General features: G+C 70.9%; 50 protein-coding genes (2 of these 50 only partly in view). 35 read left to right on the top strand and 15 right to left on the bottom strand.

Annotated features, from left to right (window positions below; genetic code table 11):
• Positions 1–114, bottom strand: the 5' end (the start) of a protein-coding gene (locus tag ACIQM3_RS09195) for a methionyl-tRNA formyltransferase (RefSeq protein ID WP_401621009.1). The gene continues 834 nt to the left of window position 1, outside the view; only the first 114 of its 948 coding nucleotides appear in the window; its start codon is at positions 112–114; its stop codon lies beyond the left edge, outside the window.
• A 244-nt stretch (positions 115–358) separates the two neighbouring features.
• Between ACIQM3_RS09195 and ACIQM3_RS09190 the strand changes: the two genes are divergently transcribed.
• Complete coding sequence (locus tag ACIQM3_RS09190) at positions 359–1,714, top strand: lysine N(6)-hydroxylase/L-ornithine N(5)-oxygenase family protein (RefSeq protein ID WP_401621006.1); 1,356 nt, start codon at positions 359–361, stop codon at positions 1,712–1,714.
• 65 nt (positions 1,715–1,779) lie between these two features.
• Here ACIQM3_RS09190 and ACIQM3_RS09185 read toward each other — a convergent pair whose 3' ends face one another.
• Positions 1,780–3,426 (bottom strand): FAD-dependent oxidoreductase, encoded by a 1,647-nt coding sequence (locus ACIQM3_RS09185; RefSeq protein ID WP_401621003.1) that lies wholly within the window; start codon positions 3,424–3,426, stop codon positions 1,780–1,782.
• Between the two features lie 9 nt (positions 3,427–3,435).
• Entirely contained in the window at positions 3,436–4,350 is a 915-nt protein-coding gene (locus ACIQM3_RS09180) for a diiron oxygenase (RefSeq protein WP_401621000.1), read from the bottom strand.
• A gap of 464 nt (positions 4,351–4,814) precedes the next feature.
• On the opposite strand from ACIQM3_RS09180, the gene ACIQM3_RS09175 reads away from it, so the two are divergent.
• Genes ACIQM3_RS09175 through ACIQM3_RS09165 form a run of 3 tightly spaced genes read left to right on the top strand, consistent with a single transcriptional unit; the run spans position 4,815 to position 8,010 of the window.
• Positions 4,815–6,155 (top strand): extracellular solute-binding protein, encoded by a 1,341-nt coding sequence (locus ACIQM3_RS09175; RefSeq protein WP_401620998.1) that lies wholly within the window; start codon positions 4,815–4,817, stop codon positions 6,153–6,155.
• A complete protein-coding gene (locus tag ACIQM3_RS09170; protein ID WP_401620995.1) occupies positions 6,152–7,114 on the top strand; it encodes a carbohydrate ABC transporter permease in 963 nt (320 codons plus the stop codon). Before ACIQM3_RS09175 ends, ACIQM3_RS09170 begins: the two co-directional genes overlap by 4 nt.
• Entirely contained in the window at positions 7,111–8,010 is a 900-nt protein-coding gene (locus ACIQM3_RS09165) for a carbohydrate ABC transporter permease (RefSeq protein ID WP_401620993.1), read from the top strand. Before ACIQM3_RS09170 ends, ACIQM3_RS09165 begins: the two co-directional genes overlap by 4 nt.
• Before the next feature lie 54 nt (positions 8,011–8,064).
• Here the strand turns inward: ACIQM3_RS09165 and ACIQM3_RS09160 are convergent, their stop codons facing one another.
• Positions 8,065–8,952 (bottom strand): UbiA family prenyltransferase, encoded by an 888-nt coding sequence (locus tag ACIQM3_RS09160; RefSeq protein WP_401620990.1) that lies wholly within the window; start codon positions 8,950–8,952, stop codon positions 8,065–8,067.
• A gap of 119 nt (positions 8,953–9,071) precedes the next feature.
• Here ACIQM3_RS09160 and ACIQM3_RS09155 point away from each other — a divergent pair, with 119 nt between their 5' ends.
• The 5 genes from ACIQM3_RS09155 (at position 9,072) to ACIQM3_RS09135 (ending at position 15,265) form a co-directional block, all read left to right on the top strand.
• Complete coding sequence (locus ACIQM3_RS09155) at positions 9,072–10,130, top strand: type III polyketide synthase (RefSeq protein ID WP_401622373.1); 1,059 nt, start codon at positions 9,072–9,074, stop codon at positions 10,128–10,130.
• A gap of 13 nt (positions 10,131–10,143) precedes the next feature.
• Complete coding sequence (locus ACIQM3_RS09150) at positions 10,144–10,671, top strand: isoprenylcysteine carboxyl methyltransferase family protein (protein ID WP_401620987.1); 528 nt, start codon at positions 10,144–10,146, stop codon at positions 10,669–10,671.
• Positions 10,668–11,681 (top strand): NAD(P)/FAD-dependent oxidoreductase, encoded by a 1,014-nt coding sequence (locus ACIQM3_RS09145; protein ID WP_401620985.1) that lies wholly within the window; start codon positions 10,668–10,670, stop codon positions 11,679–11,681. Before ACIQM3_RS09150 ends, ACIQM3_RS09145 begins: the two co-directional genes overlap by 4 nt.
• A 47-nt stretch (positions 11,682–11,728) precedes the next feature.
• Complete coding sequence (locus ACIQM3_RS09140; RefSeq protein ID WP_401620983.1) at positions 11,729–12,475, top strand: YqjF family protein; 747 nt, start codon at positions 11,729–11,731, stop codon at positions 12,473–12,475.
• Positions 12,476–12,559: 84 nt separating this feature from the next.
• Positions 12,560–15,265 (top strand): SpoIIE family protein phosphatase, encoded by a 2,706-nt coding sequence (locus tag ACIQM3_RS09135; protein ID WP_401620980.1) that lies wholly within the window; start codon positions 12,560–12,562, stop codon positions 15,263–15,265.
• A 13-nt stretch (positions 15,266–15,278) separates the two neighbouring features.
• Here ACIQM3_RS09135 and ACIQM3_RS09130 read toward each other — a convergent pair whose 3' ends face one another.
• From ACIQM3_RS09130 to ACIQM3_RS09120, 3 genes are all read right to left on the bottom strand, one after another.
• Positions 15,279–15,908 carry a class I SAM-dependent methyltransferase gene (locus ACIQM3_RS09130; RefSeq protein WP_401620977.1) on the bottom strand — a complete coding sequence of 210 codons (630 nt, stop codon included), beginning with the start codon at positions 15,906–15,908 and terminating at the stop codon, positions 15,279–15,281.
• Positions 15,909–15,933: 25 nt separating this feature from the next.
• Positions 15,934–16,719 carry an SAM-dependent methyltransferase gene (locus ACIQM3_RS09125; RefSeq protein ID WP_401620974.1) on the bottom strand — a complete coding sequence of 262 codons (786 nt, stop codon included), beginning with the start codon at positions 16,717–16,719 and terminating at the stop codon, positions 15,934–15,936.
• A gap of 147 nt (positions 16,720–16,866) precedes the next feature.
• Complete coding sequence (locus ACIQM3_RS09120; RefSeq protein ID WP_401620971.1) at positions 16,867–18,579, bottom strand: lysyl oxidase family protein; 1,713 nt, start codon at positions 18,577–18,579, stop codon at positions 16,867–16,869.
• A gap of 442 nt (positions 18,580–19,021) precedes the next feature.
• Between ACIQM3_RS09120 and ACIQM3_RS09115 the strand changes: the two genes are divergently transcribed.
• From ACIQM3_RS09115 to ACIQM3_RS09050, 14 genes are all read left to right on the top strand, one after another.
• Positions 19,022–19,783, top strand: coding sequence for a DeoR/GlpR family DNA-binding transcription regulator (locus ACIQM3_RS09115; protein ID WP_401620968.1), 762 nt, complete (start codon positions 19,022–19,024; stop codon positions 19,781–19,783).
• Between the two features lie 136 nt (positions 19,784–19,919).
• On the top strand, positions 19,920–21,278 hold the full coding sequence (locus ACIQM3_RS09110; protein WP_401620965.1) for an ABC transporter substrate-binding protein: 1,359 nt from the start codon (positions 19,920–19,922) through the stop codon (positions 21,276–21,278).
• A complete protein-coding gene (locus ACIQM3_RS09105) occupies positions 21,275–22,240 on the top strand; it encodes a carbohydrate ABC transporter permease (protein WP_401620962.1) in 966 nt (321 codons plus the stop codon). Before ACIQM3_RS09110 ends, ACIQM3_RS09105 begins: the two co-directional genes overlap by 4 nt.
• Positions 22,237–23,121 (top strand): carbohydrate ABC transporter permease, encoded by an 885-nt coding sequence (locus ACIQM3_RS09100; protein ID WP_401515998.1) that lies wholly within the window; start codon positions 22,237–22,239, stop codon positions 23,119–23,121. Before ACIQM3_RS09105 ends, ACIQM3_RS09100 begins: the two co-directional genes overlap by 4 nt.
• Positions 23,121–24,110, top strand: a complete 990-nt coding sequence (locus ACIQM3_RS09095; protein WP_401620959.1) for a zinc-dependent alcohol dehydrogenase family protein — start codon at positions 23,121–23,123, stop codon at positions 24,108–24,110. Before ACIQM3_RS09100 ends, ACIQM3_RS09095 begins: the two co-directional genes overlap by 1 nt.
• The gene (locus ACIQM3_RS09090; protein WP_401620956.1) at positions 24,107–25,021 is read left to right on the top strand and encodes a PfkB family carbohydrate kinase; all 915 of its coding nucleotides are present in this window, start codon (positions 24,107–24,109) and stop codon (positions 25,019–25,021) included. The genes ACIQM3_RS09095 and ACIQM3_RS09090 overlap by 4 nt, the downstream gene beginning before the upstream one ends.
• A 56-nt stretch (positions 25,022–25,077) precedes the next feature.
• Positions 25,078–27,519, top strand: a complete 2,442-nt coding sequence (locus ACIQM3_RS09085) for a SpoIIE family protein phosphatase (protein ID WP_401620953.1) — start codon at positions 25,078–25,080, stop codon at positions 27,517–27,519.
• Between the two features lie 167 nt (positions 27,520–27,686).
• Positions 27,687–28,109, top strand: a complete 423-nt coding sequence (locus tag ACIQM3_RS09080) for a DUF6221 family protein (protein WP_401620951.1) — start codon at positions 27,687–27,689, stop codon at positions 28,107–28,109.
• A 109-nt stretch (positions 28,110–28,218) separates the two neighbouring features.
• Positions 28,219–29,109 (top strand): SDR family oxidoreductase, encoded by an 891-nt coding sequence (locus tag ACIQM3_RS09075; protein ID WP_401620948.1) that lies wholly within the window; start codon positions 28,219–28,221, stop codon positions 29,107–29,109.
• Between the two features lie 108 nt (positions 29,110–29,217).
• Positions 29,218–29,451, top strand: coding sequence for a hypothetical protein (locus ACIQM3_RS09070; RefSeq protein ID WP_399235350.1), 234 nt, complete (start codon positions 29,218–29,220; stop codon positions 29,449–29,451).
• A 342-nt stretch (positions 29,452–29,793) separates the two neighbouring features.
• Positions 29,794–30,285 (top strand): lamin tail domain-containing protein, encoded by a 492-nt coding sequence (locus tag ACIQM3_RS09065; RefSeq protein WP_401620944.1) that lies wholly within the window; start codon positions 29,794–29,796, stop codon positions 30,283–30,285.
• A gap of 159 nt (positions 30,286–30,444) precedes the next feature.
• Positions 30,445–30,942 (top strand): peptidylprolyl isomerase, encoded by a 498-nt coding sequence (locus tag ACIQM3_RS09060; protein ID WP_401620941.1) that lies wholly within the window; start codon positions 30,445–30,447, stop codon positions 30,940–30,942.
• A 178-nt stretch (positions 30,943–31,120) separates the two neighbouring features.
• Complete coding sequence (locus tag ACIQM3_RS09055) at positions 31,121–31,915, top strand: SDR family NAD(P)-dependent oxidoreductase (RefSeq protein ID WP_401620938.1); 795 nt, start codon at positions 31,121–31,123, stop codon at positions 31,913–31,915.
• A 26-nt stretch (positions 31,916–31,941) separates the two neighbouring features.
• A complete protein-coding gene (locus ACIQM3_RS09050; protein ID WP_401620936.1) occupies positions 31,942–32,652 on the top strand; it encodes a ribonuclease H in 711 nt (236 codons plus the stop codon).
• A gap of 426 nt (positions 32,653–33,078) precedes the next feature.
• Here the strand turns inward: ACIQM3_RS09050 and ACIQM3_RS09045 are convergent, their stop codons facing one another.
• On the bottom strand, positions 33,079–33,480 hold the full coding sequence (locus ACIQM3_RS09045) for an ATP-binding protein (protein WP_401620933.1): 402 nt from the start codon (positions 33,478–33,480) through the stop codon (positions 33,079–33,081).
• Positions 33,481–33,723: 243 nt separating this feature from the next.
• On the opposite strand from ACIQM3_RS09045, the gene ACIQM3_RS09040 reads away from it, so the two are divergent.
• The 4 genes from ACIQM3_RS09040 to ACIQM3_RS09025 all read left to right on the top strand — a co-directional run bounded on the left by ACIQM3_RS09040 (position 33,724) and on the right by ACIQM3_RS09025 (position 37,267).
• On the top strand, positions 33,724–34,578 hold the full coding sequence (locus ACIQM3_RS09040) for a helix-turn-helix domain-containing protein (RefSeq protein ID WP_401620930.1): 855 nt from the start codon (positions 33,724–33,726) through the stop codon (positions 34,576–34,578).
• Positions 34,579–34,699: 121 nt separating this feature from the next.
• A complete protein-coding gene (locus ACIQM3_RS09035) occupies positions 34,700–34,957 on the top strand; it encodes a WhiB family transcriptional regulator (RefSeq protein WP_401620927.1) in 258 nt (85 codons plus the stop codon).
• Between the two features lie 41 nt (positions 34,958–34,998).
• Positions 34,999–35,328 (top strand): YkvA family protein, encoded by a 330-nt coding sequence (locus ACIQM3_RS09030; protein ID WP_401620924.1) that lies wholly within the window; start codon positions 34,999–35,001, stop codon positions 35,326–35,328.
• 37 nt (positions 35,329–35,365) lie between these two features.
• The gene (locus tag ACIQM3_RS09025) at positions 35,366–37,267 is read left to right on the top strand and encodes a rhamnogalacturonan lyase (protein WP_401620921.1); all 1,902 of its coding nucleotides are present in this window, start codon (positions 35,366–35,368) and stop codon (positions 37,265–37,267) included.
• 48 nt (positions 37,268–37,315) lie between these two features.
• On the opposite strand, the gene ACIQM3_RS09020 is transcribed toward ACIQM3_RS09025, so the two are convergent.
• From ACIQM3_RS09020 to ACIQM3_RS09005, 4 genes are all read right to left on the bottom strand, one after another.
• Positions 37,316–37,762 (bottom strand): MarR family winged helix-turn-helix transcriptional regulator, encoded by a 447-nt coding sequence (locus ACIQM3_RS09020; RefSeq protein WP_401620918.1) that lies wholly within the window; start codon positions 37,760–37,762, stop codon positions 37,316–37,318.
• 85 nt (positions 37,763–37,847) lie between these two features.
• Positions 37,848–38,762, bottom strand: coding sequence for an alpha/beta hydrolase fold domain-containing protein (locus tag ACIQM3_RS09015; protein WP_401620916.1), 915 nt, complete (start codon positions 38,760–38,762; stop codon positions 37,848–37,850).
• Positions 38,763–38,823: 61 nt separating this feature from the next.
• Entirely contained in the window at positions 38,824–39,384 is a 561-nt protein-coding gene (locus tag ACIQM3_RS09010) for a quercetin 2,3-dioxygenase (RefSeq protein ID WP_401620913.1), read from the bottom strand.
• Between the two features lie 113 nt (positions 39,385–39,497).
• Positions 39,498–40,229 (bottom strand): VOC family protein, encoded by a 732-nt coding sequence (locus ACIQM3_RS09005; RefSeq protein WP_401620910.1) that lies wholly within the window; start codon positions 40,227–40,229, stop codon positions 39,498–39,500.
• 222 nt (positions 40,230–40,451) lie between these two features.
• On the opposite strand from ACIQM3_RS09005, the gene ACIQM3_RS09000 reads away from it, so the two are divergent.
• The gene (locus tag ACIQM3_RS09000) at positions 40,452–42,887 is read left to right on the top strand and encodes a GH92 family glycosyl hydrolase (protein WP_401620907.1); all 2,436 of its coding nucleotides are present in this window, start codon (positions 40,452–40,454) and stop codon (positions 42,885–42,887) included.
• 172 nt (positions 42,888–43,059) lie between these two features.
• Positions 43,060–45,765 carry a PA14 domain-containing protein gene (locus ACIQM3_RS08995; RefSeq protein ID WP_401620904.1) on the top strand — a complete coding sequence of 902 codons (2,706 nt, stop codon included), beginning with the start codon at positions 43,060–43,062 and terminating at the stop codon, positions 45,763–45,765.
• A gap of 162 nt (positions 45,766–45,927) precedes the next feature.
• On the opposite strand, the gene ACIQM3_RS08990 is transcribed toward ACIQM3_RS08995, so the two are convergent.
• Positions 45,928–46,107 carry a hypothetical protein gene (locus ACIQM3_RS08990; protein ID WP_401620901.1) on the bottom strand — a complete coding sequence of 60 codons (180 nt, stop codon included), beginning with the start codon at positions 46,105–46,107 and terminating at the stop codon, positions 45,928–45,930.
• Here ACIQM3_RS08990 and ACIQM3_RS08985 point away from each other — a divergent pair.
• Positions 46,098–46,265 (top strand): hypothetical protein, encoded by a 168-nt coding sequence (locus tag ACIQM3_RS08985; RefSeq protein WP_401620898.1) that lies wholly within the window; start codon positions 46,098–46,100, stop codon positions 46,263–46,265. The two genes, ACIQM3_RS08990 and ACIQM3_RS08985, sit on opposite strands and share 10 nt — an antisense overlap.
• 341 nt (positions 46,266–46,606) lie before the next feature.
• Here ACIQM3_RS08985 and ACIQM3_RS08980 read toward each other — a convergent pair whose 3' ends face one another.
• Positions 46,607–48,955, bottom strand: coding sequence for an AbfB domain-containing protein (locus ACIQM3_RS08980; protein WP_401620896.1), 2,349 nt, complete (start codon positions 48,953–48,955; stop codon positions 46,607–46,609).
• Positions 48,956–49,026: 71 nt separating this feature from the next.
• On the bottom strand, positions 49,027–51,459 hold the full coding sequence (locus tag ACIQM3_RS08975; protein ID WP_401620893.1) for an RICIN domain-containing protein: 2,433 nt from the start codon (positions 51,457–51,459) through the stop codon (positions 49,027–49,029).
• Between the two features lie 488 nt (positions 51,460–51,947).
• Here ACIQM3_RS08975 and ACIQM3_RS08970 point away from each other — a divergent pair, with 488 nt between their 5' ends.
• The 5 genes from ACIQM3_RS08970 to ACIQM3_RS08950 all read left to right on the top strand — a co-directional run.
• Entirely contained in the window at positions 51,948–53,033 is a 1,086-nt protein-coding gene (locus ACIQM3_RS08970) for an ABC transporter substrate-binding protein (protein WP_401620890.1), read from the top strand.
• Between the two features lie 102 nt (positions 53,034–53,135).
• Complete coding sequence (locus ACIQM3_RS08965) at positions 53,136–54,743, top strand: sugar ABC transporter ATP-binding protein (protein WP_401620887.1); 1,608 nt, start codon at positions 53,136–53,138, stop codon at positions 54,741–54,743.
• Positions 54,740–55,738, top strand: coding sequence for an ABC transporter permease (locus ACIQM3_RS08960; RefSeq protein WP_401620884.1), 999 nt, complete (start codon positions 54,740–54,742; stop codon positions 55,736–55,738). The genes ACIQM3_RS08965 and ACIQM3_RS08960 overlap by 4 nt, the downstream gene beginning before the upstream one ends.
• Positions 55,735–56,778 carry an ABC transporter permease gene (locus ACIQM3_RS08955; RefSeq protein ID WP_401620881.1) on the top strand — a complete coding sequence of 348 codons (1,044 nt, stop codon included), beginning with the start codon at positions 55,735–55,737 and terminating at the stop codon, positions 56,776–56,778. The genes ACIQM3_RS08960 and ACIQM3_RS08955 overlap by 4 nt, the downstream gene beginning before the upstream one ends.
• 59 nt (positions 56,779–56,837) lie before the next feature.
• Positions 56,838–57,501 carry the 5' portion of a LacI family DNA-binding transcriptional regulator gene (locus ACIQM3_RS08950; protein ID WP_401620878.1) on the top strand. The gene runs 374 nt beyond the window's last position, so 664 of the gene's 1,038 nt are visible here — the first part of the coding sequence; its start codon is at positions 56,838–56,840; its stop codon lies beyond the right edge, outside the window.

Below are 57,501 nucleotides of genomic sequence, written 5' to 3'. Positions count from 1 at the left end.
AGCGTGCTCGCTCCTGGGGTGCGTCACCACCAGCACCACGTCATGTGCGGAGTCCAGAAGAGCTCGCAGGGTCCGGTGCCCCCAGGTCTGATAGCCGAACATGACGACCCGCACAGGTTCCTCCTCGGAACGACGATGAAGCTTAGTAAAGCAAGCCTAACCTAAGCATGCAATGTCTGTCGCTTCAGGGTGAGTTGGCTGCGACTTACCCGGCATCCGTCCGGATCGCCCTGTCGACAGCGTGCAATGATGAGGTTAGCTTTACCTAAGTTTCACCCCGGCTGCCGCTCAGTCGGTGTGCTCTGTTCCGCCTTCCCCACGTCCGCCAAAGCGGCTGCCCCCGCACGATGGGAGTGACATGTCACAGGCTTCACCCGACGACGCACCACCGGTCCACGACCTCATAGGGATCGGCTTCGGGCCGTCCAATGTGGCCATGGCGATAGCGCTCACGGAGCGCAACGAAAGCGTCGGCAGGCAACAGGCCGTCACCGCTCACTTCTTCGAGAAGCAGCCCCGGTTCGGCTGGCATCGCGGGATGCTGATCGACGACGCCACGATGCAGGTGTCCTTCCTCAAGGACCTGGTGACGCTGCGGAACCCGTCGAGCGAATTCAGCTTCCTCTGCTACCTGCAGAGCCAGGGGCGGCTGGTCGACTTCGTGAACGGCAAGAGTCTCTTCCCGCTGCGGGTCGAGTTCCACGCCTACTTCGAATGGGCCGCCGCCCAGGTCGACGACATGGTGTCCTACGGACACGAGGTCATCGACATCCGTCCGGTCGTGCGCGACGGTGTCGTGGAGTACGTGGACGTTACCTCCCGTTCCGGGTCCGAGACCGTGGTCCACCGGGCGCGGAACCTCGTGATCGGCACGGGCCTGCGGCCGCAGATGCCCGAGGGGATCAAGCGTACGGACCGGATCTGGCACACCTCCGACCTGCTGGCCCGGGTGGACGGCCTGGACGGGGCCGAGCCGCCGTCCCGCTTCGTCGTCGTCGGGGCGGGTCAGAGTGCGGCCGAGAACGTGGCCTATCTGCACCGGCGCTTCCCGGAGGCCGAGGTCTGCGCGGTCTTCTCGCGCTACGGCTACAGCCCCGCCGACGACAGCGGCTTCGCCAACCGGATCTTCGACCCGGACGCGGTCGACGAGTACTTCACCGCCCCGGACGAGACGAAACGCAGACTGATGGGCTATCACGGCAACACCAACTACGCCGTGGTGGACATCGACCTCATCGACGACCTCTACCGCACGGCGTACCAGGAGAAGGTCCTCGGAACCGAGCGGCTGCGCTTCCTCAACGTCTCCCGGGTCGTCGACGCCGTCGAGACACCCGACACGGTTTGCACCACGGTCGAGTCGCTGGTCACCGGCGAACGGACGACGCTGGACGCCGATGTGGTCGTCTACGCCACCGGCTATCAGCCCGCCGACGCGCTCGGCCTGCTCGGCGACATCGCGGAGCACTGCCTGCTCGACGACCAGGGGCGGGTCCGTGTCGAGCGCGACTACCGCGTGGCGACCGATCCCGGACTGCGCTGCGGCGTCTATCTGCAGGGCGGCACGGAGCACACCCACGGCATCACGTCGTCCTTGCTGTCGAACACCGCGATCAGGGTCGGCGAGATCCTCGACTCGGTCGTGGAGCGCGGGCAGAGGGACGCGCCCGGCCGGCCTCACGGCGCGGTCGGAGGGGTGGGCGCTCCCCTCTGAGGCGGGACGGCCTCACGTCCCCGCCGCCCGGCCCGCCGGTGAACCCGACGGGCCGGGACGGATGTTCAGCCGGGGATCCGCCGCCGGCCGCCCCGCGCCGCCGCCACCAGCTCGGGCAGCGTCGCCAGCTTGACCCGGGGACGGCCCTCGCGGCGCCCGCGGGCGAGTTCGGCGCGCTCGATCTCCGCCAGGCCGCGGGCGTCCACGATCCGCCGGTTACGGCGGCGTACGAGGCGCCGGAACGCCTTCGCCCCCTGCTCAGGCGCGGGCAGCGAGCCGCCGACGGCATCGTCGAGCAGCGTGCCCACGGTCTCGGCGGCGCAGGTCCGGTTGGCCCCGATACCGCCCGACGGGCCGCGCTTGATCCATCCCACGACGTACGTCCCCGGCAGACCCGTCACCCGGCCGCGCTCGTGCGGAACGGTTCCCGTCGCCTCGTCGAACGGCAGTCCGGCGACCGGCAGTCCACGCTGACCGACGGCGCGCAGCAACAGCCCGGCCGGGATCTCCCGGCCGTCGTCGCCGCTCACCCGCACCGCCTGGACACCGTCGTCACCGAGCGCCTCCACCGGCGCGGAGTGGAACCGGAACACGATACGGCGCCCCGCCGGCGGCGGGCGCGACCAGTCCACCTCCTCGCGGGCGACATCCGCCAGCAGTGCGGCCCTGTCACCGGGCTTCGCCGCGTCGATCGCCGCACCGGTTCTCGGGTCGTGGCCGTCGACGACCAGCTCCACACCGGGCAGGTGCTTGAGCGCGAGCAGCTCCGACCTGGTGTACGCCGCGTCCTCGGGCCCCCGCCGCCCGAGCAGCACCACCTCGCGCACCGAACCCGCGCGCAGGGCCTCCAGCGCGTGGCCGGCGATGTCCCCGGCCTCCAGTGCCTCGGGGTCCGAGACCAGGATCCGTGCCGCGTCGAGGGCCACGTTGCCGTTGCCGACCACGACGACCCGCTCCGCGGACAGGTCCACGGCGTCCGGAGCGATCTCGGGGTGGGCGTTGTACCAGGAGACGAACGTCGTCGCGCAGATGCTGCCGGGCAGGTCCTCGCCGGGTATCCCGAGCCGTCGGCCGGCCGACGCTCCGACGGCGTAGATCACCGCGTCGTGGTGTGCGGCGAGTTCCTCCGGAGTGATGTCCTTGCCCACCTCGATGCCGAGGCACATCCGCACCCTCGGATGCGTGTGGAACCTGGCGAACGTGTCTCCGGCCTTCTTCGTGGACAAGTGGTCGGGCGCCACACCGTAGCGAATGAGCCCGCCCGCGACCGGCAGCCGGTCGATCAGCGTCACCTCGGCGCCCGTGTGCAGCAGCAGGTCCTCGGCGGCGTACATCCCGGCCGGTCCCGTGCCCACGACCGCGACCCGGAGCGGCCCGAAGTCCGACGGCAGGCTGCGGTCGAAGGAGGGTTCTCCCCACACGTGGAAGTTCGGCCCCCCGGGTGCCGGCGCGGGCTCCCGGTCCGCGAAGTACGCCGCGTTGAGCGGGCCGTACTCCTGCTGCGAGGAGGGGAGGCTGTCCACCGGGAAGACGGCATCCACCGGGCAGGCGTCGGCGCAGGCACCGCAGTCGATGCAGGACTTCGGGTCGATGTACAGCATCTCCGTCCGGCCGAAGTCCGGTTCCTCCGGGGTCGGGTGGATGCAGTTCACGGGACACACCGAGATGCAGGTGGCGTCGCCGCAGCACGTCTGGGTGATGGCGTAGGTCATCTCGTCCGCTCAGATCAGATGGGCACGCTTGTAGAACGCCAGGGCGGGCTTGGTGAGCAGCCGGGCCGAGGCCAGGAACTCCATGAGGCCCGAACAGCTCGAGCGCATCATCGACTTGTGGTGCTCGTTGGCCTTCGCCTCGCCGATGGCGCGCTTGCCGTCGAGTCCGGCGTTGGCGTAGACGTCCTTGTTCACCATGCTGGTGACGATCACGTACGACGCGATCGCGATGACCAGTGCGTTGATCCGCCGCCGCACCGGGCCCGCGCCGCTAAGGTGCTTGCGGGTCTCCGCGCGGGCGAACTTCATGTGCCGGGATTCCTCGACGACATGGATGTTGTTGATGGTGCGGACGAAGGGCACGACCCGCTCGTCCCGCATCCAGTCGCGCTGCATGACGTCGAGGACCTCCTCGGCGACGAGGATCGCCGCGTACGCAGCCTCGCCGAACGCGAGCGTCTTGAACGCCCGCCCGAGCTCCACCGCGAGCCGGTGCGGCCGGTAGGGCGGGGCCCCCAGCTTCTGCGCACCGCGGGCGAACATGATCGAGTGCCGGCACTCCTCGGCTATCTCGGTCAGTGCCCACTGGACGTCCGCGCTCGTGGGGTCCTTGGCGTAGACGTCGCGCAGGACCATCTGCTGGAGGATCATCTCGAACCAGATGCCGGTGCTGGCCACCGAGGCGGCTTCCTGACGCGTCAGTTCCTTGCGCTGGTTCTCGGTCAGTTCGCCCCAGTACGCGGTGCCGTACAGGGTGCTCCACTCAGGGCTCGCACCGTGGAAGTCCTTGTCCAGCGGTGTGTCCCAGTCGACCTCCGTGGCGGGGTCGTACGCCAGTGTGGCCGCCGATTCGAGCAGGCGTCGGGTGAGATGGTCCTCGGGCGGCCGGTCCTCGGCATCCGGCCGAACAGTGCTGCTTGCCATGGTGCGGCTCCTCGGTTCGTCAGTGATGTTCCTTGGCGCTGTCACATGTGCGATGCCGGTGACGGGCCGTCATATGCCGTACCGCCGACCGGAGACGGCGGCAGCCGTGAGCAAGGGACCGGCGCCGGTCCCGGCCGGACGGCCTTCCGTCCTCCTTGTTAGACGGAAGGTATAGCAAGGCGGCCGGGTGGGCCTACCCCCCAGTAAGAAATGTGTGCGCATCCCCGCGATATCTCCTCGTGCGAGCCGGTGCGGAGGCGTTCCTGTCCGCCGGCGCCACGGGCGGGGGAGAGGTTGGCGTTCGTGATGTCGAACATCGTTCGCAATTTCAGCGCGAGTCATTGACGCCACGTTTTCCCGGGCCTACGGTCCCGTCCGAAGTGGCGGTCACGCGTCGAAATATCGAACGTACCGCCTCCCTTCACGCGTCCCCGCACCTCAGAGACGAGCCGAGACGAGCCGCCATGCAACCACCCCTCCTCAGCCGGCGCCGAGCCCTCGCGGGCGGTGCCGGCGCCCTGGCCGCCGCCGGAGCCCTGGGCTCCCTGTCCGGCTGCGCCGCACCGGCGACCGCCGCGGGCCCGGGACAGACCCTGCTGCGGTACTGGCACCTGTTCGGCGGCGGCGACGGCGTCAACATGCAGGGAATGCTGGACGACTTCCGGACCGGGCACCCGGAGATCGCCCTGGAAGCCTCGACCCTGCAGTGGGGCGCCCCGTACTACACCAAGCTCGGCATGGCCGGCGCGGGCGGACGGGCCCCCGAGCTCGCCGCCCTGCACCTCGCCCGGCTCGCGGGCTTCGCCCCCGGCAGGCTCCTCGACCCGTTCGACCTCGACCTGCTGGCCGAACGCGGCATACGGGAGGAGGACTTCCCGCCGGACATCTGGCGCCGGGGCCAGGTGGGCGGCAAGCAGTACGCCGTCCCGCTCGACACCCACCCCTTCGTCCTCTACTACCAGACCGAGATCTGCGAGAAGGCCGGACTCATGTCGGGCGGCCGGCTCAAGCCGATCAGCGGCGCCGACGACTTCGCCGACGCACTGCGCGCCGCGAAGAAGGCGACCGGACAGCCGGGCCTGGTGACCGAGACGCTCGGGCCCGACTGCATCACGCCCTGGCGTCTCTTCTCCAGTTTCTACGCGCAGACCGGCGGCACGGTGCTCTCCGCGGACGGCAAGCGCCTCGCGCTCGACGACGCCAAGGCGCTGCGGGTGCTGGAGTACCTGGCCCGGCTCGTCGAGGAAGGGCTCATGGTGCGCCGCGTCGACTACGCCGGATCCATCGGCGTCTTCAACGGCGGGAAGACCGCCTTCCACCTCAACGGCGAATGGGAGATCACCACCTTCAAGACCACCGGGCTCCCGTTCTCCATGACCCGCATTCCCGCGCTCTTCGGGACCGCGGCCACGCAGGCCGACTGCCACGCCTTCGTCCTGCCGCACCAGGCGGACCGCGGGGGAGCCCCGAACGAGGCGGCCCACACGCTCGTCGCCTGGATGCTGAAGCACTCCGTGGCCTGGGCCGAGGGCGGGCACGTGCCCGCCTACCTGCCGGTGCTCGACGATCCGGCCTACCTCGCCCTGAAGCCGCAGTCCGAGTACCGCACCGTGATCGACGACGTGGCGCTGGACGAACCCGCGTGGTTCGCCGGCTCCGCCTCCCGGCTGTGGATCGAGCTCGGAGCCGTGTTCTCCGGGGTCCTCACCGGCTCCCGGAGCCCGCGCAACGCCCTGACCGAGGCCAAGGCCCGGCTGCGGACACTCCTCGACACCCGTAACCCCCTCCCGGGAGCCGCGTCATGACCTCCACCACCGCGGCGGCGCCGGCACCCGTGGCGAAGGCCGCCGAGGGTGCGGCCGGGCGCCCGGCCCGCGCCGTGCACAGGAAGTGGACCGAACACGGCCTGGTGTTCATCGCGCCCTTCCTCCTCGTGTACGCCGGCTTCCTGATCTGGCCGCTCATATCCGGCCTGCACATGAGCCTCACCAGCGAGAACATCACCGGCACCGGAGGTGAGTTCGTCGGCCTCGACAACTACGCCGAAGCCGTGCGCGACCCCGAGGTGTGGTCCTCGCTGTGGAACACCGTCTGGTTCACGGTCCTGTCCACCGTGCCCCTGGTCCTCGTCGGCCTCGTGCTCGCCCTGCTCGCCCACCAGCTGCGGGTGGTGCAGTGGCTGTGGCGGCTCAGCTGGTTCGCGCCGTTCCTGCTGCCTTCCGGGGTCGTCTGCCTGCTCTTCCTGAACATGATCCTGCCGTCCGACTTCGGCCTCGCCGACCAGATGCTCGCCTCCGTCGGGCTGACGCCGGAGATCGGCTGGCTGACCGACGAGCGGTACGCCATGCTCAGCATCGTGGCGACCACCGTCTGGTGGACCGTCGGCTTCAACTTCCTGCTCTATCTCGCCGCCCTCCAGGCCATCCCCGCGCACCTGTACGAGGCCGCCGAACTGGACGGCGCCGGCGCCGGGAAGCGGCTCCTGCACATCACCCTGCCGATGCTCAGCCGGACCACCGGGCTCGTCGTGGTCCTCCAGGTACTCGCCTCGCTGAAGATCTTCGACCAGGTCTACATCATGACCGGCGGCGGCCCCGACGACTCCACCCGCCCGATCCTCCAGTACGTCTACCAGCAGGGCTTCACGGGCTACCGCGTCGGCTACGCCTCCGCCGTCTCGTACATCTTCTTCGCCCTGATCCTGACCGTCTCCCTGGTGCAGCCGCTGCTGTCCCGGCGCCGAGCTGAGGAGGCCGCGAAGTGAGCGGTTCCACCACCGTCACCACCCGTCCCACCCCACGGCGGGAGCGGTCCGCCGACGCCGGGGGCCGCCGCCCGCGCTGGACGCCCGGCAGGATCGTCCTCCTCGTCATCGCCCTGCTCCTCACCGCGGCCTGGCTCCTGCCGCTCGCCTGGGCCGTCGCCACCTCCCTCAAGCCGGAGGGCGACACGACGAAGACCCCGCTCTCCTGGATCGGCTCGCGCGTCACCTTCGACGCGTACACCAAGGTCTGGGAGTCCGGCGACCTGATGGTCTGGCTGATGAACTCGGCGTACATCTCCGTCATGACCACGCTGCTGACCGTCGTGACGTGCGCGATGGCCGCCTACGGGTTCACCCGCACCGACTTCCGCGGCCGGCGGCTGCTCTACGGGCTGGTGCTCGCCGGCATCATGGTTCCCCCGCAGGTGCTCATCGCGCCTCTGTTCCGCGAGATGGTCCAGCTCGGACTCGTCGACACGTACTGGGGCGTGATCCTGCCCCAGGTCGCCGTGCCCGCCATGGTGTTCATCCTGGTGAAGTTCTTCGAGGGCGTGCCCCGGGAACTGGAGGAGGCGGCCTTCTGCGACGGCGCCGGCCGCTGGCGGGTGTTCTGGACGATCGTCATCCCGCTGTCCCGGCCCGTGCTGGCGGCCGTGGCGATCTTCACCTTCATCTCCACCTGGAACAACTTCCTCTGGCCGTTCCTCGTGACCACCGACCCGGGCGGCATGACCCTGCCCGTCGGCCTCGTCAACGTCCAGTCGTCCTTCGGGGTCCGGTACGCCCAGATCATGGCCTCGCTCGTGATCGCCGGGATGCCGCTCCTGATCGTCTTCGCCTTCTTCCAGCGGCAGATCGTGCGCGGTATCGCGCACACCGGTCTCGCCGGCCAATAGCGGTCAGGCCACGGCGGACGGCCCGTACGGACGGCATGGCATCCGTACGGGCCGTCAGGCGATCTCCGTGCCCCGCGCGAGCAGCAGCGCCACATCCGCCGCGGCCACCGCCACCGTCCCCGCGAGCGCGGCCTTGCGCCACGCCCTGACCGGCCGTGGACCCGCGTACGCCGTCGTCGCCGCCACGGCGCAGAGAGCCACACCGGAGAGAACGGCGACACCCCGGCCGCCCGGCGCCCCCGCGGGACCCAGGACCAGCACCGCGGTGGCCGCCGTCAACGGCAGGGGCAGCAGGAACCGGGTCCGGGCCGGGCCCAGCCGCTGGGGCAGACCGCGGATGCCCGCCCGCAGGTCCTCCTCGATGTCCGGCAGCACGTCGCCCAGATGGGCCGCGACACCGAGCAGCGCACCCGCCGTCACCGCCCACCACGCGGGCCAGGGGCTCCCCGGAAGGCTCAGCGTGACCAGACACGGAAGGGCGCCGAAGCCGATCGCGTACGGCAGCCAGGACATCACCGTCCCCTTGAGCCTCAGGTTGTACGCCCACGCCGCGACGACCCCGGTCAGATGCGCCGCCCCCGCCGCTCCACCGCACGCGAGCGACAGCACCGCGCACAGGGACAGTGCGGTGAACGCCGCGCCCCACACGGCACGTCTGCCCACCGCGCCCCGGGCCACCGGCTTGCCCGGCCTCGCGGCCTCGGCGTCACGCAGGGCGTCGAACGCGTCGTTGCACCACCCCACGGAGAGCTGCCCGGTCAGCACGGCGGCGGCGACCAGCATCCAACGGCCGCCCCCCTGACCCGAGCTGACGGCCAGTGCGGTGACGAGCACGGTCACCGCCACCACCGGACCCGGATGACAGGACAGCGCGAGCCCCGCCCACGGGCCGGGCAGGCGGAGGGCGGGCGCGTGCGCCGGAGGCCGGTCCGTGGTGTCCACGGGGCGATCGTAAGGACACCGGGGCGCAGGAACACGGCAGCCGCGCGTGGCATGTGCTCCGATTTGTCCCCTTCTGTAGGCAGGATGTGGGGCATGACCTTTCCGAAGCGATGGCCAGGGTGACCCGTATCGCGGCCGTGCACGGAGTCCTGCCGCCTCACCGCCACGCCCAGGGCGACGTCACCGACATGGTGGCGCGCACCTGTCTGCCCGCCGGCACAGACCGCCGCGTGCTGGACCGGATCCACGCCAACGCGGGCGTGCGCACCCGGAACACGGTGCTGCCCCTGGAGCGCTACGGCGAACTGGACGGCTTCGGGGCCGCGAACGACGTGTTCATCGGAGCGGCCGTCGACCTCGGAGCCGAAGCCGTCCGAGGCGCGCTGCGCAAGGCCGGACTGCGCCCCGCCGACGTGGACCTGCTGCTGTTCACCTCGGTCACGGGGATCGCCGCCCCCTCCGTCGACGCACGGCTCGTCGGGCGGATCGGCCTTCGCCCCGACGTGAAGCGGCTCCCCGTCTTCGGGCTGGGCTGCGTCGCCGGAGCCGCCGGGGTGGCGCGGCTGCACGACTACCTGCACGGCCGGCCGGACCAGGTGGCCGTGCTGCTCTCGGTCGAGCTCTGCTCCCTGACCTTCCAGCGGGACGACGCGAGCCCCGCCAACCTGGTGGCCACCGCACTGTTCGGCGACGGCGCCGCGGCGGCGGTCCTCGTCGGCGACGGCCACCGGACGCCGGCGGACGGCCCCGAGGTGGTGGACACCCGCAGCCGGCTGTACCCGGACACCGGGCACGTCATGGGCTGGGACATCCGCGGGTCCGGATTCAGGGTGGTCCTCGACCCGGCAGTCCCCGACGTCGTACGCCGGTATCTGGCCGAGGACGTCAGCGGCTTCCTGGAGGAGCACGGGCTGAAACCGAAGGACATCGCCCGCTGGGTCTGCCATCCCGGCGGCCCCAAGGTCCTGGACGCCGTCGCCGACGTCCTGTCCCTGCCCGAGGGCGCCCTGGACGTCACCTGGCGTTCGCTGGGCGAGGTCGGCAACCTGTCGTCGTCCTCGGTCCTGCACGTCCTGCGGGACACGATGGAACAGCGGAGGCCCGAGCCCGGGACGCCCGGTCTGCTGATGGCCATGGGCCCCGGCTTCTGCTGCGAACTGGTGCTGCTGCGCTGGTAGTCCGGAGGAACACATGATCTGGTACACGGCCCTCGTGCTGGCCGTCGCCGCCGAACGCCTGGCCGAGCTCGCGGTCGCGCTGCGCAACGCCCGCTGGAGCCTGGCCCGGGGCGGCACCGAAGCGGGCCGTGGACACTACCCGGTGATGGTGGCCCTGCACACCGGGCTGCTCGCCGCGTGTCTCGCCGAGACATGGCTGGCCAACCGCCCGTTCGTGCCCTGGTACGGCTGGGCCATGGTCGCGGTGGTGGCCGGAGCGCAGGGACTGCGCTGGTGGTGTGTCCGCACGCTGGGGCGCCGCTGGAACACCCGGGTGATCGTCGTCCCCGGTCTGCCCCTGGTGACCGGCGGGCCCTACCGGTGGCTGCGCCACCCGAACTACGTGGCGGTCGCCGCCGAAGGGGCCGCCCTGCCGCTGGTCCACGGCGCCTGGGTGACCGCCGTCCTGTTCACCGTGGGCAACGCGGCGCTCATGACCGTACGCATCCGGTGCGAGGACGGCGCGCTGGCCCGCCTCGTCGGAGCGGACGCACGCGCGTGATCGACATCCTGGTGGCGGGCGGCGGACCGGCCGGCCTCGCGGCGGCGATCCGGGCCGCCGCGGCCGGCCTGGAGGCCGTCGTGGTCGAACCCCGCCCCATGCCCGTGGACAAGGCCTGCGGCGAGGGAATCATGCCCAGCGGAGTGGCGGCCCTGCGCGCCCTGGGGGTCACTCCGGCCGGCAGCGCACTCCGGGGGATCCGGTACGTCGAGGGCCCCCGACAGGCCGAGGCGGCCTTCCGGGGCAGCCCCGGTCTCGGCGTCCGGCGCACCGAACTCCACGCCGCCCTGCACCGGCGCGCCCAGGATCTCGGGGTACGCGTCGTCACCGGCCGGGCGGCGGAGGTACGCCAGGGGCCCGACAGCGTCACGGCGGCGGGGCTGACCGCCCGCTGGCTCGTCGCCGCCGACGGCCTGCACTCACCGCTGCGCCGCGCGCTCGGCCTGGAACGCCCCTGCTCCGCACCCCGTAGATACGGGCTGCGCCGGCACTACCGCACCGCCCCCTGGACAGACCTCGTGGAAGTCCACTGGTCGCGGTTCGGCGAGGCCTATGTGACACCGGTGGGGGAGGAGCTGGTGGGCGTCGCCGTGCTCAGCCGCCACAGGGGCTCCTACGAGCAGCACCTCGCCGCCTTCCCCGCCCTGGCCCGCAGGCTCCGCGGACTGGAGGCGGGCCCCGTACGCGGCGCCGGCCCGCTGCGCCGCAGCGCGAGCACACCGAGGGCCGGCCGGGTCCTGCTTGCCGGTGACGCCGCGGGCTACGTCGACGCGCTCACCGGTGAGGGCATCGCCCTGGCTGCGGCGACCGCCTCGGCGGCCGTCGACTGCCTCGCCGCGGGCCGGCCCGCGGCGTACCCCGCGCAGTGGGCGCGGCTGACGCGGCGGCACCGCCTGCTCACCGGAGCGCTGCTGGGCGCCGCGGGACACCCCTGGACCGCCGGGCTGATCGTGCCCGCCGCCCACCGGATGCCCCGGCTGTTCACCGCCGCGGTGCGAGCCCTGCAGTAGCCGCCCTCCCACGACGGGCCTTTGGCCCCCTCTGCCATTCTGTCCAGGTGCAGCCCCCGCCCCGTACGCCACAGCCCATCAGCCCCGACCCGCCGTGCCATCCGGTGAAGCCGCTGATGACGCAGTCCTGGCTGGACCTGGCGTTCCTGCACTGGGCGGCCGACCCCGGGGAAGTGGCGCCGATCCTGCCCGCCGGAACCGTGCCGGACACCCTGGACGGAGTCACCTACGTGGGACTCGTCGCCTTCCGGATGTACCGCGTCGGATGGCTCCGGCTCCCCGGCGTCCCGTATCTGGGCAGCTTCCCCGAGACCAACGTGCGGCTGTACTCGCGGGACGCGCACGGCAGGCGCGGGGTGGTCTTCCGGTCGCTCGACGCCTCCAGGCTGATCCCCGTGGCCGTCGGCCGGATGGCCTTCCGGCTCCCCTACGTGTGGTCCCGGATGGAGGCCGGGCGCGAGGCCGACACCTTCACCTACACCAGCAGGCGGCGCGCCCCGGGGCCCCGGGGCGCGCACAGCAGGATCGTTCTGCGCGCCGGCGAGCGGATCGAGGAGCCCAGCGAGCTCGAACACTTCCTCACCGCGCGGTGGGGCATGCACAGCACCTTTCGCGGACGCCCGGTGTTCCTCGCGAACGCGCACCCGCGCTGGCCACTGCACCGCGCACGGCTCATCGAGTGCGACGAGAGCCTGGTGGCGGCGGCAGGGCTGCCGGCGCCCGTCGGGGAGCCGCTGAGCGTGCTGTACTCACCCGGAGTCCCGGTGCGCTTCGGCCGCCCCGTGCGTCCGTAGGCCACGGTCACCTCTCCTTGCATCCGCGTGCCGGCGCGTCCGGCGGGGCGGCGAGGATGCGGGAAGCCGTGTAGAAAGGGGGACATGGCCGGACGCTACGGCCGCCCGCGTTCGTTTCTCCGGATGAGAAGCCTCGCTGGTCAGGTCTTTCTCCTGCAGGTGGCGATCGTGGTGCTGCTCGTCGCTGCATCCGTGGCCGCGCTCGTGCTGCAGTCGCGGGCCGACAGCGAACGGGAAGCCCGTAATCGCTCGGTCGCCGTGGCCGAGACCTTCGCGAACGCCCCCGGCGTGGACGCGGCTCTGCGGAGCCCCGACCCCACCGCCGTACTCCAGCCCAAGGCCGAGGCGGCTCGCAAAGGCTCCGGGGTCGACTTCATCGTCGTCATGAATCTCGATTCCGTCCGGTACACGCATCCGCTGCCCGACAGGATCGGCAAGAAGTTCGTCGGCACCGTGGGGCCCGCCCTCGAGGGCCGTGTCGTCACCGAGAAGGTCGACGGAACCATCGGACCGCTCGTCCAGGCCGTCGTGCCGGTGAAGGGTGCGAACGGCCAGGTCCTGGGCCTGGTGTCCGCGGGCATCACCATCGAGAGCGTCAGCGGGGCCGCCGATGACCAGTTCCCCCTCCTGTTCGGCTCGGCCGGGGGAATCCTGCTGCTCACCATGGGAGGCACCGCACTCGTCACCAGACGGCTGAAACGCCAGACCCACGGACTCGGCCCGACCGAGATGACCCAGATGTACGAGCACCACGACGCCGTTCTGCACGCCGTGCGGGAGGGTGTGCTCATCGTCGGCGGCGACGGGCGGCTGCTGCTGGCCAACGACGAGGCGCGAAGGCTCCTGCACCTGCCTCCGGACATCGGGGGCACGCCCGTCGCGGAGCTCGGGCTCGACCCGGTCACCACCGGACTGCTGACCTCGGGGCGCAGCGCGACCGACGAGGTGCACTCCGTGGGCGACCGCGTCCTGGCCATCAGCCAGCGGGCCACGGACCGGCACGGCGGGCCGCCCGGGAGCGTGACGACCCTGCGTGACACCACGGAGCTGCAAGCCCTCACGGGCAGCGCCGCCATGGCGCGCGGCAGGCTGAAGCTCCTCTACGACGCGGGCACGGAGATCGGCACCGCGCTGGACGTCGTACGGACGTGCGAGGAGTTGACGGAGTTCGCCACGGCGCGGTTCGCCGACTACGCCACCGTCGATCTGGCCGAGGGCGTGCTGCGCGGCGAGGAACCCACGACCGCCCGGGCCACCACCGACGGCCTGCGCCGCTCGGCCTTCAGCGGCCCCCGCGACGACACGGGGCTCCACCCGCTCGGCTCGGTGATCCGCTTCCTCGAGACCACGGACCTCGGGGCCGGCCTGCTCAGGGGCGAAGCCGTCCTCGACACGGATCTGGCGCGGCGCGCCGGCTGGCAGCAGCAGAACCCGGAACGCGCCGAGCGCATCGTGGAGAGCGGATTCCACTCCATGATGGCCGTCCCGATGCGGGCCAGGGGCGTGCTTCTCGGCGCGGCCCTCTTCTGGCGGGCCCAGAGCCCCGAGCCGTTCGAGGACGAGGACCTGTCCGTCGCGGAGGAGCTCGTCGCCCGCGCCGCGGTGAGCATAGACAACGCGCGCCGCTACTCCCGTGAGCACAACGTGGCGGTCACCCTGCAGCGCAGCCTGCTGCCGCAGGGGCTCCCCGACCAGAGCGCCATCGACGCCGCCTACCGGTACCTCCCCGCGCAGGCGGGGCTCGGCGGGCTGGGCGGTGTCGGCGGTGACTGGTTCGACATCATCCCGCTGCCCGGCGCCCGGGTCGCGCTCGTCGTCGGGGACGTGGTCGGGCACGGACTCCACGCAGCCGCCACCATGGGGCGTCTGCGCACGGCGGTGCACAACTTCTCCACCCTGGACCTGCCCCCCGACGAGCTGCTGTGGCACCTGGACGAGCTCGTCGCCCGCATCGACCAGGACGAGTCGGCCGAGGGCTCGGAGGGGGGCGGCGGCGTCACCGGGGCCACCTGCCTCTACGCGATCTACGACCCGGCGTCCGGACGCTGCACCATGGCCCGCGCGGGCCACCTCCAGCCGGTGATCGTCAGCCCCGAGGGCGACGCCGTGTTCGCGGAGGTCCCCGGTGGCCCGCCCCTGGGGCTCGGCGGCATGCCCTTCGAGACCCTCGACCTGGAACTCCCGGAGAACAGCCGTCTGGTGCTCTACACGGACGGGCTCGTCGAGGACCGGCAACGCGACATCGACGAGGGGCTGGAGATGCTGCGCGAGAGCCTGTCCGGACACCCCGACCGGACACCGGAGGAGACCTGCCAGGCCGTCCTCCGTGCCCTGGTGCCCGCCAAGGCCCGTGACGACATCGCGCTGCTCGTCGGACGCACCCGCTGTCTGGCCCCCGAGAACGTGGCCGAGTGGGACGTGCCCTCCGATCCCTCCGCGGTCGCGCGGGTGCGCTCCGAGGTGTCCCGCAAGCTGAACGAGTGGAGTCTGGTCGAGGAGGCCTTCACGACCGAGCTGATCCTCAGCGAACTGGTCACCAATTCCATCCGCTACGCCAACGGCCCGATCGGCGTACGGCTGATCCGGGACAGGACGCTGATCTGCGAGGTGTCCGACCGCAGCAGCACCTCACCCCATCTGCGCCAGGCGGCCAGCATGGACGAGGGGGGAAGGGGCCTGTTCCTCGTCGCCCAGCTGGCCGAACGCTGGGGCACCCGCTACACCGACGACGGCGGCAAGGTCATCTGGACGGAACAGCTGCTGCAGCCGGAGAGCGACGGCCCTGGGTGACGGAAGCGGCGGGTCACCGACGGCAGTCCAGGAACAGATGGGGTTCGGGCACCGCGCCGGGGCGGTCCGGAGTGAAAACCGTTTCGGCCTCGTGCACGACGGTCAGCCCGGCGTCGGTCGCGAGCGCCCTCAGCGCGTCGGGCCCGAAGCTGGTCACCCGCACCTGCTGACCCATGAAGACGGTGCTCACGCCCTCCACGTCCAGCGGCACGGTCGCCAGGACCAGATGACCGCCGGGCCGGAGCGCTTCCGCCAGACGGCGCACGAGGGCACGCTGCTCGTCGCGCGACATCTGCAGGAGCGAGAAGTAGACGCAGACGGCGTCGAAGCTCTCCTTCTCCAGGGGGACCTCACGGATGTCCGCCCGGCGGAACGACGCCCCGGGAACCCGGCGGGACGCCAGGTCCACCATGACGGGCGAGACATCGACACCCAGCACCTCGTGCCCCGCGGCCGCCAGGGTGTGGGCGGTCGGCCGGCCCGTCCCGCTGCCGACGTCCAGAATCCTGCTGTGCGGCGTCAGCCGCTCCAGCAGCCGGTTCAGCGAGTCGCGGTGCGCGGCCGAGCCGGCGAAGGCCGTCTCGTAGTCGGCCCCGATGGCGTCGAACGCCTCGGCCGCCGGGTGCTGGTGGTCCTCGGTCATGGATACGTCCCCTTCCGGACCGTGACTACGGGATTCGGGCGACCGCGACGTAGACGCCGCTGAACTCCTGCTCGGGCGCCGGCGTCCCGCGGAACCACTCGGGAGCCGTCACCAGACCCGGCTCGACGATGTCCAGGCCCTCGAAGAAGCGGGCGAACTCGGCGCGGGTGCGCAGAGCGAGCCGGATACCCCCCTTGCCGTACTCGGCCGCGCCCTGTTCGCCGCGCTCGGGGTTCACGTCCGAGGCGCCCTGGGACAGCACCACGTAACTGCCCGGCGCCAGGGTGGCCGCCAGTGTGCGCACGACGGCCCGCGGATCCTGGTCGTCCGGGAGGAAGTGGAGAAGACCCAGGAGCGAGAGGGCGATGGGCCGGTCGAAGTCCAGGACCTTGCGGGCCGCCTCGATGATCGTGGCCGGTTCGAGCACGTCCGCGTGGACGTAGTCCGTGGCCCCTTCCGGACTGCTGATCAGGAGCGCCTCCGCGTGCCGCAGGACGATCGGGTCGTTGTCGCAGTAGACGACCCGTGACCGCGGATCGATCTCCTGGGCGATCTGGTGCAGATTCGGCGCCGTCGGGATCCCCGTACCGATGTCGAGGAACTGGCTGATCCCCTCGCCGGCCAGCCAGGCCGTCGCGCGGTTCATGAAGGCACGGTTCTGGAACGCCCCGGCCTTCGCCTCGGCCGGCAGGTGCTGTGCCACCGCCTGGTCCACCGGGTAGTTGTCCTTGCCACCGAGCAGCGAGTCGTACACGCGAGCCGAGTGGGGCCTGCTGGTGTCGATCGGGGGCCGGGGTGTGCCAGTCGTCATGACGCGCTCCGTCGCTGATGAGGTGAACCGCTCCGCCTGCGAAGTCTGCCACAGCAACTCGGTTGCGGGAGGCAACGGTTGACCTCCCGACGGCGACGGCGGCGGCCCCCGGAAGCATGTCCCGGGGGCCGCGTGGCAGGCCGGGTCTCAGGGCGCGTCGACCAGGTCGTGCTTGGGCACGGTCACCGTGCGGGCACCGGGCTTGCCGCCCAGGACCACCTTCCTCAGGGCGCTGTTGTTGCCGAGGTCGGTCTCCTTGAGCCGGTTCTCCGGGTTGGCCAGCACCTGGATGTAGTACGTGCCGTTCGCCAGGCCGGTGATGTCGAAGGACTGACCCGGAAGGTCCTGGGTGTACGTGTCACCGGAACCCACGTCGAGCACCTCCCGTACGGAGATGGAGTTCTCCTGGCCGCACGCCGTGGACAGATCGGTGTTGTCCGGGTGCCAGTTGGCGTTCTTCACCGTGTAGTCGACCGCGTCGGTGTTGGCCAGGCAGAAGGCCTCCTTGCCGCTGCGCACGGTCTCCTTCTGGTCCGCCTTCAGCAGCCGGTAGCTCGCGAAGTCGGTGAAGTGCCAGTGCTCATGACCCGGGCGGGGATCCCATTCCATGGTGCCGGTCGGGGTGTAGCCGACCTGCTTGCCCGAGGCGTCGTAGAAGTACTGGTAGGCGTCCATCAGCTCGTTGCCCGGCTTGCGGAAGCCGTCCACGACCAGCTGTGCGGGGCCCGCGTTCCACACGTTGGCGCTGAAGGCCAGATAGTCCTTGCCCGGCGCGTCCGTGTCGCCCTGCCCGATGGTGATCCCGTAGGCGGGCAGGGAGCGCAGGTCGGGCTTGGGGACGTCCGGAACGGCCGCCCTGCCCGTCGGACGCTGGGCGTTCGGCTGTGCCGCGGGCGCCTGCCGGGAGCCGTCCGTACGCCCCGGCCCGTCGCCCTGTGCCGAGCGGAAGCCTTCGCGCTTGGCGGCCCACGGCACGGCGGCGGGCGCCGGCGGGTGGGGGCCGTGGCCCACGTTGTACGAGGGGCCCGCACCGGTCGTCGCGGACACCGGGGCGGGAGTGCGCGAAGCGGTGTGGCCGGTGTGGCCCGAGTGCCCGGCCCCGTGGGCGGCGTGCTCCGACGCGGAACGGGCACCCGCGGCGCCGGCGGGGCTCTCCTCCTCCCAACTGCGCTCACGCACGGTCACCTTGACGGTCTGCGGCTCGTCAGCGATCTTGAACAGATCGCGGTAGCGCTGGGTGACGGCCACCTCCGCGGTGTACGTCCCGGCCGGCAGGGCGACCGGCGCGGCGTAGTAGCCCGCGTACGTGTTGGACGCCCAGCCCTTCTCGACGCCCCACACCGATCCGAGCGTGAAGGGGTTCGTCGGGCAGCTCTCGGGATACTTCGACGTGGACGGGGCGTCGGGCAGGATCCGGCCCGACGCGTTGTTCGGGCAGAACGACTCCGTACGGTTCACCACGGCCTTGCCCGCGGCGTCCCGGACCGTGATCCGGACGAAGTCCGGAAGCCCCGAGAAGTCCTTCACCAATCCCTTGGGCAGGGCCTTGGTCCGGGTCTTGTTCCCCTCGTGGATGATCTGGGTGGCGACGACCGGGTCCTTGTAGCTCTTACGGGTCACCCGCAGTTCCAGCGGGGCTCCGGAGGCGGTGAGATACGTCCCGAGGTCCAGGTAGACGCCCGGGTCCTCCTTCCACGAGTCGAGGGTCACCGACTTCGACGCGGCGACCAGGCCCAGCTCAGGGACAGACGTCGCCTTGCTGTCGGGCGCCGCGGCGACGACGCCGGCGGTCACGGTGATCGCCGCGGCCGCGGCGACAGCCGGACGCCACAGGCGGTTGCGGGGGGTTCTGCTGCTCATCGTTCTCCGATGTCCGGGTGCCCCGTCGGGGCGGTGGAGTCGCTTTGCCCATGAGAGAGGGCGAACACGGCCGGAGGTTGTCCGCGGACTCCCGAAGCCCGGAATGTTGGCCGAAATCGGGCCTTGAGGTGTGCAATCAGACATTTCTCTGCTGTTCTCGACGCGATCACAGGAGGGCTGTGCTAGTGACCCCCATGCCTGTGTGACCGCTGACGGGCACGAAACGGGCGCGCTCGCGGGCGAAGCAGGCGTTGCGCGGGCGCCCCGTCACCGCCGGAGCGCGGACCACCAGCGTGGGGGCCCGTGGGGAAACGGGCATGAACGGGCAGAGGCCGTGGCGCGAAGAAGCTGGTCGTACAGCCGTTTCTGCTTGTACAAACAGTGCGTGGGCCCGAACGGACGCCGGGCCCACGGTTGATTCGCACTAGCGCAGGGATGTGTCGTGGGCACCGAGGAACGCCGCCGGGGAATTCTCGAGACGGCCCGACGGGACGGTTCGGTCGACGTGAACCGGCTGGCCGAACGGTTCGAGGTGGCCAAGGAGACCATCAGGCGCGATCTGCACACCCTCGAGGAGCACGGCCTCGTCCGGCGCACGCACGGTGGTGCGTACCCGGTCGAGAGCGCCGGGTTCGAAACCACCCTGGCGATGCGCACCACGCACCACGTACCGCAGAAGTCACGGATCGCGACGGCCGCTGCCGAGCTGCTCGGTGACGCCGAGACGGTCTTCGTCGACGAGGGCTTCACCCCGCAGCTCATCGCTGAAGCGCTGCCCCGCGACCGGCCGCTGACGGTGGTCACGGCGTCCCTGGCCGTCGCCACGGTTCTGGCGGACTCGGAGAAGACCGCCGTGCTCCTCCTCGGCGGGCGGGTGCGCGGCAGCACCATGGCGACGGTCGACCACTGGGCGACCCGTATGCTCGCCGACTTCGTCATCGACCTGGCGTACGTCGGTGCGAACGGCATCTCCCGCCAGTACGGGCTGACCACCCCGGACCCGGCGGTCTGCGAGGTCAAGGCGCAGGCCATGCGCAGCGCCCGCCGCCGTGTCTTCGCCGGCGTCCACTCGAAGTTCGGAGCGGTGAGCTTCTGCCGCTTCGCAGGTGTCGGCGACTTCGAGGCCGTCGTCACCGACACCGGTCTGCCCTCGGCGGAAGCCCAGCGCTACTCCCTGCTCGGCCCGAACGTCATCCGCGTCTGACACGACGGCGGGACCGCCCCGCCGCCCCCACCCCTTCGTCAGCCCCCGGAGGGCAGCCCCGCCATGCCCGGAACCGTCAGGAGAGCCGGAGGGCAGGCACCGATCCGCGAGCCGCTACGACCGATCAGGAGAATCTATGCCCCACCAGCAACGACGCCGTGGGACCCGCGTGCGTGCGGTCGCGGGCACGGCAGTGATGGCCTTCCTCGCCGCCGGGTGCGCCGGAGCAGGCGGCACAGCGTTCGGAGGGGGTGACGCACTGAACGTACTGATGGTGAACAACCCCCAGATGGTGGAGCTGCAGAAGCTCACCGCCGAGCACTTCACCGAGGAGACCGGCATCAAGGTCCACTTCACCGTGCTCCCGGAGAACGACGTCCGCGACAAGATCAGCCAGGACTTCTCCAACCAGGCGGGGCAGTACGACGTCGGCACCATCAGCAACTTCGAAGTGCCCTTCTTCGCGAAGAACGAGTGGCTGCACCCCCTCGACACCTACGCCGCCGAGGACACCGCCTTCGACCAGGACGACATCCTCGAACCCCTGAGGGAGTCACTCACCGCCGAGGGCAAGCTCTATGCCGAACCCTTCTACGGTGAGTCGTCCTTCCTCATGTACCGCAAGGACGTCTTCGACGCGAAGGGGCTGACGATGCCCGCGCACCCCACCTGGACCGAGGTGGCGGAACTCGCGGCGCAGGCCGACGGCGCCGAGTCCGGGATGAAGGGCATCTGCCTGCGCGGGCTGCCCGGCTGGGGCGAGCTCATCGCCCCGCTCACCACCGTCGTCAACACCATGGGCGGCACCTGGTTCACCGAGGACTGGAAACCCCGGCTCACCTCACCCGAGTTCAAGAAGGCCACCGAGTTCTACGTCGACCTCGTGCGCAAGCACGGCGAGCGCGGCGCCTCCCAGTCGGGATACGCCGAGTGCCTCAACAACATGACGCAGGGCAAGACCGCCATGTGGTACGACGCCACGGCGGGCGCCGGTTCGCTGGAGGCGGCGGGATCCCCGGTGAAGGGCAAGATCGGCTACGTACCGGCGCCGGTCGAGGAGACCAAGAGCTCAGGGTGGCTCTACACCTGGGCCTGGGGCATCCAGAAGGCCTCGAAGAAGGCGGACGACGCGTGGAAGTTCGTCTCCTGGGCCTCCAGCAAGGAGTACGAGTCGCTCGTCGGTGAGACCAGCGGCTGGTCCAACGCCCCGGCCGGCAAACGCGCCTCCACCTACGAGAACCCCGAATACCGCAAGGCGGCAGGCGCCTTCGCGGACGTCACCGAGCAGGCCATCTCCGGGGCCGACCCGAAGAACCCGGGCACCCAGCCGCGCCCCGTGCCCGGGATCCAGTTCGTCGGCATCCCCGAGTTCACCGACCTCGGAACCAGGGTCGCGCAGGAGATCAGCGCGGCCATCGCCGGCCGCCAGTCCGTCGACAAGGCGCTGGCCGCTTCCCAGAAGCTGGCCGAACAGGTCGCCAAGGAGTACCGATGACCACAGCAGTCGGCACCACACCCCAGTCACCACCCCGGCCACCCGCGGCGCCGGCCCGTAAGAAGAGCGGCGCCCGGGCCTGGGCCACCAGGGCTCCGCTGCTCCCCGCCCTGGTCTTCCTGATCGTCGTCACCCAACTGCCGTTCGTGGCGACCCTGGTGATCTCCCTCTTCGACTGGAACTCCCTCAGCCCCGACAAACGCGCCTTCAACGGGCTCGGCAACTACGCGTCCGTCTTCACCGACGCCGCGCTCCGCGACTCGGTCCTCACCACGATCCTGCTGACCGTGGGCGTCGTCCTCGCCACCGTCGTCATCGGCCTGGCCCTCGCGCTGCTCCTGGACCGTACGTTCTTCGGCCGGGGCATGGTCCGCACCCTGCTCATCACGCCGTTCCTGATCGTGCCCGTCTCCGCCGCGCTCCTGTGGAAGCACGCGCTGTACAACCCGGAGTACGGACTCCTCAACGGCGCGCTCAGCTGGGTGGGAGACCTCTTCGGCGACACCACCCCGAGCCAGCCGGACTGGATCGCGGACATGCCGCTCCTCGCCGTCATCGCGGCGCTGGTCTGGCAGTGGACGCCGTTCATGATGCTGATCCTGCTCGCCGGCCTCCAGAGCCGGCCCGCGGAGGTCGTCGAGGCCGCTCGCCTGGACGGTGCGAGCGCCTGGCAGACCTTCCGCTATCTGACCCTGCCGCACCTGCGCAGGTACCTCGAACTCGGAGTGCTGCTCGGCGCCGTCTACATCGTGCAGAACTTCGACGCGGTGTTCACGATCACCGCGGGCGGCCTCGACACCGCCAACCTTCCCTACACGATCTACCAGACCTTCTACCAGGCCCACGAATACGGACTGGCGTCCGCCGCCGGGGTCGTGGTGGTGATCGGCACGATCATCATCGCCACCTTCGCGCTCCGGACCGTCTCGTCCCTCTTCAGTGAGGAGGCGAACCGCGCATGACCACCGCCACCGCCACCGTCCCCGCGCCCGCCCCGTCCGCGCGACGCGTCCTGCGAAGGGCCCGACGGCGCTCCGCCGCACTCGGCCTGCTGGCCTGGGCGGCAGGACTCGCCTTCTGCCTGCCCGCGCTGTGGATGCTGCTGACTTCGCTGCACGCGGAGTCCGACGCAGCCACCAACCCGCCCTCCCTCTTCGCGCCGCTCACCCTCGACGGTTACCGCGCCTTCTTCGGAGCCGACACCGGTGTGACCCCGTGGCCGCCCCTGCTCAACTCGCTGGGGGCCTCCTTCTTCTCCACGGTCCTGGTGCTCCTGCTGGCGCTCCCGGCGGCGTACGCCCTCTCCATCCGGCGCGTGCGCAAGTGGACGGACGTGATGTTCTTCTTCCTTTCCACGAAGATGCTGCCCGTCGTCGCGGGGCTTCTCCCCGTCTACCTGTTCGCAAAGAACGCCGGGATGCTGGACAACATCTGGCTCCTCGTCCTGCTCTACACCTCGATGAACCTGCCGATCGCGGTCTGGATGATGCAGTCCTTCCTCGCGGACGTGCCGGTGTCGGTCATCGAGGCCGCCCAGGTCGACGGCGCGAGGCTGCCGACCGTCCTGGCCCGGGTCGTCGCACCGATGGCCGCCCCCGGGATCGCGGCCACCGCGCTGATCTGCTTCATCTTCAGCTGGAACGAGCTGCTCTTCGCCCGGGTGCTCACCGGCGTCGTCGCCCAGACAGCACCCGTCTTCCTCACCGGATTCGTCACCAGCCAGGGCCTCTTCCTGGCCCAGCTGTGCGCCGCGTCCGTCGTCGTGTCCCTGCCGGTGCTCGCCGCCGGCTACGCCGCCCAGGACAAACTCGTCCAGGGCCTGTCTCTCGGAGCAGTGAAATAATGCGGGCAGCCATCGTCGAAGCACCCGGGAAGATCTCCGTCACCACCGTCCCCGACCCCACCCCCGGCCCCCGCGAGGTCGTCGTGTCCGTTGCCTCCTGCGGGCTCTGCGGCACCGATCTGCACATCCTGCAGGGCGAGTTCGCGCCCTCCCTGCCGCTCGTCCCCGGCCACGAGTTCGCCGGGGAGATCGTGGGCGTCGGACGTGACGTCACGGAGCTCGCCATCGGCGACCGCGTCGCCGTCGATCCCTCGCTGCACTGCCACGAGTGCCGCTACTGCCGCAGTGGTCGCGGCAACCTCTGTGAACGCTGGGCCGCCATCGGCGTCACCGTCTCCGGCGGCGCCGCCGAGTACGCCGTGGCCCCCGTCGCCAACTGCGTCCGGCTGCCCGAGCACATCGACGTGAATGACGCCGCCCTCATCGAGCCGCTGTCCTGCGCGGTCCGGGGTTACGACGTCCTGAGCAGCACCCTCGGCGCCGAGGTGCTGATCTACGGCTCCGGAACCATGGGCCTCATGATGCTGGAGCTCGCCAAGCGCACCGGGGCGGCGGGCGTGGACATCCTGGACGTCAATCCGGACCGCCTCGCCACGGCCGGCCTCCTCGGCTGCTCCCGGTCGGCGGCCGGGGCCGACGAGCTCGAGCGGCCCGGCGGCTGGGACGTCGTCATCGACGCCACGGGCAACGCGGCCGCCATCCAGGACGGCCTGGGACGCGTCGCCAAGGGCGGGACCTTCCTCCAGTTCGGGGTCGCCGACTACGCGACGACGGCCGTCATCGAGCCGTACCGCATCTACAACCAGGAGATCACCATCACCGGCTCGATGGCCGTCCTGCACAGCTACGAACGCGCCGCCGCGCTCTTCGCCACCGGGGTCCTCGACCCTGCCGTCTTCATCAGCGACCGGCTGCCGCTCGACCAGTACCCGCAGGCCATCGACCGCTTCAAGGCGGGCATCGGCCGCAAGATCGTGGTCGAGCCGTGACGGGCGGACCCGGCGCCGTCCTCGTACTCGGAGAGGCGCTCGTCGACCTCGTACCCGTGGCCGGGGACGGCGGCCTGCGGGCCGCCCAGTTCGGCGGGGCCCCGGCCAACGTCGCCGTCGGGCTGGCCACGCTCGGCACCCCGGTGGCGTTCGCCGGAGGGCTGGGCGGCGACGGCTTCGCCCGCACGATCGAGGATCGGCTGCGGGCGGCCGGGGTCGACCTCACACTCTGTGAACGCTCCGGTCTGCCTACGGCACTGGCCGTCGCCGAGCCGGGGGCCGGGGGAACGGGTTACCACTTCCACCTCCAGGACACGGCGACGTTCCGGCTGCCGGACCTGTCCACGCGGGCCGCCGGATTCGGGGCCGTGTACGCGGGCGGGCTCGCGGCCGTCGTCGGGCCCGCGGCATCGGCCGTGCGGGCCACCGCCGCCGCGGCCGCCGAGCGCTCCCTGCTCGTCGTGGACCCCAACGTCCGCCGGGACCGCACCCTGGGCGCGGACCACGGCTCGGCGGCGCTGCGCGAACTGTGCGGACTGGCCCACGTCGTGAAGGTCAGCGACGAGGACGTGGAGACGCTGTGGCCCGGAGCCGATCCGGAGGAGACCTGCCGGGAACTGGCGGAAGGAGGACGGCTGGTGGTCCTCACCCGTGGCGCACGGGGCAGCACGGCGTACACGGCGACCGCACCGCCCGTCTCCGTCGCCGCCACACCGGTCGAGGTGGTCAACACGATCGGCGCGGGGGACGCGTTCACCGCGGGACTGCTGAGCCGCATGGGGGCCCTGGGCTCCTTCACGGCGACGCCGTATCCGGAGGAGGTGAGGGACATGCTGTCGTTCGCCTCCGAGACGGCCGCCTCGGTGTGCGCACGGGCGGGCACCGAGCCCTCGGCCCCCGCCGGTATCTGACGGCACGCGACCTGCGCGGACATGCGCACCCGCGCACGGGTGCGCATCCTGGCTGTGTGACCTGGAGCCCCGATGGAAGCCGAACGCCCGACGGACTGTCGCTGGTGCTCGCCCGGGCCGTGGTGAGCGCCGTCGACGCCGTCGGGGGGTACGCGGGCGGCGTCTACCTGCGCTCACGGACCCCGGGGCTCCTGCTGATGGCGGTGCTCGCGGGTCTGCCCGTCCCGCTGCTGCGCCCCTGGTGGCGGATGCACGTGAACCGGCCCTTCCCGGTCGCCGAGGCCTACCGGTCGAACCTGCCGGTGTATCTGGGGGACGCCGAGGAGGCCATGCGCCGGTTCCCGCAGCTGATGGCCGGCCTGCCCTTCCCCTTCGGGTCCCTCTACGTGCCCGTGCCGGGCGGGACCACACCCGTGGGCGTGCTCGTGGTGCTGCGCTACGCCACCCGGGGCGTGCCGGTCGGCGGCGCGGACCGCCGTCGCCTGGAGTCACTCGCCCGGCAGCTGGGCGCCGACATCGCCGCACAGGACAGGCCGGCCGAGTGGGACGGCGAGCCCATGCCCCTGCGGCTTCCTTCGGACACCGCGCGGCAGATGCGCGTCGGACACTTCGCGTGGGACATGGACAGCGGGACGGTCACCGCGGACGAGCGTACGCACGCGATCCTGGGCCATGAGCCCACGGACGGGCCGGCGCGCTCCATGGAGGCGCTCACGGCCGGGCTGCTGCCCGAGGACGTGTACGGGCTGTGGACGCTGGCGAGCAGAGCCGCGCGGTCGGCGGAGCCCCATGTGCGCCGGATGCGGCTCTGGAGCCCCGACGGCCGGCCGCTCCTGGTCGAGCTCTCCGGCGCCGGGGACCTGGACGGCCGGACAGGCCGGCTGACCGGTGTCCTGTTCGACCAGGGGGCAGGCCCGGTCGTACCGGACGCGGGCGACCGGATCCCGCGCGGCATGCTCACCTACGACCGGCTCGGACGGATCACCTACGCCAACCGCCCGGCGGAGGAGCTCCTCGGCCACACCCGGGCCGAGCTGACCGGCCGGCTCCTCGGCGAGGCGCTGCCCTGGCTCGCGAGCCCCGCCTACGAGGACCAGCGTCGGGCCGCACTCTTCTCGGACGACCCCGTGTACTTCCTCGCCCGGCGCACCTCGGCGGATTGGCTGTCCGTCGCGATGTTCCCCGGCCGCGACGGGGTCACGGTCACCTTCAGCCCCTCGGGGCGGCCCGGCCGCACATCGGAGTCCGGCGCCACCCCGGGAGGGGAGCTCGGCTCCCCGGCCGACCGCTCGGCCGTCCTGTACCGGCCCGTCGCCCTGGCCATCGCGCTGACGGAGGCAGTCACGGCGCGTCAGGTCTCGGCCGTGGTCACGGAGGAACTGCTGCCGGCCTTCGGCGGCAGACAGCTGGCCATCTACCTCCAGAACGAGCGGCGCCTCTACCTGGCCTGGGAGACCGGTTTCCCCAAGGGGTTCCTGGACCAGTTCGACGGAGTCGGTCTCGACGCCCGCATCCCCGGGGTGGAGACGCTCACGACGGGCAGGCCGCTGTTCTTCGAGTCCATGGAGCAGCTGGCCGAGGCCTACCCCGGTATGCCCATCGACGCCAGCGTCGGCGCCCGCGCCTTCCTGCCGCTCATCGCGTCGGGCCGGCCCGTGGGTTCGTGCATCCTCGGATTCGACCAGCCCCGCGGCTTCAGCCCCGAGGAACGCACCGTGCTCACCGCGCTGGCGGGGCTCATCGCCCAGGCCCTCCAGCGCGCCCAGCGCTACGACACCGAGGCCGCGCTCGCCCGGGGCCTCCAGGACGCCCTGCTGCCCCACCGGCTGCCCGTCGTCGACCATGTCGACACCGTCGGACGCTACCTCTCGGGCACCCAGGACATCGAGATCGGGGGCGACTGGTACGACGTCATCGAGACGGGCAGCGGACTAGCCCTCGTCATCGGGGACGTCCAGGGGCACGGTGTGGCGGCAGCGGCCACCATGGGGCAACTGCGCAGCGCCGTAAGGGCCTTCACGCTCATCGGGCACGAACCGCAGGAGATCATGAGTGCCACCAACCGGCTGCTCATCGGCCTCGACCCCGGGCAGTTCGCCAGCTGCTGCTACGTGGTGCTCGACCCCGCGACCGGTGCCACCCGGGCCGTACGCGCCGGTCACCCCCAGCCCGTCCTGCGGCACCCGGACGGCAGGACCGAGGTCCTGGACCTCCCCGGAGGTGTGGTGCTAGGAGTCGACCCGGAGGCCTCGTACCCCGTCACGGAACTGTGGCTGGACCCGGGAGCCGTTCTGGCCCTCTTCACGGACGGGCTTGTGGAGAAGGCGGGCACGGACATCGACGAGGGCATCGAGCGGCTGCGCAGCACCCTGGACGCGGTGGGCCACATGCCGCTCGCCGAGGCGGCCGACCGCGTCATCGGGCAGGCCCGTCAGGACGAGGACCGGCCCGACGACATCGCGCTGCTCATGGCCGCCCGGCGGGATCCGTCCCGCTGAATCCCGCCGGTCACAGCCCCGGGCGGTGTCCGTCATGCGGAACGCCCCCCGTGCCGAGTGCGCCCCGGGCACGCGGGTGAGGCATCCTCTGCTGGTCGGGCAGAACGGGTCCGCGGCGGTGAGTGGATCTCCGCCACGGTCTGTGACGGAGAAGGATTCGGAACCAGATGGCAGACAACTCGGACCTGTTGGCCTTCGTGCGGGCACGCCTCGCCGAGGAGGAGCAGATCGCGCGGGAAGCGGGCGGCGACGGCTGGCGGACTCCGGCCGAGGCACCCGGTGAGGTGCACGACCGCACGAGCGGCATCGCGTTCGTCGTACGTTCGCGTGCCTACGACCGGCACATCGCCTTCCAGGACCCGGCACGCACCCTGCGCAGGGTCGAGACCACCAGGGTCCTTCTGGACGAGTACGAGGAGATCGCGGTCCTGGACACCGACCGCCCTGCCCAGGACTTCACCTCGGGCCGCGCCGTCGGCCTGGGATTCGTCGTCCGGCAGATGGCCGCCGAGCACGCCGGGCACCCCGACTACCGGGTGAAGTGGCTGCCCCGATTCTCCCACTGGGGCCCGCCCTCCCCGCCGGAGTAGAGCCAGGCCCGGTTCGTCTCGCCGAGCGCCCGGCCGAACGGAGTGCTTGGCTGGACACACCGTCCGCGAGCCGAGGGGCGCCGACGCGGCCGAATCCGAGGAGACGCGTATGACGGGCACACCTGGTCCTCTGGAAGGCCGCGTCGCCGTCGTGACCGGCGCGGCACGGGGCCTCGGCGCGGCCATCGCGCGCGAGCTGGCGAACCGCGGAGCCACGCTGGCCCTGATCGGCCGGGAGGAAGCCGGCCTGGCCGCGGTGCGGGACTCGCTTCGGGGCCCGGCGCGGTGCTGGGAGGCCGATGTCACCAACGAGGCGGGAATGGCGCGGGTGGCCGACGACGTACGGGAGCGGCTCGGTCCCGCCTCGGTCGTGGTCGCCAACGCGGGCCTGGCCGAGGGCGGCCCCTTCGCGGAGTCCGACCCGGTGACCTGGCGGCGCGTGATCGAGGTGAATCTGATCGGCAGCGCGACCACCGCACGGGTCTTCCTGCCCCAGCTGCGCGTCACACGGGGGTACTACCTCCAGATCGCGTCGCTGGCCTCCATCGGCGCAGCGCCCATGATGAGCGCGTACTGCGCCTCCAAGGCCGGCGTGGAGTCGTTCGCGCACTCGCTGCGTGCCGAGCTCGCCCATGAGCACGTCGGGGTGGGCATCGGCTACCTGAACTGGACCGACACCGACATGATCCGCGATGCCGATCAGCACCCCGTGCTGCGCGAACTGAGGGGGCACATGCCCAGGCCCGCGCGCAAGGTCTACCCGGCGGAGACCGTGGCACGCCACATGGTGCGGGCGGTCGAGCGCCGCAGTGCCTCCGCGTACATGCCGGCGTGGCTGCGCGTCACGCAGCTGGTGCGCGCCGCGATGCCTCCGGTCGTCACGGCGCTCTCGAAGCGCGAGCTGCCCAGACTGGCGCGGACGGCTCCGTTCGAGGCCACGGGCCTCCTCGGGGCCGGCGGCCGGGCCGACGCCTCGGGACGGCGGGGACCGGACGGCTGAAACCCGCCCCGCCCGGCGCGGGCACGGGCCCGGACTGAGTACGGGGGGCGGGACGTCTGAGTACGTGACCCGATCCCGGCACGTGCCCCCGCTGGTCGAATGGGGACCATGCTCCCCGAAGCGCCGACGCGCCCCCGCATCCAGAACCTGACCAGCGCCGGCACGGCGCTGGCCGTCACCCTGCTCCCGCTGGCCGTCGGCGTCCTGCTGGCCAGGACGATGGCGCTGGATCCGATGACACCCGTGAACGCTTTCGTCACCGGTGGAGGTCAGCGCGTCCGGCTCGCCCCTTCGCGATGGATGTTGAAGGCTCGAACGCACGAGCTCCTTTCCCGGCGGTAATGGAATGCCTGTCCAGGTAAGCGCTGTCGCTCCTGTTACACGGATCGGCGAGGTCCCTGCCGGGGCGCCCGGGGGAGCGGGGCCGGGGTGAACGGGGCGCCGTGACCAGGTGAACGGCCCCCCGAAAGGGTCCGTGCAACGATCAACGGTTGACAGGTCTACGACTGCCGGAGTCCGTGCCGGGTGCAGTCGTGTGTGACAGAAATGTCCGCACTTTGTCACACGAACCAGGGCGCCTTTCGGCCACCTCGAAAGCGGGACAAAGTTTGCGTTCCCGGCACGACGCCGGGATCGGAAAAACGCCCGGAGCTCCATTCCGGGCCCGCATGATGAGGGGTTTCCATGTCCCGTTCCGCACGACGGATCACCGCCACCGTCCTCGCCTCCGGCGCCCTGCTCGCCGCGGCGGCCCTTCCGGCAACGGCCGATGGCCGGGACCACGGTCACAATCGGCCGGCACAGCGCTCGGCCGTCGTCCTGGGCAAGATCCAGTACGACAGCCCCGGTCGCGACAACGGCTCCAACCGCAGCCTGAACGCCGAGTGGGTCACCGTGACCAACACCAGCCGCCACTCCGTCAACCTCCGCGGCTGGACGCTCACCGACGAGAGCCGTCGCTCGTACAAGTTCGACCTGCGGCTGCCCGGCCGCTCCTCCGTGCGCGTCCACACCGGGGTCGGCCGTGACTCCCGGCACGACGTGTACCAGGACCGCCGCCACTACGTGTGGGACAGCAGGGACACCGCCACGCTCCGCGACAACCGCGGCCACAAGGTCGACTCCGAGTCCTGGGGCCGGCACCACCGTGGCGGTGACCACCGCGGCAACCGCTGAGCTGCACCGGTAGGGGGAAGCGGCGTTCTCCCTGACTGAAACGGCGTACCACGGCTCATCCCCGTGGTACGCCGTACGCCGTACGCATGCGGCGCGACGCGGCGGCCGTGGGGCGGGGCCTGTGCATCGGGAGGTGGCGGGTGATGTCAGGATGGACTCATGACCATCAAGGCGTTTTTCGACATCACCATCGACGACCAGCCCGCTGGGCGGATTGCGTTCAACCTCTTCGACGACGTGGCCCCCAAGACCGCGGAGAACTTCCGCGCGCTTGCCACCGGTGAGAAGGGCTTCGGCTACGCGGGCTCGCCGTTCCACCGCGTCATCCCGGAGTTCATGCTCCAGGGTGGTGACTTCACCAACGGCAACGGCACCGGCGGCAAGAGCATCTACGGCGAGAAGTTCGCCGACGAGAACTTCACGCTGAAGCACAACAAGCCGGGCCTGCTCTCGATGGCCAACGCGGGCCCGAACAGCAACGGTTCGCAGTTCTTCATCACCACCGTCGTCACCCCGTGGCTGGACGGCAAGCACGTCGTCTTCGGCGAGGTCGCCGACGAGGCGAGCATGGAGCTCGTCCGCAAGATCGAGTCGTACGGCTCCTCGACCGGCAAGACCAAGGCGAAGATCGCCGTCTCCGAGTCCGGCGTTCTCTGAGTCACCCGACGGGGCTCCCGGCCGTTTCCCACGGGCCGGGAGCCCCGAGCCGCGCCATGGCCTGATCCGGACGGGGCGCGGCGGAGTTCACGGTGGCCGGAAGGCGTCCCGGGCCGGGGAGTGACAGGGTGGAGATTCTTCGACCCCGCACACCGACATGGGACGGAAGGACCGCAAGGTGCGTATCGATCTCGCCGGCAGGACCGCTGTCGTGACCGGCTCCTCACAGGGCATCGGGCTCGCCATCGCCACCGGGCTGGCCGGTGCCGGAGCGCGCGTCGTGCTGACCGGACGGGGCCGGGACCGGCTCGGCGCGGCGGCGGACGTGCTGCGTGGCACCGAGCCCGACGCCCATGTCCTCACGGTCGCCTGCGACCTCGCCACGGAGCAGGGGGCGGCGGAGCTCCACGAGGCCGTGCCCGCGGCGGACATCCTCGTCAACAACCTCGGCATCTTCGGCTCCAGGCCGCCGCTGGAGATCACCGACGAGGAGTGGCGCGCCTACTTCGACACCAACGTCCTCAGCGCGGTGCGTCTGATCCGCCGCTACCTGCCCGGCATGACCGAGCGGGGATGGGGCCGGGTGCAGAACATCGCGAGCGACTCCGCGATCGTCATCCCCGCCGAGATGATCCACTACGGCATGTCGAAGACCGCTCTGCTCGCCGTCTCCCGAGGCTTCGCCAAGGAGGCCGCGGGCACCGGCGTGACGGTGAACTCCGTGATCGCCGGGCCCACGCACACCGGGGGCGTCGAGGACTTCGTCCACGAGCTCGTGGGCGATGACCTTCCCTGGGACGAGGCCCAGCGCGTCTTCATGCAACGGCACCGCCCGCAGTCCCTCCTCCAGCGCCTGATCGAGCCGGAGGAGATCGCGAACCTCGTCGTCTATCTCAGCTCCCCGCAGGCATCGGCCACCACGGGCGCGGCCATGCGGGTGGACGGCGGATACATCGACTCGATCGTGCCCTGAGCTTCCGGGCTGGCATGATCAGGGGCATGGACGAGCGCATCATCGCCGCGTGTGACGGGGCATCGAAGGGCAATCCGGGACCTGCCGCCTGGGCGTGGGTCGTGGCCGATGACCAGGGGAACCCCCAGCGGTGGGAAGCGGGCCCCCTGGGCACCGCCACCAACAACGTCGCCGAGCTCACCGCCCTGCTGGAACTGCTGAGGTCGACCGATCCGGCCGTGCCCGTCGAGGTGCGCATGGACTCGCAGTACGCGATGAACGCGGTGACCAAGTGGCTGCCGGGGTGGAAGCGCAACGGCTGGAAGACGTCGGCGGGCAAGCCGGTCGCCAACCGGGAGCTGGTGGTCGGCATCGACGAACTGCTGAGCAGCCGCGCTGTGACCTTCCGCTACGTGCCGGCGCACCAGGTGGACGGTGACCCGCTCAACGCTCTGGCCGACCAGGCCGCGAGCGAGGTGGCCGTATCACAGCAGGCGGCGGGGACCGCGTACGGCACGGCGGACATGCCGGTGCCCGCGCCCGCCCGCTCGACGAAGAGCCGGACGGCGGGCGCCGCCAAGGGCGGCTCCACGGGCGGGTCCACCAATGCCTCCACGGGCCGGGCGCGCTCCGCGGCCACGATCCGGGCGAAATTCGCGGGCCGGTGCCACTGCGGGAAGCCGTACGCGGCCAAGGACATGATCGCCAAGAACCCGAACGGCTGGGGTCACCCGGAGTGCCGGACCGCGCCGGCCTGAGCCGTGCGGCCGGGGAGAGTGGCTCCGTACCCCGCCCCCGTCGTCCGGTCCTCACCCCCCTCACGCCCGAAGAGGCCGACAGTCTCGCGGCCCGACCGGCCGGCCTCCGCCGGCGCGGACACACGCGTCACTGACGGACGCGTCACGCTCTGGGTGACCCCCGTCTTCACCCCCGCCCACCTGCGCGGCCGCGGTTACGCGGGCGCCGCGACGGTCGAGGTGAGCCGGGCCGCGACGGCAGTGGGCGCGGCGGAGGCCCTGCTCTTCGCTGATCTGGCCCTACCAGCGGCCAGCGGCTCGGGTACCGCCCGTCGCCGACTTCGAGGTGTACGACTTCTGACGCCCGGCGGCAGACCGCGATCTTCGCGCACGCGGCTGACGTTGTCCACCGCCGGCCTGTTCCACCGGATCCGGCGTCCCGAGGCTTCAGATATCGGCCCAGACGAGTCGGCCGGACACGCTGCTGCGCGTGCCCCATCGCGTCGCGAGCGCGTCCACGAGCATCAGGCCCCGGCCGTCCTCGGAGACCGACGCGAGACTGAAGCCGTCGTCCGTGCCGTCCGGCCCGCCGAAGGCCACCGGACCGGGCCCCTCCACGCCGTGCGGCCCCTCCGCCGGGGTGCCGGACGGCCGGCTCCGTGGACCGGGGAGTTCCGGCACGTGCAGCCGGCCGCGGTTCCATACGCAGATGCGCAAACGGCCGGGGGTCCGCAGGAGGCGGCACCGGATCCGCCGGCCCGCGGTGTGCTCCACCGCGTTCGTGACCAGCTCGGTCACGACCAGGGCCGCCGTCTCGACGCGTTCGTCGGTTTCTCCCCAGCTCCGCATGGCTTCCTGCACGCGGTGCCTCGCCACCGGGACGGCCCGGGGAAGGCGGGGAATCCACCAGCTCTGTGCGCTCCGCCCGCCCGATCCCTCCGGGGCGGAACGCGCGCACGTAACTATTTCCGACATGTACGTACTCTCCGTGCAAAGTGCATACTTTGCAAGAGGCAGAATGTCAGGATGGTTCCGAATCGACGCCGGGACCGCTGAGACCGCGCCCGTCGGAGCTGCAAGGAAGGGACGTGGATGAGGCCCCGGTCCGGTCCCACCGTCGAACACCGTGTCCTTGCGGCGCGCCTGCGGATGCTCCGGGAACGCGCGGGCGTCAGTCTCCAGGCGGCTTCGGTGGCACTCGGTGCCCACCCCGCCACCGTCCGGCGCATCGAGCGTGCCGAGACCGGGCTCGACGCCTATCAGGTCCGAGTCCTCCTCGAGCGTTACGCGGTTTCCGCCGAAGAGGCCGAGCCGATCATGGCGGGCATCGCTGCCGCGAACCTGCCGGGCTGGTGGCACGCGTGGCGGGACGCGATGGACCCGTGGCAGCAGGAGGTCATCGGCATCGAGTCCTCCGCCGCGCTCGTCCGGACCTGGCACCCCGCCCTGGTCCCCGAGCTCCTGCGTACCCCCGCCTACGAGGCGGCCCTGTGCCGCAGCCTCACCGCCGATCCGCCGCCACGACGCGACCGGCACCTCGAACTGCTGGCCGAGCGGCAGCGCCGCCTCGGGGCGCGCGGCGCGGCCCTCTGGGCACTGTTCCCCGCCGCTGCCCTCCATACGACGGTCGGCGGCCCCTCCGTGATGGCCGGACAACGGGCGGTGCTGGAGGAGGCGGCCCACCGCCAGCACCTCACGGTGCAGGTGATGCCCCTCGACGCCCCGCCGCACCCGATGACCGGTGTGCCACCGCTGCACCTGCTGCGTGTAGCGGCCCCGGAGATCGGCGACCGCGCGGTCCTGGAGACCGCGGGGGCCAGGGTGGACATCATCGACGAACCGGCCGTCGTCATGCACTACCGCATCCGGCTGGACAGCGCGTGCGCGGCTGCCCCTCACCCGGGTTCGCCGCTGCCGGAAGGCGGCCCGGGCGCCGGAAACCCCTGAAGTCCGGGCCTGTTGGGGTTTCGATCGCCGTATGACGGTCACGCGCACAGTGCGGTACCGAAAACCAGGCGCAATCCAGCAGAGACCGACGGACCGTTCCCAGCGAGAAGGAGTGAGAGACATGGACAACTGGCGCATGCACGCGGCATGCCGCGAAGAGGACCCCGACCTGTTCTTCCCCATCGGCAGCACCGGGCCCGCACTCGTGCAGGCCGAGGAGGCCAAGGCCGTCTGCGGGACCTGCTCCGTGCGGGAACAGTGCCTGGAGTGGGCGCTGGAGAACGGCCAGGACTCGGGTGTCTGGGGAGGCATGGACGAGAACGAGCGCCGTGCCCTGAAGCGCCGTCGCGCCCGTCAACAGGCCAGGAGCCACGGGTGAGGCCTCCGCGCTCCGGCCGCCCGGCCGGGAGACGATGAGCCATGGACACCTCGGTCTGGCTCATCATCGGCGCACTCGTACTCCTGCTCATGGCAGGTGCCGCCCTCGTCCTGCTGGTACGGGTGATCCGGGCCAGAAGGCTCCTCATCGACGCCGGCATCCCCCTGAAGAACAAGGCGCTCGTCTGGGCGGCGGTGATCTACACCGTGTCGCCCGTGGACCTTCTGCCGGACCCCGTCTACCTCGACGACATCGGCTTCCTGCTGCTCGCGCTGCGCTCACTGCACGCCGCGGCCGGTGCGGTGCGGGGGCGGCCTGCCATGACGGAGAAGGAAACCGGCGGCAACCTTTCGGCATCCGGGAGCAACTGAGGGGGCGTAAGCCATCCCCTGCCAGAAGGTGCCTCCCGTGGAGCCTCTGCTTCCCCACACCGCTTCCCGCCCCCGCCGCAGACGCCGTATCACCCGTACCCGCGCGCTGGTCGGCGCCCTGGCGGCAGGGCTGCTCGCCGCCGGCGGACTCGTCGCACTCGGCCCCGCCTCGCAGGCCGCCACCGCGCGGCAGGCCGAGGCGCTCGACCGGGGCGTCGTCAGTGTGCACACCGACAGCGGAAACCTCGTCAGCTGGCGCTGGCTCGGTACCGACCCCGACAACGTGTCGTTCAACGTCTACCGGGCGGGCACCAAGGTCAACGCCTCGCCGGTCACCGCCTCGACGAACTACTTCCACTCCGGCGCGCCCGCCACCGCCGACTACACGGTGCGCGCGGTCGTCGACGGCGTGGAGCAGAGCGACTCCGTGCACGCGATCCAGTTCCGCGCCGGATACAAGGACGTGCCCATCAGCCCGCCCGCCGGCGGGACGACACCCGACGGGGTCGCCTACACCTACGAGGCCAACGACGCGTCCGTCGGCGACCTGGACGGCGACGGCGCCCTCGACTTCGTACTGAAGTGGCAGCCCACCAACGCCAAGGACAACTCCCAGTCCGGCTACACGGGCAACACGATCGTCGACGGGATCCGACTCGACGGCACCCGGCTCTGGCGGATCGACCTCGGACGCAACATCCGCTCGGGCGCGCACTACACCCAGTTCCAGGTGTACGACTACGACGGTGACGGCCAGGCCGAGGTGGCCATGAAGACCGCCGACGGCAGCGTCGACGGTGCCGGAAAGGTGATCGGCAGTTCCTCCGCCGACCACCGCAACTCCTCCGGATACATCCTGTCCGGCCCCGAGTTCCTGACGATGTTCAACGGCAGGACCGGGGCGGCGATGGGCACCGTCGACTACGTCCCCGCGCGCGGCACGGTGTCCTCGTGGGGCGACTCCTACGGCAACCGGGTCGACCGCTTCCTCGCCGGCACGGCCTATCTGGACGGCGCCAGGCCGTCCCTGATCATGGCGCGCGGCTACTACACGCGCAGCGTCATCGCCGCCTGGGACTGGCGGGGCGGCGCCTTCACCCGGCGCTGGACCTTCGACACGAACAGCTCGACCAACTCCGGCAAGGGGTACGACGGCCAGGGCAACCACCAGCTGTCGATCGCCGACGCCGACGGTGACGGCAAGGACGAGATCATCTACGGCGCCATGGCCGTGGACGACAACGGCAGCGGACTGTGGACGACGAAGAACGGCCACGGCGACGCCATGCACGTGGGGGACCTCGACCCCTCCAGGGCGGGCCTGGAGGAGTTCAAGGTCGACGAGGACAGCTCCAAGCCGTCCTCATGGATGGCGGACGCCAAGTCCGGCCAGATCCTCTGGTCCACCCCGGCGAGCGGGGACAACGGACGCGGCGTGTCCGGTGACATCTGGTCCGGCAGCGCGGGCGCCGAGTCCTGGTCCTCCGCCGTCTCCGGTGTGCGCGGACCGAAGGGCGACGTGGTCACCAGCCGTAAGCCGTCCAGCTCCAACTTCCTGTCCTGGTGGGACGGCGACACGACCCGTGAACTCCTCGACGGCACCCACATCGACAAGTACGGCACCTCGGCCGACACCCGCCTGCTGACGGGGGCCTCCGTCCACTCCGGCAACGGCACCAAGGCCACGCCGGCGATCTCCGGGGACCTCTTCGGCGACTGGCGTGAGGAAGTCGTCTGGCCGACCACCAACAACACCGCGCTGCGGATCTACTCCACGCCGTACGAGACCAGTACGAAGATCACCACTCTGCTCCACGACACCATGTACCGGACCGCCCTGGCCTGGCAGAACACCGCGTACAACCAGCCGCCGCACCCCAGTTTCGCCATCGGCAGCGCGATGGCGACCGCGCCGCGGCCGAGCATCACCACGCCGTGACGTGCCGGCGGGCCGTGCCCCTGCCCGGGGGTACGGCCCGCCCACGGCTCAGGGGCTCGCCGACAGCAGGGGCGGTTCGCCCCAGGACCGCGTGAGGACGTCGCGCAGCAGCCCGGCCTGCGGACCGACGCGCTCGGCCAGGACGGCCTCTATGCGGGCGAGCATGATCTGTGCCCGTTCGTGTGCCCGGGCACCTTCCGGGGTCGTGCGGACGATCCGCGACCGGGCGGACGACGGATCGGGCGTCTGCTCCAGCAGGCCCAGGCCGATCAGGCTGTGCACCGCCTGGTGCGTCGTCTGACGGGTGACGCCCATCCGCCGCGCCAGCTCGGAGATCGACGTCCCGTCCGGATCGAGCGTCGCGAAGACCGCGGCCTGCGCGGCGGTCACGGGCTGCTCACCGGCGGCCGTCATCCCGGCCAGCAGGGCGTCGTCGAACCAGCGTTTGGCCTCGCTGAGGAGCTGGGGCATGTTCGGTGCGGCGTCGGCGGTCATGGTTCCTCGATGGGCAGGCGGGGCTCCGAGCATAACGACCGGCGGCGCCCGCCCGGCACCCCCGCGCCCCCTCGCGCGCCCGTGATCAGCGCGTACGCGCGCGGGTGAACTCCACCGAACGTTCGAAACACTCGGTGACCCGCTCGTCGGAAACGCCCATCCACAGGTGCTGTGCCCCCTCGATCAGGCGCAGCTCCACGGGCACTCCCGCCTCGCGCAGCGCGTCGGCCAGCCGGACGCTCTGCCGGGTGGGGACGGCGGTGTCGGCCGTCCCGTGCAGGAGGAGGAAGGGAGGGGCCTTCGCGGTGACGTGGGCCACCGGACTCGCCGCCCTCGCCCTCTCCGGGTCGGCGCCGGCCGCCACTCCGAGGAGGCGCGCCTCGTAGGTCGCCGGGTCGTCGGCGTCGTAGCCACCACCGTGGTCCTCGGCGAGGGCCACCAGATCGCTGGGGACGTACCAGCACACGCAGCCGCGGATCCCGCCGAGCCCCTCGGCCGGTGCCGAGAGAGCGGTGTGGGCCGCCAGGTGCGCGCCAGCCGACTCCCCCCACAGGACGGTACGGGACGCGTCCACGCCCAGTTCGTCCGCGCGGGTGCCCAGCCAGCGCAGAGCGGCGGTGACATCGTCCCGCTGCGCGGGGAAGTGTGCTTCGCCGCTGAGCCGGTAGTCCAGGCACGCGACGGCGAAACCGGCCTGGACGAGACGGGCGAACGGCCCCGGCTGCCAGGAGCGGAACCGGGGCCCCATGCTGTCCCGCAGGCCCGTGCGCCAGCCGCCTCCGTGCACGAACACGACGAGGGGGACAGGGGTGCCGGCGTCCTCCGGCAGCCATACGTCCAGCTCCAGCGCCCTGCGTCCCTCCAGCAGCTGGTAGACCGCTCCGCGCAGCAGCCTCACGCCGGGTGCCGGGCGTGAGGGGGACGGCAGCGCAAGCGTGGCCGGGTCCGGCGGGGTGGGAGGCACGAAGGCGGAGGAGGGAGGGTCGGAGGGTAGCGGCATGGACCTGACTTTCGGTGGGAGCGGGCGTTCCTCAGGACGGGAACGGGGAGCGGACGACCGGTCAGTCCCGGGTGCGCCACTGCTGACCGGGCATGAAGCGGACGTCGAACTGCTCCGGCACCGTGCCGAACTTCTGCGGCTCGGGGACGTACGGCTCGCGCGGCAGGGTCAGCTCGTCGGTCGGTGTCCCGAGGTTCTCGAAGAAGCGCTCGAAGGTGCCGCCCGGACCCGCGGCCACCCCGATGATCTGGCTGTGATGGCGCTCGATGCGGTAGGCGTGCGGGCAGTTCTTGGGCACGAAACCGAAGTCGCCGGTGGTCAGCAGCTTCTCGTACTGCTCACCTTCCTGGTCCTCGACGAAGAGCCGGGCCGCGCCGCTGCCGATGTAGAAGACCTCGTAGGTGTCCGTGTGCATGTGGGCGGGGATGATGTCACCCTTCACCCCCTCGACGGTGAAGAAGTTGAAGGCGTTCTCGGTCTGCTCGCCACCGGCGTAGACGGTCACGAGATCACCGAAGAGGTGGGCCCGGTCGCCCATGCCCTTCTCGATGAAATACGGCTTGCCCGGCTCCGGGGGGATATGGGAGCGGGTGCGGTACTGGGTGGCGTACTCCATGGTCATGGCGAACCTCCGGGATCGACTCCGACTTAAATGTCAGGCTACCTGACAGTTCGCGTGGCGTGAAGGGCGGACGCTGCGGTCCCGCCCGAGGTGGTGGGCGGGACCGCGCGGCTCTACTCGCCGGTCAGGGGATCGCGCCCGGTGAGGCAGTAGACCCCGCCTGCCGGGTCCCGCATCACCGTCCAGCCGTCCCCGTCGCGCACGAACTCTGCGCCGTGCCCTTCGTGTTGCGCCCGGCCGGCCGCCAGGTCCGAGCAGGCGAGATCCAGATGCGCCGAGGCGGGGCGGGGCTCGCCCAGGCGCTGGACGAGCAGATGGACGGGCAGGTCCTGCGACGGGCGGAGCACATGGAACTCCCGGTGGACGCCCGGGCGAGCCTCCCACCCGGTCAGCGCCGCCCAGAACGCGACCTCCGCGTCGAACGCCGCCGGTGAGACGTCGAGGCAGATCTGGTCCAGCCTGCTCGTGACACCGCCGGGACCGGTGAGCACCGGCGGCCGCGCCCTCTGGCCCCGCCAGGGCACGACGCAGAAGGGCTGGCCGCCGGGGGAGCGCAGGACGGTCAGTTCCGGGTGCCGGGCCTCCTCCAGGGCGCCCAGCCGAAGGGCCTGGGCGGTGAAGGCGGCCATGTCGTCCACCGCCAGATCGGGATGGGCCCCGCCCTCACCTCCCACCGCCTGCACCGCAAGGCAGGCGTCGGCTCCGTCCGGGACCAGGGTCGTGAATTCGCCCCCCTCTCCCCACGGCGCGGAGAGCTGGGTGCCGGAGACCGCGCTCCAGAAGGCGGCGGCGGGGCCCGCGGCTGCTGCGGGCCGGTCGATGAAGGCGTACGTCCAGCGGATCACTGTGCTCCTCTGCTGCGGCTCGGTGCTCTTCCAGCAGTCCCCATCGTGTCAAAGCGTGTCCCGAGGCCCCGTTCATCACGCGTTCACCGGTCGGATCCGTCCGCGGCATTCCCTGGCACGCCGCGGGGACCTACGCTCGGCGGCGAATCGATCAACGCTGCCGCGCCGTGGTCCGAACCGCGGTGACAACGTTGTCCCCCTCTGCCGGAGGTATCCGAGAACATGCCCTCCAGACCGTCCCCGGCCCGGCGTATCGCCGTACGGGCCGCCGCGATCGCCCTCACGGGTGCTCTCGCCGGCGCCGTCATGCCGCCGGCCGCCGAGGCCGACGCGCTGGTCGCGCGCCCCACCGCCTACGTGGACCCGATGATCGGCACGGCGAACGGCGGCAACACCTATCCCGGCGCGGTCCGCCCGTACGGCATGATCGCCTGGTCCCCGACCAGCACCACGGGCGACCAGACGAGCACCGGGGCGGCCAACGGTTACGAGTACGGGGTGACCCGGATGCGCGGGCTGAGCCTCACCCATGTCAATGGAGCAGGGTGCAACCCCGGCGCCGCGGGGGACGTGCCGATCATGCCGTTCGTCGGCGACGTCACCTCCTCGCCGTCCGCCGACACGAAGGACGCCGTCTACGCGTCCGGCTTCTCCCACGACAACGAGCGTGCCGTTCCCGGCCGTTACACCGTCGGGCTGGACTCCGGCGCCACCGCGGACCTGGCCGTCAGCGAACGCGCCGGTGTGGCCGACTTCAGCTTCCCGGCGGACAGACCCGCCAACCTGCTCTTCCGGGTGTCCAACTCCCTGAACGGCAGCGAGGACGCCGAGATCGAGATCGACACCGCCCACCGCAAGGTGACCGGTTCGGTGCTCACCGGGGCATTCTGCGGCAGGCGCGCCAACGGCGGTACCAACAACCGCAAGAGCTATTACCGGCTCTACTTCAGCGCCTCCTTCGACCGTGCCTTCACCACCACGGGCACCTGGCGCGACGGCACCCTCGCGCCGGGCGCCACCAGCGGAAGCGGCGGCGAGGGATACGCGACCGGGGCCGACCGCGCCGGGCGCGGTTCCGGCGGCTGGGTCGGCTTCGACACCGCGGCCGACGACGACGTCCGCATGCGTATTGGGATCTCCTACGTCAGCCAGGCCGGCGCCGAGGCCAACCTACGGCAGGAGATCGCGCCGAGGGCGAGCGTCGACGACGTGGCCGCCGCGGGATCCGCCGCCTGGGACCGCGAGCTCGCCTCCGCTCGCATCGGCGGCGGCAGCGACGCGCAGCGCACCGCGTTCTACACGGCGCTGTACCACTCGCTGATGCAGCCGAACCTGATCAGCGACAGGGACGGCCGCTACCCGGGCATGGACGGGAAACCGCACCGAGTGACGCGTGGTCAGAAGGCCCAGTACAGCAACTTCTCCGGCTGGGACCAGTACCGCGCCCAGATCCAGCTCCTGGCCCTCCTCAAACCGAGGATCGCGGGCGACTTCGCCCAGTCGCTCTACAACTTCGCCCGGCAGAACGGCGGCGTCTGGGACCGCTGGGTGCACGTCAACGGCGCCACACACGTCATGACGGGCGACCCCACGGCCGCCACCCTCGCCACGTTCTACGCGATGGGCGTACGCAACTTCGACTACGAGGGCGCCTTCGAATCCCTGGCACGGCAGGCCACGGTGCCCCACCCGGACGGTCTCTCCGACGCTGGATGCCCCGGCCAGTGCTCCGGACAGCGACCCAATCTCGCCCAGTACCTGGAGTCCCACTACGCAGCCCAGGACGTCTGCCACTGCTGGGGCGGTGCCGCCGAGACGCTGGAGGACGCGGTCGCCGACGCGGCACTCGGCCGGTGGGCCCGCCTGCTCGGGCGCGACGAGGAGGCCGCCGCCTTCGAGGAGCGCGGCCTCTGGTGGCGCAACGTCTTCAACCCCGAGGCCGGCGACGGCGCCGGGACCACCGGCTACATCCAGGCACGCAACCTCGACGGCTCCTGGGTGACCCCCTTCAGCCCGGGCAGCGACCGGGGCTTCGCGCAAGGGACCAGCGCCACATACACCTGGATGGTCCCGCAGGACGTACAGGGCCTGGCCGAGGCCATGGGCGGCAGGGACGTCGCGGCCGAGCGGCTGGACAGCTTCTTCCACAAGGCGGACGGCTCCTGGTCGGTCAAGGGCGGCGACGCGCTGCGCTACGACCCCACCAACGAGCCTGGCATCCACGCCCCTTGGCTCTACAACGCGCTGGGACAGCCGTGGAAGACCCAGGAGACCGTACGGGAGATCGTGAACACGGTCTACGGGACCGGCCCCCGAGGCCTGCCCGGCAACGACGACCTCGGCACGATGTCGGCCTGGTACGTCTTCTCGGCCCTCGGCCTCTACCCGCAGACGCCCGGCAGCGCCACCATGCTGTTGGGAGCGCCGCTGTTCCCGTCCGCGGTGCTGGACCGGCAACAGGGCGGTGACATCCGGATCAGCGCCCCGGAGGCCGATGCGACACATCCGTACATCGACGCGGTGAAGGTCGACGGACGGACGGCCGACAAGTCGTGGACGGACGCCCGGCTGGTCACCCGCGGGGGGTCGCTGACCTACCGGCTCGCCGACCGGCCGAACACCTCCTGGGCCACGGGACCTGCGGGTCTTCCGCGGTAGCAGACCAACTGGACTTGGTGCGGGACCCGGTGGGCGGCGAGACGCCCCCTGCCGGCTCCCGGCCGTCCGGAGGGGATGGCGGGAGGAGCCTCCTTTTTCTATCGTTGAAAATTATGTGTGCACGACCGTTGTCAGCTGTTTGAGGCTGTGGCTCAATGTTCGACTATGTGCAGTGCTCCGCAGTTCGGAGCACTTCGGCTTCTTCGACGAGGACGACGCCTTGATACGACAAATAGCCCGCCCCCGAACCCTGTTGAGAACGCTTGCCTGTACGGCGGCGCTGCTGCTTCCCGTGGGGGCCACACTGGTCCCGTCCGCCGCCGCTGCTCCTGCCGAGGGGACCGCCTCCACGGCCTCGGCGTCCGTGAAGGACGATCCCACCACCGAGGTGCACGGCCTCAAGGGTGAGTACTTCGCCATGTCCGAGCCGGGCGCCCGCGACTTCGCCGAACTCGGCGCGACAGCGCTCGACCCGGACATCAACTTCCCCGGGCTGACCGGTGCCTTCGAATCGGCGACGGGAAGGACCGAGCACACCACCGCCCGCTGGACGGGGCAGATCGAGGCCCCGGAGACCGGCGACTACACCTTTGCCGCCATCGGTGACAACGGCTTCCGGCTCTTCATCGACGACAAGGCGGTCATCGACCACTGGGAGCCGGACTGGGACAAGGAGCAGACCAGCGCTCCGATCGCCCTGAAGGCCGGGGAGCAGCACACGTTCCGGCTGGAGATGTTCCAGGACACCGGCGGGGCGAACATGTTCCTGCGCTGGTCGAGCGCGAACCTCGCCAAGCAGATCGTGCCCGAGTCCGCCTTCACCCCGCCGTCCGACTTCGAGATCTACCCGGTCGGGCTGAACGTCGCCGAGAACGGCCTGAAGCTGCAGGCGACCTTCGACCACGAGCTCAGCGGCATCGAGGACGTGAAGGACCACCTCGCCATCGAGGCGGACACCACACCGATGCCCGTGAAGTCGGTCGCCAGGGTGCCGGGCAACCTCAAGGCGCTCGCCGTCACCCTGGGCGCTGCTGTCCAGAAGGGCCAGCAGGTCAAGTTCGAGTACGACGGTGAAGCCGGCCTGAAGAACGGCGACGAGACCGTCCCGGAGATCAGCCGCAGGGCGACGAACCTCTCCACCCACCGGCTGACCACGCCGTGGGGTGACAAGGTCAACCCCAAGAACCCGCTGCCCGAGTATCCCCGCCCGCAGCAGGTGCGCGACGACTGGAAGAATCTCAACGGGCCGTGGGAGTTCGCGGGAGCGACCGCGGACGAGAAGCCGGTCTTCGGCAAGAAGCTCGATGAGCGCATCACCGTGCCCTACCCCGTCGAGTCGCAGCTCTCCGGACTCGAGCGCCACGAAGACCACATGTTCTACCGCAAGCTCGTCACGGTGCCCAAGAGCTGGTCGGTCGGCAAGCGGAACAGCGACGACCGCCTGAAGCTCAACTTCGGTGCCGTCGACTACCAGGCGCAGGTCTGGGTCAACGGCAAGAAGGTCGCCGAGCACACCGGCGGCTACACGGCCTTCAGCGCCGACATCACCGACGCCCTCAAGGGCAACGGCCCCCAGGAGATCGTGGTCGCGGTCACCGACACCACCGGAGCCGACCAGCCCACGGGTAAGCAGTCCTCCAACCCCAGCGGCATCTTCTACACCGCCTCCTCCGGCATCTGGCAGACCGTCTGGATGGAGCCCGTCGCTCCGGCCGCCGTCGACTCCCTGACGACGACGCCCGACATCGACAAGGGCCGGCTCGCCCTGACGGTCAACTCCGAGGACGCCTCGAAGTCCGCCCGTGTCACCGCTGTCGCCCGCGACAAGAAGGGCAAGGTCGTCGGCACCGTCACCGGCGCCGCCAACAGCGAGCTGAGCCTGCCGGTCGCCAAGCAGCACCTGTGGACCCCGGACGACCCCTACCTGTACGACCTGGAGATCACCCTCAAGGACGGCCGTTCCAAGGACACCGTCGACAGCTACTTCGGCATGCGCTCCTTCGACGTGGCCGAGGTCGGGGGCTACCAGAAGCTGGTGCTCAACGGAAAGCCGTTCTTCTCCCTCGCCCAGCTCGACCAGGGCTTCTACCCCGACGGCCTGAACACGGCGCCCAGCGACGACGCCCTGGTCTTCGACCTGAAGGCGCAGAAGGACCTCGGCTTCAACTCCGTCCGCAAGCACATCAAGGTCGAACCCGCCCGCTGGTACTACCACGCCGACCAGCTGGGCCTCCTCGTGTGGCAGGACTTCGTCTCCGGAAACCTCACCGGCGAGAAGGGCCAGAAGGCCTTCCTCGACCAGGGAGCCGAGATGATGGAGCAGCTGCACAACTACCCCTCGATCGGTGCCTGGATCGTCTTCAACGAGGGCTGGGGTGAGTGGGACCGTATCGAGACCGGAAAGATCACCGAGAAGGTCCAGGCCGCCGACCCCTCGCGCGTCGTCAGCGCCCACAGCGGTGTCAACTGCTGCAACTCCAAGGGTGACTCCGGCAAGGGCGACATCATCGACCACCACGACTACAACAACACCGACCCGGCCTTCCCCGACGAGACGCGTGCCGCCATGGACGGTGAGCACGGTGGCTTCACCTTGCGGATCCCCGGCCACATGTGGCCCGGTGCCCCCGCCGCGATCTACAGCGGTGTCGCGGACAAGGACGCCCTGACCGCCAAGTACGTCGACAACACCCGGACGTACTACCTGGAGGCCGCCGGCGCCCACCTCTCCGGCTCCATCTACACCCAGGTGACCGACCTGGAGAACGAGCTCAACGGTCTCTGGACGTACGACCGCCGGGAGATCAAGGTCGATCCCGCCAAGGTGCGGAAGATCAACCAGGAGGTCATCGCGGCCGGCGCGGCCGCGGGCCAGTAGGAGGCAGTACCCCGCAGAACCGCTCCCGGCAGTGTGTGCACGCGCCGCACTGCCGGGAGCTCCTGCCTGCCGGCTGCCTGCCCGCGGCCGGCGCCCGCGTGATCCCCATTGCTCAGCGGGACTCGGGCTTCCGAGCGCTCGCTCCGGGTGCCGCACCCGCCGTCACACCGGCCCGGCTCCGGTGCTCTCCCTGGCCACCACGCGGTGCGGGACCACCGATTCCTGCGACCGGGCCGGCGCCATGCGGTAGTCGGTCCCCAGGACGGCCTCGGCCGCCCCACGCACCCACGGATGGCCGACGAGGCCCACGAACCCCCGCAGCTGCTCGGGGCGTGTCCACACGTAGAAGCGGTGCGGCCCCGGCCGACCACCCCGCCCTGGAGGCCGGTCCGGGCCCGGTGGCCGAGGTGGAGGTGCCCGGCCTGCACCGGGCCGAAGGGGCGCGGGGGGACCGGGACTTCCCCCCTGCCGGAGGCCACACCGGCACCGGCGCCGGCTGACGTCTGTCGACTTCGGCCTCACCGCCGTGGACACGCGCGACGACGTGGGGCCGTTCGAGATCGCGCCGGGCACCCGGTGCGACGACGACCCGGGCTTCGGTCACGGGATGTTCCCGCCCCGCGACTCCTACCCGCGCTGTGCCTCCCTCGCCGAGCGCCAGTACCCGAGGCGTGAAACATCTCGGCCCGTTCCGCCCTGACGATCCACCGGGGGGGCGGCCGATCACTCGCCCGATGCCCGGTCCGTCCTGGTGCTCGGCATCGACGCACCGGGGCCGGGCAACGGCGAGGCGTGACACCATCGGGCCCGGCGGCCGGCCCGCCGGGCCCGATGGCTCACCTCAGGGTGCCCAGGGGGCGTCCACCGCCCACGTCGTGTCCTCGGTGAAGGTTGCCCCGTTGTCCCACGCGTGACCGCCGCCCGGAGTGGCCAGCCACACCTCCGAGTCGATGTGGCGCAGGTAGCTGCCGGGCAGGTTGGCGCTCGACAGCCTTACGCCGCCCTGACCCGCCACCGCGCACCAGGTGGCGTCGGCCTTGAAGAGGGCCGAGCCGTCGCTCGCGTCGCGGCGGACCCGGAAGTCCCGGTGGCGCAGATACTCACCGGGGTAGTTGCGGGACTCGAACGAATAGCAGTTGCTGTTCGCCAGGCCGGCGACGACCTTCCACGTGGCGTCGTTCTTCAGGAGCGCGGTGCTGCCGCTGTCGACGACGGCCGTGTAGGCGAGCTCCTGGGAATGACGCAGGTACTTGTTCGTGTGCCCCGGAGTGGTGACCCGGAGCGACCTGTTCCCGGTGGGCAGGGTGACCGGCGGCTGGGGAGTCCTCGACGCCTGGATCAGGGCCTGGTTGGCGGCCTTCACCCGGGCGGTGTCCACCTTGACCACCTGACGGTCGTAGGTGAGCAGCCCGTTCGCCTCGTTCTCGACGTCCGTGATCTCCGTGTAGACCGAAGCGGAGAGCCCGGCGGGCAGCTGGCCGACGCGGATGGAGTCGAGGAGGCCCACGAAGCGGTTGTTGAGAGCGGAGAGGCTCGCCTGGTCCTCGTAGCTGAATCCGCCGCCCGGGTACCACTCGTGGCCCGGGACCTTGTACCCCAGCCCGCCGAACTCGCCGAGGACGGCGGCCCGGGTCGCGGTGGGCGCGGTGTTGCCGGGGCCGACGTACACGTGGTTGTCGATCACGTCCCCGTTGCCGCCGTCCACGGAACCGCAGCAGTTGACCCCGCTCATGTTGTTGACCAGCCGCGACGGGTCGTACGCCTTCACCTCGTCGGCGATCCTGGCCTGGTCGTACTGGCCCCAGCCCTCGTTCTGGTTGACCCACATGACCACCGAGGGCGAGCTGCGGTGCTGGTCGATGACCGCGTGGTACTCGGTCTCCCACTGGGTCCGTGCCGCGGCGTCGGGGGTCTTCCCGGTGTCCATCGCGGGCATGTCCTGCCAGACGAGGAGCCCCAGCTTGTCCGCCCAGTAGAACCAGCGCTGCGGTTCGACCTTGATGTGCTTGCGGACCATGTTGAAGCCGAGGTCCTTGTGCGCCTGGAGATCGGACCTCAGAGCGGCGTCGGTGGGCGCCGTGTAGATGCCGTCGGGCCAGTAGCCCTGGTCGAGTGTGCCGGTCTGGAAGACGAACTTCCCGTTGAGGACCGGGCGCAGGATGTTGTCGACCTTCGCGATGCCCACGGACCGCATGCCCGCGTAGCTGCCCACCGCGTCCATCACGGCCGCCCCGTCGAGCAGTTCGGCGCGTACGTCGTAGAGGAACGGGTCGTCAGGGCTCCACAGCCGGGGGTTGGGCACCGGTACGGAGATGTCCGCGCCGGGGGCACCCGTCGCCGTACCCACGACCGTGCCACCGCTGGAGACCGTGACCCTCGCGCTCCGGCCGGCGCCTGCTGCCGTCTGTACCTTCACCCGCAGCGTGCTGTTCCCGAGGTTCGGGGTCATGTCCAGGCGTGTGACGTGCGACGCGGCGACGGGCTCCAGCCACACCGTCTGCCAGATCCCCGAGGCCGCGGTGTAGAAGATGCCCCCGCCGGGATGCGGGTTCACGTCGTTGATCCGCTGCTTGCCGACGGCCTGGCCACCGGTCTGCGTCGGGTCGTACACGGAGACCACGACGGTGTTCGTACCGCCGTTGAGCTGGGGAGTGATGTCGTACGAGAACGAGTCGAAGCCACCCTTGTGGGCGCCGACCTGGGTGCCGTTGACCCAGACGGTGCTCTGCCAGTCGGAGGCGCCGAAGTTGAGCACGGTGCGGCGGCCGCTCCAGTCCGACGGCACGGTGAAGGTGCGCTTGTACCAGAGCTTGTCGTTCTCGGTGATCTTGCGCTTGATACCGGAGAGCGAGGACTCCGCGACGAACGGGACCCTGATCTGCTCGGAGAACGCCGCGGGCTGCCCGGCGTCGCGGCCGGTCACCGCGAAGTCCCAGATGCCGTTGAGATTGGCCCAGTCGGGGCGGGTCAGCTGCGGGCGCGGATACTCGGGGAGCGGATTGTCGACGGACACCTGGCCGGTCCAGGGCGTCGTCATCGGCGCCGGCTTCGGCGACCAGGCCGTGGGCGCGGCGGCGGCCGGGCCGGTGCCGGCCCCGACGAGTGCGGTGGCGAGCAGTGCCAGCAGGCCACTGCCGGCGGTCAACCGTCTCCATAAGGTACTGCGGCGCGGTGCGGGTGCGGATCGCATTCCAGGTGCTCCTTCATGAGGAGGAGCCCCGCGCCGGCCGGCGCGGGGGTGGCACGTCGGCGGACCGCCTCTCAGAGCAGCTGCCAGAGATGGTCCGCGGTCCCGTTGTCGTCGTACTGGACGACGTGGGCGCTGTCGGCGGTGGACATGCCGTCCACGCCCAGCACCTTGTCCGAGTTGCGGTTGCGGATGCGGTACCAGCCGTCCCCGTCCGGCACGAGCTGCCACAGGTGGTCCGCCGTGTCGTTGTCGTCGTACTGGACGACGTGGGCGCTGTTCGCGGTGGACATGAGGTCCACGCCGAGCACCTTGCCCGAGTGCTGGTTGCGGATGCGGTACCAGCCGTCCCCGTTGGCCACGAGCCGCCAGAGGTGGTCGGCCGTCCCGGTGTCGCCGAACTGGACGACGTGGGCGCTGTTCGCGGTGGACATGCCGTCCACGCCCAGCACCTTGCCGGAGTTCCGGTTGGCGAGCCGGTACCAGCGGTCCGCGAGCCAGGGCGCCGCGTCCGGGCTCGCCGTCGGGAAGGACGTGATCCGCAGCCGCGCCGCGCCCATCGGGACGAGTGTGACCTCCTCGACCGGCTGGGTGCTGCGTGCCGGACTCGGCTGGAGCGGCTCCACCACGTGCTCGTCGTCGGCGCTCCACTCGGGGATGCGGCGGGCGCGCGCGGTCAGGGAGAGCGGGGTGCCCTCCAGCGTGAAGGGGTTGTCACCGGGGGAGCGGCGGCGCAGTGCGGCGGGGAGCCGTGCACCGTCCAGGACGAGGCCGTAGTTCCACGGAGTGGTGGCGTGGACCGCGTACTCCGGGAACTGCTCGGTGCCCCCGATGCGTTCGTACGACTCCCCGATGCGCAGGGAGTAGGTGAGAGGGCCGTGGTCCACGCTGACCGAGCCGTGGTTGTCCGCCCAGGTGCGCACGGTGGTCCTCTGCGGCAGGCGCAGGGTGACCTGGTCGCCGTGGGACCAGGTCCGCTCGATCCTGGTGAAGGCAGGGCCGGCCGGTGCGGTGACGCGCTGCCCGTTGACCCTGATGTCCGGCTCGTCGCACCAGGCGGGGACACGCAGGACCAGGGGGAAGCGGAGCGCCTTCGGGGACTCGAGGGAGAGGGTGACCGTGTCCGTGAACGGGTAGCCGGTCTCCTCGGTGAAGGTGACCTCCGTGCCGTCCGCGACCTTCGCGGTGACCGTGCAGGGCGCGTACATCGCCGCGGCGAGTCCGCCGTCGGGGGTGGCGAGCCAGAGCTCCTCGACGAAGTAGGGCCACCCCATGCCGTAGTTGTGCGGGCAGCAGCGGTACTGGTCGACGCCCGGCAGAAACGCCTGCATGGCGAAGCCGTTCTGGAACTGCCGGTCCCGCTTGGGCACGTTGTCCAGGTCGACGCTGTTGGCGCTGGTGACGTAGTGGATCGCCTTCCCCGACGGGTCCAGCGAGGCGGGCAGCGAGTTGAATGCCAGCTCCTCGCAGCGGTCCGCCCAGAGCGGGTCGCCCGTGATCCGGGTGAGCAGCTGGTGGCTGGCCATGAACTCGACGATCCCGCAGGTCTCGAAGCCCTGCCGGGGGTCCCCATGACCGGGCCGGGCGTTCTCGTCCCCGGCGAAGCCGCCGCCGGGGAACTGCCCGTATGCGTCCATGGCCTTGGAGTACGTCCCGTACGTGTCCCGAGTGTCCTGCGGTGAGCCGCTGCGCAGGGCGTACTGGGCGGGCTCCCGGAAGCCCTGCGCGATGTTGACGTTGTGCGGGTTGACCAGGTTGTCGCCCCAGTCGGCGCCGTAACGGTGGATCTTGTCCGCGAGGTCGAGCAGGAAGGCGTCGCCGGTGCGGTTGAACAGCCAGTAGACGCTGTCGAGGCCGTCGCCCCAGCGCAGGGCGATCCAGCTGGTGTCGAAGGCGCCGGGGCCCTGGGCGTTCATGTAGCGGAAGAACCTGCTGAGGAACGGGATGATGCGGTTGTCCCCGTCGTACTCCTGCCAGGAGCGCAGAGCCTGGATCAGGGGCAGGAACGGCCAGAAGTCGGGGCCGCCGTTCAGCGCGGTGCGCAGGGCCTTCGGGCCGAAGAAGCCGTCGGACTGCTGGGTCGTGAGGACCGCGTCGATCCACCGGCGTGCGGCGGCCAGTGCCTTCGCGTCCCCCGTGACGATCGCCAGATCCGTGTACCCGCGCAGCCAGTAGGGGACTTCCTCCCAGCCGCCCCGGTCGGGGCGGACCCAGCCGGAGTTCTCGAAGTCGAGGAAGTGCGAGAACTCCTCGTAGCGGCCGCACAGGCCGTCCAGCTGGAGCCGGAGCTGGCCGGCGAGCCAGCCCTCGGCGGTGACACGTCCCGGCGGCAGCTTCAGGAAGGCGGTCGGGTGCAGCGGTGCGGCGTTGGGGGAGTAGTGGCCCCCACGTGCGGCGGCCATCACGCCCTCTGCGGCGGTCGCCGTGGTGGCCCAGCGGCCCGCGGCCGTGGTCGCGGCGACGGTGGCCAGCGCACCGGTCATGAGTTGTCTGCGGTTCAAGCTCATCGTGTGGGGCTCCGCTTCTGCTCTGCCGGACAGGGGTGGGGGACCGGCCCGGGCAGGCCGGCGCATGGCGAAGGCGGGTGCCGCGTCCTCAGCTGACGGGACGGCACCTCATCTGCAACGTTGGAAAATTGATGTCGGCGGTATGACAGCACGCGGTCAAGCCGGTGTCCAGAGGTGGCGCAGCACCTGGTGCGGTACCTGGCACGGAACCGGCCCGGTGATCGGCGGGGGCGAGGGCGCACGCTGGGGCGACACATTTTGGAAACGCATCGACAACTCTCTTGCCGCCTGCGGCGCCTCGCCTATATAACGTTGTAAACCGAGCCGCCGAGAGGCCGCACAAGCCCTCACGACCGCAGTTTTCGCAGCTCGGAACGGGTCGTGAGGGATAGAGCGTCATCCGCCGCCGAGCGGCTGACGCGCCGTCCCGCCATGCCCGACCGCACGCCGAACGGCGTGCCGTCACCTCGCCAAGGAGCGTCCCGCGCATGATGATCCAGCGTCGATCCCGTACCCTCGCCGCGGCCTGCATGATCGCCGCCACCGCCACGCTGGCCGTTTCCGGCTGCTCCAAGTCGGAGACCTCGGACAACGCGGGCGGTGACAGCAGCCAGGGAGCACAGGCGGCAAAGTCCCCCGAGGCCGCCTCCGGCCCCGGCTGCTCGCTGCAGAGCTACGGCGCACCCAAGATCGACCTCAAGAACGCCGTGGTCGGCTTCTCCCAGTCGGAGAAGGAGGCCAACCCGTTCCGTATCGCCGAGACCCAGTCGATCAAGGACGAGGCGGCGAAGGTCGGCGTCAAGAAGCTGCTCACCACCAACGCGCAGTCGCAGCTGTCCAAGCAGATCAGCGACATCCAGGACATGCTCTCGCAGGGCGCCCAGTTCCTCATCATCGCGCCGCTGAACTCTGACGGTCTGGAGCCGGCGCTCAAGGCCGCGGCGGCGAAGAAGGTGCCGGTCCTCACCATCGACCGCAAGGTCAACTCCACGGCCTGCAAGGACTATGTGGCCTTCCTCGGCTCCGACTTCGTCGAGCAGGGCAAGCGGGCCGCCGACGCGATGATCAAGGCGACGGACGGCAAGGGCAAGGTGGCGATCCTCCTCGGCGCCTCCGGCAACAACGTGACCACGGACCGGACCAAGGGCTTCGTCGACCAGATCAAGGCCGAGGCGCCCGGTATCGAGATCGTCGCCCAGCAGACCGGCGAGTTCGCCCGCGACAAGGGCCAGCAGGTCATGGAGCAGCTCATCCAGTCCAAGCCCGACATCACCGCCGTCTACGCGGAGAACGACGAGATGGGCCTCGGTGCCGTGACCGCGCTGAAGGCCGCCGGGAAGAAGCCCGGCAAGGACGTCAAGATCGTCTCGGTCGACGGTACCCGCAACGCCGTGCAGGCCCTCGTCAACGGCGAGTACAACGCCGTCATCGAGTCCAACCCCCGCTTCGGCCCGCTGGCTTTCGCGACCGCCCAGAAGTTCTACGGCGGCGAGGAGATCCCCGAGAACGTCATCATCACCGACCGCGCCTACGACGAGACCAACGCCAAGGAATCGCTCGGCGGGGCGTTCTGATCCGCTCCTGAACGCATCGGCCCCCGGCCGCCGTGGCGCTCGCACCGGGCCACGGCGGCTCCCGGGCCCTCACCCTTGGACAGCGGAAGGCCAAGAAGACCCATGGCACCACCCGAAGCAGTACCGCAGGCACAGGAGGCGGCCGGAGACACGGCCTCCACCGTGCTCGAAGCCCGCTCGGTGAGCAAACGGTTCCCCGGTGTCGTCGCCCTCGACGACGTCAGCTTCTCCCTGCGCGCGGGGGAGACCCACGCGCTCGTCGGAGAGAACGGGGCGGGCAAGTCCACTCTCATCAAGGTGCTGACCGGTGTGTACCGGCCGGACGGCGGCGAACTGCGGATGACCGGTGAACCGGTCCGGTTCGCCCGGCCGTTCGAAGCACAGCAGGCCGGTATCTCCACGATCTACCAGGAGGTCAACCTCGTCCCGCTGATGAGCGTGGCGCGGAACATCTTCCTGGGCCGCGAACCGCGGAACCGGTTCGGCCTCATCGACTTCTCCCGCATGCACCGGGAGACGAGCGAACTGCTCGACGGATTCGGCGTACGCGTCGACCCCCGGCGCCCCCTGCACACCCTCGGCGTAGGAACCCAGCAGATGGTCGCCCTCGCACGGGCGGTGTCCGTCAACGCCCAGGTCGTCATCATGGACGAGCCCACCTCCTCGCTCGAACCACGCGAGGTGGAGACCCTCTTCCGCGTCATCGAACGCCTCCGCGGCCAGGGCATCGCCGTCCTCTACGTCAGCCACCGCATGGACGAGCTCTACCGGATCTGCGACCGCGTCACCGTCCTGCGCGACGGGCGTCACATCCACACCGGCGAGCTCGCCGACCTCGACCGGATGCAGCTCGTGTCGATGATGCTCGGCCGCGACCTCTCCGAGGTGCGACGCTCCGGCGTCACCAACTTCGCGGCGGAAGGCCACGAGGCCGCCCGCACCCCCGTACTCACCGCGACCGGCCTCTCCAGCCGCCTCCAGCTCCACGACATATCCGTGTCGCTGTACGCGGGCGAGGTGCTCGGCCTCGGAGGCCTCCTCGGCTCCGGCCGCAGCGAGACGGCCAAGGCGCTGTCCGGCGCCCTGCCCCTGGACGCCGGTGAACTCACCGTCGACGGCACCACACTGAAGCGCCTCACGCCGGCCGCCGCCATCCGCGCCGGCATCAGCCTGCTGCCCGAGGACCGCAAGGCCGAAGGCATCGTGCCCGGCCTTTCCGTCCGCGAGAACATCGTCCTGGCGGCCATGCCCCGCCTCTCCCGGGCCGGTGTCGTCTCGCGCGCCAAGCAGGACCGGATCGTCGACATCTTCATGAAGCGCCTGCGGATCAAGGCGTCGAGCCCCGAGCAGAAGGTCGGGGAACTCTCCGGCGGCAACCAGCAGAAGGTCCTGCTGGCCCGCTGGCTCTGCCTGGAGCCCAAGGTCCTGCTGCTCGACGAACCCACCCGGGGCATCGACGTCGGAGCCAAGGCCGAGGTCCAGAGCCTCATCGACGACCTCGCCCGCGAAGGCCTCGCCGTCCTGCTCATCTCCTCCGACATCGAGGAGCTCATCGAAGGCGCCGACCGGATCGTCGTCCTGCGCGGCGGAGCGGTCGCCGGTGAGCTGTCGGGCGACGACGTGGCCGAGGACCGGCTGCTCGAAGTGCTCGCCGACCACGCACCGGAGCCGGCGGACCGGGCCCCGGCCGCCCAGGAGGACCCCCGATGACCCAGACCGCCGTCGCCCCGCCCGAGAAGAGCGACAAGCCCCGGAAGTCCGTGAGCCCACTGGCCCGGCTGCGTGACCCCGCCTGGTACCAGCGCTACGGCGTGTACATGGCCGTGGCCGTGGTGCTGCTCTTCAACGCCCTGTTCACCGACCACTTCATGACCGCCGACAACTTCCGCACCCAGCTCGTCCAGGTCGCCCCCATCGTCATCGTCGCCCTGGGCATGGCGCTGGTCATCGGCACCGAGGGCGTCGACCTGTCCGTCGGCTCGACCATGGCGCTCGCCGCCGCGTTCCTCCCGCTGTACCTGGGCTACGGACTCGTACCCGCACTGATCGTCTCGCTCCTGGCCGGCGCGGTCGTCGGAGCCGTCAACGGCGCTCTCGTCTCGCTCGTCGGGCTCCAGCCCATCGTGGCCACGCTCGCGCTCTTCGTCGGAGGCCGCGGGCTCGCCCTCGTCATGGCCGACGGCCAGCTCAAGCAGATCGTCAACCCCGACCTGCTGTCGCTGGGCACCGGCTCCTTCCTCGGCATTCCGCTCGTCGTCTGGATCGCCGGAATACTCGCCCTCGCCGTGGCCTTCCTCGTGCAGCGCACCACCTTCGGCCGGCAGATCGTCGCCGTCGGCGGAAACCGCTCAGCCGCCGCGCTCGCCGGGCTGCCCGTCAAGCGGGTGCTCATCGGCGTATACGTCCTCTGCGGGGTGCTCGCGGCTCTCGCGGGCATCCTCGCCACGGCCAGGCTGACCGCGAGCGACCCGTCCTCGCTCGGCACCCTCATGGAACTCTCCGCCATCACGGCGGTCGTGGTCGGCGGCACACCCCTCAACGGGGGCTCCGTCCGGGTGCTCGGCACCGTGGCCGGCGCCCTGCTCATGCAGCTCCTGCGCGCCACGCTCGTCAAGCACGACCTGCCCGACTCCACCGCACAGATCGCCCAGGCGGCCATCATCATCGCCGCCGTCTACGTCGCCCGGGAGCGTCGGTCCCGATGAACGAAACCAAGCCCGTCACCGCCGCCCCGGCCCCGGCCGCGCCGAAAGCGCCCAAGGCCCCTCCCGCCGCAGGCCCCGAGCAGACCGGCCGGCAGCGCGCCGCGGAACTCCTGCAACGCCAGGGCGTCCTCGCGGTCCTGCTCGCCGTAGTGATCGCCGCCTCGTTCATCTACCCGACGTTCGCGTCACTGGACAACGCCCGCGGTGTGACCATCCAGGCCTCGTTCCTCGCCGTGGTCGCACTCGGCATGACGATGGTCATCATCACCGGCGGCATCGACCTGTCCGTCGGCTCGGTCTTCGCCCTCGGGGGAGTCCTCGCCGCCTGGGCCTCGCAGTACGGATTCCTCGCCGCACTTCTGCTGCCCCTAGTGGTCTGCGGCGGGATCGGCCTGCTCAACGGCTTCCTGATCGCCCGGGGCAACATGGCGCCCTTCATCGTCACCCTCGCCACGCTGCTGGGCGCCCGCGGACTGCTGCTCGCCCTCACCGACGAGGGCGCCACCACCTATCTGGTGCCCAAGGACTCCGCCTTCGGCGAACTCGGCCAGGGCAGCGTCTGGGGCTTCGGCTATCCGATCGTCATCGCCCTCGTGCTCTTCGGCGCCGGCGGACTCGTCCTGCAGCGCACCTCGTTCGGGCAGACCCTCTTCGCCGTGGGCGGCAGCAGCGACGCCGCCACCCTGATGGGCCTCCCCGTCGCGCGTACGAAGATCCTCGTCTACACCCTCAGCGGCCTGCTCGCAGGACTCGCCGGCGCCCTCAACGCCGCCAGGCTGTCCTCCGGCGTCACCATCGTCGGCGTGGGCATGGAACTCGACGCGATCTCCGCCGTCGTCATCGGCGGCACCCTGCTCATCGGCGGCGCGGGATCCATCAGCGGAACCCTCTGGGGCGTCCTGCTGCTGGCCGTCATCCAGAACCTGATCAACCAGATCGGCTCGCTCAACTCCTCCTACCAGTCGGTCGTCAGCGGCGGCTTCCTTATCGTTGTCGTGGTGGCCCAGCGCTATCTCGCGCGCAGTCGCAGAAGCACCTGACGACGAGCCGGCCGTCGAGGCCGGACCAACAGCCAAGCCGAGCCGAACCAAGGAGTGCCGTGGGCGTCAGCCTCAAGGACGTTGCACAACGGGCGGGCGTGTCCATCAAGACCGTGTCGAACGTGGTGAACAACTATCAGCACGTCACACCCGCCATGCGCGCGAAGGTGCAACAGGCGATCGACGAGCTCGGCTACCGGCCGAACCTCACCGCCCGCCACCTGCGCAAGGGCCGCACAGGCATCATCGCCCTCGCCGTCCCCGAATTCGGCAACCCGTACTTCGCGGAGCTCGCCGGAGCGGTCATCGACGCGGCCGCCCGGCACGACTACACCGTCCTGGTCGACCACACCGCCGGCCTCAGGGAGAAGGAACTCCTGGTCAGCCAGGGGTTCAGCTCCCATGTGATCGACGGGCTCATCCTCAGCCCCATCCATCTGGAGACCGAGGACCTCATGGCGCGCACCGAGACCGCGCCACTGGTCCTGCTGGGCGAGCGCGAGTACGAGGCGCCGTACGACCACATCGCCATCGACAACGTGGCGGCGGCCCGCGCAGCCGTGCGCCACCTCGTCGGCCAGGGCAACCGGCGCATCGCCTTCCTCGGATCGCGCACCGGCCAGGAACGCCAGCCGGCCCACCTGCGCCTGAGGGGCTGGCGCGAGGAACTGGAGGCCGCCGGCATCACACCCGACGAAGCCCTCGTCGTGGTCACCGACGGCT

The organism is Streptomyces sp. NPDC091271 (genome assembly GCF_044757505.1).
Lineage (GTDB): Bacteria > Actinomycetota > Actinomycetes > Streptomycetales > Streptomycetaceae > Streptomyces.
The sequence above is the reverse complement of the archived record's forward strand: the minus strand, read 5'-3'. Positions and strand labels throughout refer to the sequence as shown.

What these genes read in the sequence shown, in the direction of transcription:
- ACIQM3_RS09015 (WP_401620916.1), bottom strand. Translation starts at nt 38,762, where the DNA reads ATGCCGCTACCCTCCGACCCTCCCTCCTCCGCCTTCGTGCCTCCCACC.
- ACIQM3_RS09035 (WP_401620927.1), top strand. Translation starts at nt 34,700, where the DNA reads ATGGACAACTGGCGCATGCACGCGGCATGCCGCGAAGAGGACCCCGAC.
- ACIQM3_RS09100 (WP_401515998.1), top strand. Translation starts at nt 22,237, where the DNA reads ATGACCACCGCCACCGCCACCGTCCCCGCGCCCGCCCCGTCCGCGCGA.
- ACIQM3_RS09010 (WP_401620913.1), bottom strand. Translation starts at nt 39,384, where the DNA reads ATGACCATGGAGTACGCCACCCAGTACCGCACCCGCTCCCATATCCCC.
- ACIQM3_RS09075 (WP_401620948.1), top strand. Translation starts at nt 28,219, where the DNA reads ATGACGGGCACACCTGGTCCTCTGGAAGGCCGCGTCGCCGTCGTGACC.
- ACIQM3_RS09185 (WP_401621003.1), bottom strand. Translation starts at nt 3,426, where the DNA reads ATGACCTACGCCATCACCCAGACGTGCTGCGGCGACGCCACCTGCATC.
- ACIQM3_RS09040 (WP_401620930.1), top strand. Translation starts at nt 33,724, where the DNA reads ATGAGGCCCCGGTCCGGTCCCACCGTCGAACACCGTGTCCTTGCGGCG.
- ACIQM3_RS08970 (WP_401620890.1), top strand. Translation starts at nt 51,948, where the DNA reads ATGATGATCCAGCGTCGATCCCGTACCCTCGCCGCGGCCTGCATGATC.
- ACIQM3_RS09000 (WP_401620907.1), top strand. Translation starts at nt 40,452, where the DNA reads ATGCCCTCCAGACCGTCCCCGGCCCGGCGTATCGCCGTACGGGCCGCC.
- ACIQM3_RS09030 (WP_401620924.1), top strand. Translation starts at nt 34,999, where the DNA reads ATGGACACCTCGGTCTGGCTCATCATCGGCGCACTCGTACTCCTGCTC.
- ACIQM3_RS08965 (WP_401620887.1), top strand. Translation starts at nt 53,136, where the DNA reads ATGGCACCACCCGAAGCAGTACCGCAGGCACAGGAGGCGGCCGGAGAC.
- ACIQM3_RS09135 (WP_401620980.1), top strand. Translation starts at nt 12,560, where the DNA reads ATGGCCGGACGCTACGGCCGCCCGCGTTCGTTTCTCCGGATGAGAAGC.
- ACIQM3_RS09060 (WP_401620941.1), top strand. Translation starts at nt 30,445, where the DNA reads ATGACCATCAAGGCGTTTTTCGACATCACCATCGACGACCAGCCCGCT.
- ACIQM3_RS09180 (WP_401621000.1), bottom strand. Translation starts at nt 4,350, where the DNA reads ATGGCAAGCAGCACTGTTCGGCCGGATGCCGAGGACCGGCCGCCCGAG.
- ACIQM3_RS08975 (WP_401620893.1), bottom strand. Translation starts at nt 51,459, where the DNA reads ATGAGCTTGAACCGCAGACAACTCATGACCGGTGCGCTGGCCACCGTC.
- ACIQM3_RS09050 (WP_401620936.1), top strand. Translation starts at nt 31,942, where the DNA reads ATGGACGAGCGCATCATCGCCGCGTGTGACGGGGCATCGAAGGGCAAT.
- ACIQM3_RS09020 (WP_401620918.1), bottom strand. Translation starts at nt 37,762, where the DNA reads ATGACCGCCGACGCCGCACCGAACATGCCCCAGCTCCTCAGCGAGGCC.
- ACIQM3_RS08980 (WP_401620896.1), bottom strand. Translation starts at nt 48,955, where the DNA reads ATGCGATCCGCACCCGCACCGCGCCGCAGTACCTTATGGAGACGGTTG.
- ACIQM3_RS09110 (WP_401620965.1), top strand. Translation starts at nt 19,920, where the DNA reads ATGCCCCACCAGCAACGACGCCGTGGGACCCGCGTGCGTGCGGTCGCG.
- ACIQM3_RS09065 (WP_401620944.1), top strand. Translation starts at nt 29,794, where the DNA reads ATGTCCCGTTCCGCACGACGGATCACCGCCACCGTCCTCGCCTCCGGC.
- ACIQM3_RS09095 (WP_401620959.1), top strand. Translation starts at nt 23,121, where the DNA reads ATGCGGGCAGCCATCGTCGAAGCACCCGGGAAGATCTCCGTCACCACC.
- ACIQM3_RS09045 (WP_401620933.1), bottom strand. Translation starts at nt 33,480, where the DNA reads ATGCGGAGCTGGGGAGAAACCGACGAACGCGTCGAGACGGCGGCCCTG.
- ACIQM3_RS09190 (WP_401621006.1), top strand. Translation starts at nt 359, where the DNA reads ATGTCACAGGCTTCACCCGACGACGCACCACCGGTCCACGACCTCATA.
- ACIQM3_RS09125 (WP_401620974.1), bottom strand. Translation starts at nt 16,719, where the DNA reads ATGACGACTGGCACACCCCGGCCCCCGATCGACACCAGCAGGCCCCAC.
- ACIQM3_RS09170 (WP_401620995.1), top strand. Translation starts at nt 6,152, where the DNA reads ATGACCTCCACCACCGCGGCGGCGCCGGCACCCGTGGCGAAGGCCGCC.
- ACIQM3_RS09070 (WP_399235350.1), top strand. Translation starts at nt 29,218, where the DNA reads ATGCTCCCCGAAGCGCCGACGCGCCCCCGCATCCAGAACCTGACCAGC.
- ACIQM3_RS08955 (WP_401620881.1), top strand. Translation starts at nt 55,735, where the DNA reads ATGAACGAAACCAAGCCCGTCACCGCCGCCCCGGCCCCGGCCGCGCCG.
- ACIQM3_RS09130 (WP_401620977.1), bottom strand. Translation starts at nt 15,908, where the DNA reads ATGACCGAGGACCACCAGCACCCGGCGGCCGAGGCGTTCGACGCCATC.
- ACIQM3_RS09120 (WP_401620971.1), bottom strand. Translation starts at nt 18,579, where the DNA reads ATGAGCAGCAGAACCCCCCGCAACCGCCTGTGGCGTCCGGCTGTCGCC.
- ACIQM3_RS08960 (WP_401620884.1), top strand. Translation starts at nt 54,740, where the DNA reads ATGACCCAGACCGCCGTCGCCCCGCCCGAGAAGAGCGACAAGCCCCGG.
- ACIQM3_RS09150 (WP_401620987.1), top strand. Translation starts at nt 10,144, where the DNA reads ATGATCTGGTACACGGCCCTCGTGCTGGCCGTCGCCGCCGAACGCCTG.
- ACIQM3_RS09175 (WP_401620998.1), top strand. Translation starts at nt 4,815, where the DNA reads ATGCAACCACCCCTCCTCAGCCGGCGCCGAGCCCTCGCGGGCGGTGCC.
- ACIQM3_RS09105 (WP_401620962.1), top strand. Translation starts at nt 21,275, where the DNA reads ATGACCACAGCAGTCGGCACCACACCCCAGTCACCACCCCGGCCACCC.
- ACIQM3_RS09080 (WP_401620951.1), top strand. Translation starts at nt 27,687, where the DNA reads ATGGCAGACAACTCGGACCTGTTGGCCTTCGTGCGGGCACGCCTCGCC.